The 57,103-nt window shown below is 36.5% G+C and carries 52 protein-coding genes (1 of these 52 running past the window's edge); 15 read left to right on the top strand and 37 right to left on the bottom strand.

The features are described 5' to 3' along the window. The first annotated feature begins 77 nt into the window (after nucleotides 1–77). The 11 genes from RBU60_RS14155 (at nucleotide 78) to RBU60_RS03265 (ending at nucleotide 14,972) form a co-directional block, all read left to right on the top strand. Nucleotides 78–308, top strand: coding sequence for a laminin B domain-containing protein (locus RBU60_RS14155; protein WP_407660188.1), 231 nt, complete (start codon nucleotides 78–80; stop codon nucleotides 306–308). A 537-nt stretch (nucleotides 309–845) separates the two neighbouring features. After that, complete coding sequence (locus RBU60_RS03310; protein ID WP_308863242.1) at nucleotides 846–1,370, top strand: hypothetical protein; 525 nt, start codon at nucleotides 846–848, stop codon at nucleotides 1,368–1,370. A gap of 24 nt (nucleotides 1,371–1,394) precedes the next feature. Next, the gene (locus RBU60_RS03305; protein ID WP_308863241.1) at nucleotides 1,395–1,928 is read left to right on the top strand and encodes a T9SS type A sorting domain-containing protein; all 534 of its coding nucleotides are present in this window, start codon (nucleotides 1,395–1,397) and stop codon (nucleotides 1,926–1,928) included. Nucleotides 1,929–1,997: 69 nt separating this feature from the next. Then, a complete protein-coding gene (locus tag RBU60_RS03300) occupies nucleotides 1,998–4,592 on the top strand; it encodes a tail fiber domain-containing protein (protein WP_308863240.1) in 2,595 nt (864 codons plus the stop codon). A 380-nt stretch (nucleotides 4,593–4,972) separates the two neighbouring features. Further along, a complete protein-coding gene (locus RBU60_RS03295; RefSeq protein WP_308863239.1) occupies nucleotides 4,973–5,506 on the top strand; it encodes a T9SS type A sorting domain-containing protein in 534 nt (177 codons plus the stop codon). Between the two features lie 69 nt (nucleotides 5,507–5,575). Further along, complete coding sequence (locus RBU60_RS03290) at nucleotides 5,576–8,353, top strand: tail fiber domain-containing protein (RefSeq protein ID WP_308863238.1); 2,778 nt, start codon at nucleotides 5,576–5,578, stop codon at nucleotides 8,351–8,353. A gap of 74 nt (nucleotides 8,354–8,427) precedes the next feature. Then, entirely contained in the window at nucleotides 8,428–9,195 is a 768-nt protein-coding gene (locus RBU60_RS03285; RefSeq protein ID WP_308863237.1) for a hypothetical protein, read from the top strand. A gap of 266 nt (nucleotides 9,196–9,461) precedes the next feature. Beyond that, entirely contained in the window at nucleotides 9,462–10,049 is a 588-nt protein-coding gene (locus RBU60_RS03280) for a hypothetical protein (RefSeq protein WP_308863236.1), read from the top strand. A gap of 68 nt (nucleotides 10,050–10,117) precedes the next feature. Next, on the top strand, nucleotides 10,118–10,678 hold the full coding sequence (locus RBU60_RS03275; RefSeq protein WP_308863235.1) for a hypothetical protein: 561 nt from the start codon (nucleotides 10,118–10,120) through the stop codon (nucleotides 10,676–10,678). Nucleotides 10,679–10,866: 188 nt separating this feature from the next. Then, the gene (gene dgt, locus RBU60_RS03270; RefSeq protein ID WP_308863234.1) at nucleotides 10,867–12,207 is read left to right on the top strand and encodes a dGTP triphosphohydrolase; all 1,341 of its coding nucleotides are present in this window, start codon (nucleotides 10,867–10,869) and stop codon (nucleotides 12,205–12,207) included. A 107-nt stretch (nucleotides 12,208–12,314) separates the two neighbouring features. Further along, on the top strand, nucleotides 12,315–14,972 hold the full coding sequence (locus RBU60_RS03265) for a T9SS-dependent M36 family metallopeptidase (RefSeq protein WP_308863233.1): 2,658 nt from the start codon (nucleotides 12,315–12,317) through the stop codon (nucleotides 14,970–14,972). Nucleotides 14,973–15,463: 491 nt separating this feature from the next. Here RBU60_RS03265 and RBU60_RS03260 read toward each other — a convergent pair whose 3' ends face one another. From RBU60_RS03260 to RBU60_RS03165, 20 genes are all read right to left on the bottom strand, one after another. Beyond that, nucleotides 15,464–16,684, bottom strand: a complete 1,221-nt coding sequence (locus RBU60_RS03260; protein WP_308863232.1) for a murein hydrolase activator EnvC family protein — start codon at nucleotides 16,682–16,684, stop codon at nucleotides 15,464–15,466. Beyond that, on the bottom strand, nucleotides 16,681–17,457 hold the full coding sequence (locus RBU60_RS03255) for a DUF4292 domain-containing protein (protein WP_308863231.1): 777 nt from the start codon (nucleotides 17,455–17,457) through the stop codon (nucleotides 16,681–16,683). Before RBU60_RS03255 ends, RBU60_RS03260 begins: the two co-directional genes overlap by 4 nt. Further along, nucleotides 17,457–18,830, bottom strand: coding sequence for a tetratricopeptide repeat protein (locus tag RBU60_RS03250; RefSeq protein ID WP_308863230.1), 1,374 nt, complete (start codon nucleotides 18,828–18,830; stop codon nucleotides 17,457–17,459). Before RBU60_RS03250 ends, RBU60_RS03255 begins: the two co-directional genes overlap by 1 nt. Nucleotides 18,831–18,833: 3 nt before the next feature. Beyond that, nucleotides 18,834–19,850 carry a sugar phosphate nucleotidyltransferase gene (locus RBU60_RS03245; RefSeq protein ID WP_308863229.1) on the bottom strand — a complete coding sequence of 339 codons (1,017 nt, stop codon included), beginning with the start codon at nucleotides 19,848–19,850 and terminating at the stop codon, nucleotides 18,834–18,836. Between the two features lie 153 nt (nucleotides 19,851–20,003). Continuing rightward, on the bottom strand, nucleotides 20,004–20,435 hold the full coding sequence (gene dut, locus RBU60_RS03240) for a dUTP diphosphatase (RefSeq protein ID WP_308863228.1): 432 nt from the start codon (nucleotides 20,433–20,435) through the stop codon (nucleotides 20,004–20,006). A 6-nt stretch (nucleotides 20,436–20,441) separates the two neighbouring features. Then, nucleotides 20,442–21,872: an oligosaccharide flippase family protein gene (locus tag RBU60_RS03235; protein WP_308863227.1), complete on the bottom strand. Its 1,431-nt coding sequence runs from the start codon at nucleotides 21,870–21,872 to the stop codon at nucleotides 20,442–20,444. 622 nt (nucleotides 21,873–22,494) lie between these two features. Continuing rightward, a complete protein-coding gene (atpG, locus tag RBU60_RS03230; protein WP_308863226.1) occupies nucleotides 22,495–23,361 on the bottom strand; it encodes an ATP synthase F1 subunit gamma in 867 nt (288 codons plus the stop codon). 128 nt (nucleotides 23,362–23,489) lie between these two features. After that, complete coding sequence (gene atpA / locus RBU60_RS03225) at nucleotides 23,490–25,070, bottom strand: F0F1 ATP synthase subunit alpha (protein WP_308863225.1); 1,581 nt, start codon at nucleotides 25,068–25,070, stop codon at nucleotides 23,490–23,492. A 52-nt stretch (nucleotides 25,071–25,122) separates the two neighbouring features. Further along, on the bottom strand, nucleotides 25,123–25,668 hold the full coding sequence (gene atpH / locus RBU60_RS03220; RefSeq protein ID WP_308863224.1) for an ATP synthase F1 subunit delta: 546 nt from the start codon (nucleotides 25,666–25,668) through the stop codon (nucleotides 25,123–25,125). A 16-nt stretch (nucleotides 25,669–25,684) separates the two neighbouring features. Next, a complete protein-coding gene (locus RBU60_RS03215; RefSeq protein ID WP_308863223.1) occupies nucleotides 25,685–26,179 on the bottom strand; it encodes a F0F1 ATP synthase subunit B in 495 nt (164 codons plus the stop codon). 90 nt (nucleotides 26,180–26,269) lie between these two features. Then, entirely contained in the window at nucleotides 26,270–26,491 is a 222-nt protein-coding gene (atpE, locus tag RBU60_RS03210; protein WP_308863222.1) for an ATP synthase F0 subunit C, read from the bottom strand. Nucleotides 26,492–26,525: 34 nt separating this feature from the next. After that, nucleotides 26,526–27,608, bottom strand: a complete 1,083-nt coding sequence (gene atpB, locus RBU60_RS03205) for a F0F1 ATP synthase subunit A (protein ID WP_308863221.1) — start codon at nucleotides 27,606–27,608, stop codon at nucleotides 26,526–26,528. Between the two features lie 121 nt (nucleotides 27,609–27,729). After that, nucleotides 27,730–28,128 carry a hypothetical protein gene (locus RBU60_RS03200; RefSeq protein ID WP_308863220.1) on the bottom strand — a complete coding sequence of 133 codons (399 nt, stop codon included), beginning with the start codon at nucleotides 28,126–28,128 and terminating at the stop codon, nucleotides 27,730–27,732. Continuing rightward, a complete protein-coding gene (locus RBU60_RS03195; RefSeq protein ID WP_308863219.1) occupies nucleotides 28,115–28,354 on the bottom strand; it encodes an AtpZ/AtpI family protein in 240 nt (79 codons plus the stop codon). The genes RBU60_RS03200 and RBU60_RS03195 overlap by 14 nt, the downstream gene beginning before the upstream one ends. Continuing rightward, nucleotides 28,314–28,733 carry a bactofilin family protein gene (locus RBU60_RS03190; RefSeq protein WP_308863218.1) on the bottom strand — a complete coding sequence of 140 codons (420 nt, stop codon included), beginning with the start codon at nucleotides 28,731–28,733 and terminating at the stop codon, nucleotides 28,314–28,316. Before RBU60_RS03190 ends, RBU60_RS03195 begins: the two co-directional genes overlap by 41 nt. A gap of 12 nt (nucleotides 28,734–28,745) precedes the next feature. Next, nucleotides 28,746–31,376, bottom strand: a complete 2,631-nt coding sequence (porW, locus tag RBU60_RS03185) for a type IX secretion system periplasmic lipoprotein PorW/SprE (protein ID WP_308863217.1) — start codon at nucleotides 31,374–31,376, stop codon at nucleotides 28,746–28,748. Nucleotides 31,377–31,986: 610 nt separating this feature from the next. Then, a complete protein-coding gene (locus tag RBU60_RS03180; RefSeq protein ID WP_308863216.1) occupies nucleotides 31,987–32,682 on the bottom strand; it encodes an ABC transporter ATP-binding protein in 696 nt (231 codons plus the stop codon). A gap of 22 nt (nucleotides 32,683–32,704) precedes the next feature. Continuing rightward, nucleotides 32,705–34,177 (bottom strand): DUF5687 family protein, encoded by a 1,473-nt coding sequence (locus RBU60_RS03175; RefSeq protein ID WP_308863215.1) that lies wholly within the window; start codon nucleotides 34,175–34,177, stop codon nucleotides 32,705–32,707. A gap of 242 nt (nucleotides 34,178–34,419) precedes the next feature. After that, on the bottom strand, nucleotides 34,420–35,124 hold the full coding sequence (locus RBU60_RS03170) for a hypothetical protein (RefSeq protein WP_308863214.1): 705 nt from the start codon (nucleotides 35,122–35,124) through the stop codon (nucleotides 34,420–34,422). Continuing rightward, nucleotides 35,121–35,459, bottom strand: coding sequence for a PadR family transcriptional regulator (locus tag RBU60_RS03165; RefSeq protein WP_308863213.1), 339 nt, complete (start codon nucleotides 35,457–35,459; stop codon nucleotides 35,121–35,123). The genes RBU60_RS03170 and RBU60_RS03165 overlap by 4 nt, the downstream gene beginning before the upstream one ends. A gap of 204 nt (nucleotides 35,460–35,663) precedes the next feature. Here RBU60_RS03165 and RBU60_RS03160 point away from each other — a divergent pair, with 204 nt between their 5' ends. Beyond that, nucleotides 35,664–37,457: a T9SS type A sorting domain-containing protein gene (locus RBU60_RS03160; protein ID WP_308863212.1), complete on the top strand. Its 1,794-nt coding sequence runs from the start codon at nucleotides 35,664–35,666 to the stop codon at nucleotides 37,455–37,457. A 74-nt stretch (nucleotides 37,458–37,531) separates the two neighbouring features. After that, nucleotides 37,532–38,584, top strand: a complete 1,053-nt coding sequence (locus RBU60_RS03155) for a ferredoxin--NADP reductase (protein WP_308863211.1) — start codon at nucleotides 37,532–37,534, stop codon at nucleotides 38,582–38,584. A gap of 408 nt (nucleotides 38,585–38,992) precedes the next feature. Here the strand turns inward: RBU60_RS03155 and RBU60_RS03150 are convergent, their stop codons facing one another. The 7 genes from RBU60_RS03150 to RBU60_RS03120 all read right to left on the bottom strand — a co-directional run bounded on the left by RBU60_RS03150 (nucleotide 38,993) and on the right by RBU60_RS03120 (nucleotide 44,436). Continuing rightward, complete coding sequence (locus RBU60_RS03150) at nucleotides 38,993–39,172, bottom strand: hypothetical protein (protein ID WP_308863210.1); 180 nt, start codon at nucleotides 39,170–39,172, stop codon at nucleotides 38,993–38,995. Nucleotides 39,173–39,175: 3 nt separating this feature from the next. Continuing rightward, nucleotides 39,176–40,072 (bottom strand): CPBP family intramembrane glutamic endopeptidase, encoded by an 897-nt coding sequence (locus RBU60_RS03145; RefSeq protein ID WP_308863209.1) that lies wholly within the window; start codon nucleotides 40,070–40,072, stop codon nucleotides 39,176–39,178. Then, a complete protein-coding gene (locus RBU60_RS03140; RefSeq protein WP_308863208.1) occupies nucleotides 40,073–41,110 on the bottom strand; it encodes a glycosyltransferase family 9 protein in 1,038 nt (345 codons plus the stop codon). A gap of 10 nt (nucleotides 41,111–41,120) precedes the next feature. Then, complete coding sequence (locus RBU60_RS03135) at nucleotides 41,121–41,729, bottom strand: DUF4254 domain-containing protein (RefSeq protein WP_308863207.1); 609 nt, start codon at nucleotides 41,727–41,729, stop codon at nucleotides 41,121–41,123. Nucleotides 41,730–41,876: 147 nt separating this feature from the next. Next, the gene (locus RBU60_RS03130; RefSeq protein WP_308863206.1) at nucleotides 41,877–42,887 is read right to left on the bottom strand and encodes a DNA adenine methylase; all 1,011 of its coding nucleotides are present in this window, start codon (nucleotides 42,885–42,887) and stop codon (nucleotides 41,877–41,879) included. Further along, complete coding sequence (locus RBU60_RS03125) at nucleotides 42,872–43,513, bottom strand: hypothetical protein (protein ID WP_308863205.1); 642 nt, start codon at nucleotides 43,511–43,513, stop codon at nucleotides 42,872–42,874. Before RBU60_RS03125 ends, RBU60_RS03130 begins: the two co-directional genes overlap by 16 nt. Continuing rightward, complete coding sequence (locus tag RBU60_RS03120) at nucleotides 43,507–44,436, bottom strand: DUF6427 family protein (protein ID WP_308863204.1); 930 nt, start codon at nucleotides 44,434–44,436, stop codon at nucleotides 43,507–43,509. Before RBU60_RS03120 ends, RBU60_RS03125 begins: the two co-directional genes overlap by 7 nt. Nucleotides 44,437–44,483: 47 nt before the next feature. Here RBU60_RS03120 and RBU60_RS03115 point away from each other — a divergent pair, with 47 nt between their 5' ends. Then, on the top strand, nucleotides 44,484–44,729 hold the full coding sequence (locus tag RBU60_RS03115) for a DUF6341 family protein (RefSeq protein WP_308863203.1): 246 nt from the start codon (nucleotides 44,484–44,486) through the stop codon (nucleotides 44,727–44,729). A gap of 70 nt (nucleotides 44,730–44,799) precedes the next feature. Here the strand turns inward: RBU60_RS03115 and purD are convergent, their stop codons facing one another. The 10 genes from purD to RBU60_RS03065 all read right to left on the bottom strand — a co-directional run bounded on the left by purD (nucleotide 44,800) and on the right by RBU60_RS03065 (nucleotide 56,011). Next, nucleotides 44,800–46,077, bottom strand: a complete 1,278-nt coding sequence (gene purD / locus RBU60_RS03110) for a phosphoribosylamine--glycine ligase (RefSeq protein WP_308863202.1) — start codon at nucleotides 46,075–46,077, stop codon at nucleotides 44,800–44,802. A 404-nt stretch (nucleotides 46,078–46,481) separates the two neighbouring features. Continuing rightward, nucleotides 46,482–47,834 carry an undecaprenyl-phosphate glucose phosphotransferase gene (locus RBU60_RS03105; protein WP_308863201.1) on the bottom strand — a complete coding sequence of 451 codons (1,353 nt, stop codon included), beginning with the start codon at nucleotides 47,832–47,834 and terminating at the stop codon, nucleotides 46,482–46,484. Between the two features lies 1 nt (nucleotide 47,835). Beyond that, complete coding sequence (locus RBU60_RS03100) at nucleotides 47,836–48,828, bottom strand: UDP-glucuronic acid decarboxylase family protein (protein ID WP_308863200.1); 993 nt, start codon at nucleotides 48,826–48,828, stop codon at nucleotides 47,836–47,838. Between the two features lie 19 nt (nucleotides 48,829–48,847). Then, a complete protein-coding gene (locus tag RBU60_RS03095) occupies nucleotides 48,848–50,263 on the bottom strand; it encodes a UDP-glucose 6-dehydrogenase (RefSeq protein WP_308863199.1) in 1,416 nt (471 codons plus the stop codon). A 4-nt stretch (nucleotides 50,264–50,267) separates the two neighbouring features. Then, nucleotides 50,268–51,014 carry a WecB/TagA/CpsF family glycosyltransferase gene (locus RBU60_RS03090; protein WP_308863198.1) on the bottom strand — a complete coding sequence of 249 codons (747 nt, stop codon included), beginning with the start codon at nucleotides 51,012–51,014 and terminating at the stop codon, nucleotides 50,268–50,270. A gap of 51 nt (nucleotides 51,015–51,065) precedes the next feature. Next, the gene (locus tag RBU60_RS03085; RefSeq protein WP_308863197.1) at nucleotides 51,066–51,674 is read right to left on the bottom strand and encodes a hypothetical protein; all 609 of its coding nucleotides are present in this window, start codon (nucleotides 51,672–51,674) and stop codon (nucleotides 51,066–51,068) included. A 550-nt stretch (nucleotides 51,675–52,224) separates the two neighbouring features. Beyond that, complete coding sequence (locus RBU60_RS03080; protein ID WP_308863196.1) at nucleotides 52,225–53,496, bottom strand: O-antigen ligase family protein; 1,272 nt, start codon at nucleotides 53,494–53,496, stop codon at nucleotides 52,225–52,227. A 6-nt stretch (nucleotides 53,497–53,502) separates the two neighbouring features. Then, nucleotides 53,503–54,363 carry a sialate O-acetylesterase gene (locus RBU60_RS03075; RefSeq protein ID WP_308863195.1) on the bottom strand — a complete coding sequence of 287 codons (861 nt, stop codon included), beginning with the start codon at nucleotides 54,361–54,363 and terminating at the stop codon, nucleotides 53,503–53,505. Nucleotides 54,364–54,446: 83 nt separating this feature from the next. After that, on the bottom strand, nucleotides 54,447–54,962 hold the full coding sequence (locus tag RBU60_RS03070) for an acyltransferase (protein ID WP_308863194.1): 516 nt from the start codon (nucleotides 54,960–54,962) through the stop codon (nucleotides 54,447–54,449). Continuing rightward, nucleotides 54,947–56,011, bottom strand: coding sequence for a glycosyltransferase family 4 protein (locus RBU60_RS03065; RefSeq protein ID WP_308863193.1), 1,065 nt, complete (start codon nucleotides 56,009–56,011; stop codon nucleotides 54,947–54,949). Before RBU60_RS03065 ends, RBU60_RS03070 begins: the two co-directional genes overlap by 16 nt. Before the next feature lie 77 nt (nucleotides 56,012–56,088). Here RBU60_RS03065 and RBU60_RS03060 point away from each other — a divergent pair, with 77 nt between their 5' ends. Further along, nucleotides 56,089–57,103: the 5' portion of an O-antigen ligase family protein gene (locus tag RBU60_RS03060; protein WP_308863192.1), read on the top strand. Its footprint extends 245 nt past the window's final position; the window shows 1,015 of its 1,260 coding nt (coding positions 1–1,015); its start codon is at nucleotides 56,089–56,091; its stop codon lies off the right edge, out of view.

Raw genomic sequence — 57,103 nt, 5'->3', positions numbered from 1 at the left:
AAATGGAACTAAAATTAAAAGGATTTTTTAACAAAGCGGCCTAATAAAATTAGTCACAAAATTACTAGGAAGTCCAGATTTATTATGAAATAGCTACGTATCTTACGGAAGATTGGACAAATTATTCTGTAAAAATTGACGAAAATAATGCTTGGCGTTATGGAGATCATCAGGGAGAAAATACGCTAGCTACAAAAGCACAAATCAAAGAAGTCTTATATAATGTGACCGATTTTTGGATTCGTGGAGAGTTTGAAGATGGTAATGATGATGGAGGCTTAGATAAAGTCGAAATTATTGCAGAGTAATCAGTAATTATATAGATTCTATAGTCCATTTTTTATCAATTAGAGATAAGATAAGAGGGTTTATATCTAGACCATAAAATCTCTTCAAACGATTATAAAAACAGGCAGTTCAAGTTTTGACTAGCCTGTTTTTTTATGGAAAATACTTTTTAAAATTTCAAGACAAGCCTTTCCGAACATTACACGGACGAGCCTCGGGGAATTCGGCCGTGCCGTTCTGACTGGTTAAACCCTCTGGAGGGATTAAACCTTCATTAATAACTCAAAAACAACATTTTATAAAATTATTTATCTAAAAATAGGTTTCTCAATTACCATCCATACACGAAATCCTACCATATACAAAACCATTCACAACGTAGATACATTCACGTCCTGTTTTCATATAAATATGACTTAATTTTATTTGACACAAAAAGACAACTCGCTTCGCTCATTTGGTGTTGAATCGCAAGTTTTAAAGTGAAACATGCAAGCTGAAATTACTAAAATATTAAATAAAGAAATGAGTATTCATACCCTATTAAACAAATGATTATGAAATTAAAAACAACTATTCTAAGTCTGGCTTTTCTATCCCTCTTCTTTCTGTTTTCCTGCGGAGATGAAAAGAATAACAAGTCTAATCAGGATGATAGCGCAACAGCTACAATAACTTTAGATGATGGTCAGGAATTAGATTTTAAGTCTACGTTTAATACTAGTGCATCTTTAATGAGCCAAAAATTCGGGATTGGATTTACCAATATGAACAACGGAATCACGGTTTATATGATGATCATGTCCCCTAAGAAATTGGTTCCGGGAACCCATGATGGATATATCAAAGTGAGTCAAATGGGGAAGTCTAATCTTATAGAAGAAACCTATGATTCTCACTATAACAAGGGAGCCGAAACCAAAAAAGAGGGAAACAGTAAGTTAACCATTACTACTATGAATAGCGACCTAGCCCAAGGAACTTTCTCGGGAACTCTTTATTCTAAAAGCGGTAAAAAAATAACCATAAAAGACGGAGTCTTTAATGTTAAGAAGAAGAAAAGAAAGAATAGAAAAAAGTAAGTCAGCTACTAAATCCACATACTTATGAAAACATTTACAAAAAAAAGTTTCAAAATTAATTACATCGGGTTACTTGTGCTTCTTGGGTTTCTCCCCTTTTCTATAAGCGCTCAATCTACCTTAAATGCTTCGGGTGCAAGTCAGACCCTATCCAGTGGAACCTATGATTATTCTGTTGGGGAGATGATGCTGATTAGCACGCAAAGCAATGCCAATATTACCGTAACCCAAGGTTTACTTCAAATAGAAGATCCTTCTTTGGGAGTATCTCAAACTGTATTTTCTAATCAGAATCTTAAAATTTATCCCAACCCGGTGGATAATATACTAAACATAAAACCAGATATGCAGGGAACTGGAGAACTTTCGGTACAACTTTTTGACATTCATGGAAGACGTATTTTACAAAAGAAATTTTCCTTGCAAACCGGTTTAGAAAAACAACAACTCGATCTTTCTTCCTTAGAACAAGCCACCTATATGCTAAACGTGCAGTTTAATCGCGGAAAACAAAGCTATAGACAATCCTATAAAATCATTAAATCTAGTAAACCATAATTTTTTGTGTAACACTCATTAGAAATTAAACCCTCCATGAGGGATCTAAAAACTTTTAAATCTAATATTATGAAAAAATTTATCTTTCTATTTCTCAGTTTAGTCTTTATGAGCCATAGCGCTCAGGCGCAAACACCTGAGAAATTTAATTATCAAGGCATCGCTAGAAACAATCAGGGCGAACCTATGGCCTCTCAAGATTTGGGCTTAAAAATTAGTATTATTAATGGCAGTACCGCCATTTATTCAGAAACACATCAAGTAACTACCAATAATTTTGGTCTTTATAGCTTAGCTATTGGGGATGGTACCCCTGTATCTGGCGCTATGAATAGTGTAGGTTGGAGTACTACCAAACTTCTAAAAGTAGAGATTGATCCTAATGGAGGAACCAACTATACAGATTTAGGTACTACAGAGCTTTTAAGTGTGCCTTATGCGATGTATGCCGTAACCAGCGGTGACAATGGAAGTCCTACTGGAGCTGCTGGCGGGGATTTAACTGGCACCTACCCTAATCCAGATATCGCAGACAATACCGTAAATACCGCTCAGCTTTCAAACAATGCTGTAAAAACACCAAAAATATTTGATGGCGCAGTAACCTCTTCTAAACTAGACGATATGGGAGCTACTAACGGACAGTTCCTAAAATTTGATGGCACCAACTGGGTGCCAGGTAACGATGACGGTGGTTCTACTGGAACAACCTATACCGCGGGAGACGGAATTGGAATTTCTGGAAGTAATGAAATTACAGCCAATTTAGGTACCGACATTGAAACAAGTGAACTCCAAGATGCCGCAGTAACTGAAATAAAAGTCGCCGATAATGCTATTACCACGACCAAAGTAAACGATGGTGCAATAACCTCTGCAAAAATTAACGATATGAGTGCAACCAGCGGACAAGTTCTAAAATTTGACGGGACTAACTGGATGCCCGCTAATGAAACGACTGCCAATGCTGGATGGGCACTTGATGGTAACACAGCCACCGCTACAGATTTTATAGGAACTACAAATGATGAAGCCCTGCGGTTCAAGATGAACGGCTTCAGAGCAGGATTTATAAAAGGTAATATTGCTTATGGGCTTAATTCCTTACCTGAAAGCAGTTCTGGAATAAGAAATACTGCCATTGGAAATTCGTCTCTAAACTCCAATACTACGGGAGAGCGAAATACAGCAATTGGAGAATCTTCTCTTAGTGAGAATATTACGGGTAGTACTAATATTGCAGTTGGAGATGGAGCCCTTAGCTATAATGAGGATGGTGACAGAAATACTGCGATTGGTGGTAGTTCACTTCTATTAAATGTTTCAGGGGCAAACAATACAGCGACTGGAGCATTCTCACTGAATAATAACACTAGCGGATTTGGAAATACCGCAATAGGCCGAGGGGCGCTCTCCATGAATGAAACTGGAAGTGATAACCTTGCCATTGGAAATGGTACCTTTAATTCAAATACTACTGGCGATTTAAATACTGGCATAGGTTCTTACGCAAATGTGAGTACTGGTGATTTGACTAACGCTACAGCCATTGGTTCCCGTGCCTTCGTGACACAAAACAATTCCTTGGTCTTAGGAAGTATTGATGGGGTAAATAATGCCACGGCAGACACCAAAGTGGGGATTGGGACTACTAATCCGGATGCGCAACTAGATATATCAGGCGGACAGTGGGATTTAACAACTACTGAAGGGGATTTAAGAATAGGTAACGATACCCATAGACTTAAAATGAGTATGTCTACTGGTGGTGCAGGTGCCGGAAACGGAAGAATTCGCGCAGTTGGTGGTACAAATAAATTGTTGTTGGGTGGTGGTACTGATGATGTGCTATCTGTAGGTGGAAATGGCCACGTAGGTATTAACAATGATAACCCAGATGAAGAACTTGTCATTGGTGGTAACTTAGGCTCTGGTTGGGGAATCCCAGCAGCAACTATTGGGAATAGTTTTGGTGGCGGTATTGAAGTAGGTAATCCTGATGTATCTCTTCAAATGAGTTCTAGTACTGGCTTTGAGTCACGTATAATAGCTAATGATCCCAATGGTGTTGGTGAAGGTAATATTGAAATGCGTACCAGACAATTGAGTGTTGGTATAGATGCAGGTATAGATATAGCTAATGCATACCCACTTCGGGTGATTCAAAGCTCAGTCTTTGGGATGTATTTGGAGAATGCAGTTGACGCAACAAGTAATTGGGAATTCTATACATCAATTGCAGGAAATTTACAATTATATGGTGGTGGAAATCTCGTAGGTAATTTTGATGAAACCAGTGGTAATTATACGGCAACATCAGATGAAAGGTTGAAAACCAATATTGTGGGAATGCCATCCATATCTGAAAAATTACTTCAATTGGATGCAAAAAATTATAACTACAAAAGCAATCTTAGCAAGAAATATAATGGTTTCTTAGCACAGGATATTCAAAAGTTATTTCCCGAAATTATAACAGAAATTGAAGGAAGAAGTCCAGGTGATATCTCTGTATTAACGGTAGACTATGCACAACTTACAGTGCTAGCCATTAAAGCCATTCAAGAACAACAAAAAGTCATTAAAACACAAGCCAATGAACTAAAAGAAGTGCATCAAAAATTAGATAACTTAGAAGCACGACTATTAAAATTGGAAAAATAATAAAAGCTCCTACGCAAAATTTTAGAGTAGTTATTACCCTTTAAAAAACCAAATTTCAGGATAAATTCTAAATCCTGAAATTTGGTTTTTTTTGCGATAGAAAAGTGTCAAGCGGTAAAAGGGATTAGTCAGCAAGACCACATCCTTTAAAGTGATTGATGCTTTAAATATTCCGTTTTTATTCAAAATGCACAGAGAGTATAAACTCATAAAAAGATCATAAATGATATTTTAGCAAGAATGTGATCAAAAAGAGATACTCTTTAATTACCATCTATACACGAAATCTTACCATTTACAAAACCATTCATAGTGTAGGTACAATCACGTCTCGTTTTTATAGAGGTATGGTTTAATTTTAATCCCTAAATCAAGCAATTATGAAAACCTTCTCAAAATTAAGTTTCAAAATTAATTACATCGGGTTACTTGTGCTTCTTGGGTTTCTCCCCTTTTCTATAAGCGCTCAATCTACCTTAAATGCTTCGGGTGCAAGTCAGACCCTATCCAGTGGAACCTATGATTATTCTGTTGGGGAGATGATGCTGATTAGCACGCAAAGCAATGCCAATATTACCGTAACCCAAGGTTTACTTCAAATAGAAGATCCTTCTTTGGGAGTATCTCAAACTGTATTTTCTAATCAGAATCTTAAAATTTATCCCAACCCGGTGGATAATATACTAAACATAAAACCAGATATGCAGGGAACTGGAGAACTTTCGGTACAACTTTTTGACATTCATGGAAGACGTATTTTACAAAAGAAATTTTCCTTGCAAACCGGTTTAGAAAAACAACAACTCGATCTTTCTTCCTTAGAACAAGCCACCTATATGCTAAACGTGCAGTTTAATCGCGGAAAACAAAGCTATAGACAATCCTATAAAATCATTAAATCTAGTAAACCATAATTTTTTGTGTAACACTCATTAGAAATTAAACCCTCCATGAGGGATCTAAAAACTTTTAAATCTAATATTATGAAAAAATTTATCTTTCTATTTCTCAGTTTAGTCTTTATGAGCCATAGCGCTCAGGCGCAAACACCTGAGAAATTTAATTATCAAGGCATCGCTAGAAACAATCAGGGCGAACCTATGGCCTCTCAAGATTTGGGCTTAAAAATTAGTATTATTAATGGCAGTACCGCCATTTATTCAGAAACACATCAAGTAACTACCAATAATTTTGGTCTTTATAGCTTAGCTATTGGGGATGGTACCCCTGTATCTGGCGCTATGAATAGTGTAGGTTGGAGTACTACCAAACTTCTAAAAGTAGAGATTGATCCTAATGGAGGAACCAACTATACAGATTTAGGTACTACAGAGCTTTTAAGTGTGCCTTATGCGATGTATGCCGTAACCAGCGGTGACAATGGAAGTCCTACTGGAGCTGCTGGCGGGGATTTAACTGGCACCTACCCTAATCCAGATATCGCAGACAATACCGTAAATACCGCTCAGCTTTCAAACAATGCTGTAAAAACACCAAAAATATTTGATGGCGCAGTAACCTCTTCTAAACTAGACGATATGGGAGCTACTAACGGACAGTTCCTAAAATTTGATGGCACCAACTGGGTGCCAGATAACGTGACTGGCGGTGGTGCTGGCGACGATTGGGGAACGCAAGTTATTGAAAACACAAACCGCCTTAGCGGAGATGGAACTGCCGCAAACCCATTAGATATTGCCCAACAAGGTGCTGCAGATGGACAAATCTTGAAATGGAACAACACCAACAATACTTGGGAGCCAGCAGATGATGAGACGGGAACCGGTGGAGGAACTGCTGACGACTGGGGAGTGCAAGTTGCAGAAACCAATGTCTCTCTTGATGGAGACGGAACTACTACCAATCCTTTAGGTGTTGCAGACGATGCCATTGCAACAGTGAACCTTCAAGATGCCGCTGTGAATACCGCAAAAATTGATAATGCAGCCGTAACGGGTGAGAAAATAAACCAAATGAGTGCGACCGACGGACAAATCCTGAAATGGAACAATACAAACACGACTTGGGAACCAGCTGACGAGACAACCAGTAATGCTAGCTGGGCATTAGACGGTAACGCTGCCACTGCTACTGATTTTATTGGTACGACCAATAATCAAACTTTGCGATTTAAGCAAAATAATATACACGCAGGCTTTATTAATAGCGTTAATACTGCATTAGGAAGAAATACCTTATTTGAAGAAACGACTGGAAGCGGTAACACGGCATTTGGAGAATTAACTTTAAGCGAGAACACGACAGGAAATAAAAACACCGCAACAGGAGATAACGTCTTAAGATCTAACACAACTGGAGATCGCAACACCGCATTTGGAAATGAAGCCTTACTCGCTAACTCAACTGGAAATGATAATACCGCATCTGGAGTCTTTGCATTGACAAGCAATACGACAGGAAGTGAAAACACTGCTATTGGATTATCTTCACTTAGGTCTAACACAGCCGGTAGTAATAATACCGCAACGGGATTTGAAGCTTTAAAAGCTAACACGACCGGAGAGAATAATATAGCAATTGGAACAAATGCATTGTTATCTAACGAATCTGGAAGTGCAAATACTGCCTCTGGCGCTTATGCTTTGGGCTTTAATACGGCTGGCCAGAAAAACACTGCAACAGGAGGAAATGCCTTACTTTCAAATGAATCTGGTGACAGAAATACTGCTTCTGGATATAGTGCTTTAGGCGATAACACGACTGGTGAAAGAAACACTGCTTCGGGGGTTGGAGCATTAGGAACTAACACAACAGGTTCTTATAACACTATGTTCGGTTACGCGGCAGATGTTGACTCAGATGATTTAACCAACGCAACAGCTATTGGTGCTCAAGCCATAGTGGCACAAGACAATTCTCTGGTTTTAGGAAGTATTAGTGGTTTGAATAATGCCACAGCAAATACCAAAGTAGGTATTGGTACGACGACACCCTCTGAACGACTACACGTAGTAGGTAATGAGCTTTTAGAAGGGAAGCTTACTATAAAGGAGAACTCTAACGATTACTCCAAGATTTATTTTAAAAACGACGCCACCCCAGGACGTTGGACCTTGGCGGGTTACCCAGAGACAGACCCAGCAAATTCTCTTTTCAACTTTTATTACAATGACGGTACAGTGGGCCGTGATATATTACAGGTATCCGGTCAAGGAAAAGTAGGGATTAACCATGACCCTACAGGTACTGGCTCGATCACGGGAGCACTTTCTGTTAAAGGTCTTAGTAGTGGTGCTGATATTCTCAGTTTGATAGGAGGTAGCAACAGTAATACATGGGGATTTTTTATTGTAGAAGATATGATGTTATATTATAATGATATCAATAAAGGAAGTTTTGATAAAACCTCTGGAGCCTACAGTTCCGTTTCCGACCGTCGTCTTAAAGAGAATATGGTTCCAACCAAAGCATTGCTTAGTAAAGTACAAGACATTAAAATTATGGACTATACTTTTAAAGCAGATAAAACCCAAGAGCCACAAATTGGCTATATCGCGCAGGAATTGGAAAAACAATTTCCGGAATTTGTGAACAAACCTAATAAAGACAGTAAACGCGAAAACTATTACACGGTAAATTATGCGGGGATGAGCGTGGTGGCTATTAAAGCCATACAAGAGCAACAAGTAACCATTAATGCCCAAGAGATTACCATTGAAGGACAAAAGAAGGAACTTAAAGAAGTGCGCACGCAATTAAACAATATGGAAGCACGACTTTTAAAATTAGAAAAACAATAAAATATAAGAAAGACTTTAAGAACGTAATTATGAAATCTAAAACCAAAAATCCTTAACTTTAAAAAAACAATATTATGAAAACTTTAAAGAAAACAACCTATCTCATCCTGCTGGCCCTTCTTTCTATGATGACTAGTTGCAGCAGTGATGATGATCTAGCAGAAAATCCGCAAGATCCTGGTCCTAGCCAAGGAACAACAGCACCTTTTGATTTAGGAGAAATCTATCAAAAAGATTTGACTCTTCCTACGCAGCTCAATCAATCTACAGATGAAAACGCAATGGGATTAGTCTCTAAGTATGAGGAGGTGATTGGTTTTCAGGATGACAGCGATATCGCTCAGGTTCCTCCGGGAGCTGTCTTGAGCCACGATCCTGTTCAAGCAGGAAACGGAAGATCAACCGCAAATGAAGATTATGACTATGACGTTTATACGTATACTGTAGGAGGTACCACCTTAATTTATCAGTTTTCGGTACAAAATGGGGAAGAAGTATTTGAACTTTTTCAAGATATTGATGGCGATGAGCTTGATATGATGTTACTCTATGAGGTGCGTCAAAGTATGGATGGCGCTACTGGCACTGCTTCTTTTTACTTTTTTGGGGCAGCCATTACATGGACTTGGCAAGTAAATGCCGATGAAAGCATTCTCATGACTATGCAAATTCCCAACGGAATTAATGGTGGTATTTTATACGAAGCAATGTTATATCCAGACAATTCTGGTTACCTTAGTTTTTATGTAGGTAACGATTTAAATTTAGAATACCACTGGAGTGGTGATGGTAGCGGAACTTGGGTTAATCATACCAACAATGAAAGCGGTTCTTGGAATTAATTACGAGAACTCCTTAAAATTTCAGTAAAAGCAATATCTATTTTATTCTACTAAGAAAAGCTTTTCCATTCATTTGGAAGAGCTTTTTTTCTAGCCGATTTTAAAAAAGTTTAAGAATCAGAAAAAAAACAAATATACCTTGTGACAAATTACCTATCATACAATAAACTGTTCCATATACAAAACAGTTCCTACCAGTGATACAACAAACCCCTGATTTTAAGTAAATAGGCTTTATCTTTAAGTTAATAAACAAAATTATTCTGATGAAAACCTTAAAGAAAATATCTTATTTGATTCTATTCATTTGCATTGGCCTTATGATAGGCTGTGGTAGTGATGATGATAAAAGCAACCCTAATGATGATCCAGGGAATCCTAGCAGTCAACAAGGAGAACCTCACAGTTATGACATTATCATAAATGAAGAAAATGCTGACGAACGCCACATTTCTGGTGAAATTGAAAATGTTTTTGGTAGTAACAACACAGGATCAGATTTTTCTACCTATTCAACTATTGAGAATGGCAAACTGATGGTATTGCACCTAAGTAATAGCGATGTGGTAATTAATGGAATGTTCTATTACGCTAATGATGGACACACGACAGATCTTGGATTGAATACCGATAACCAATCGAATATGATCATTACGTTCTCCCCACCCTCTTCAGATATTCACCAAAGTGTTTCGGGTTCTGTAGAGTTGAACAATATACACTATGGACTTGTAGAGGCAGAAGGCGGAATTGTAGGTTACACCTTAACTTTTGACGGAAATTTTCAAGAGGTTAACGACAATACTTCTCAAATTTCGGGAACCTTTGTCATTAATCTCCCAAGTCTTCTTTAATAAAACAAATGCAATAAGTACTCAATAATTACAAAATTGACAAAATACCTCATTAAAACTAACATCTTATGAAGTCTTTATTCAAAATTGAAAGTCTTCTGTTAGCTTTTTTAGTGATCCAAATGATGATTTCTTGCAAAAACCAAAAAGCGAAAGAAAATGACGAAAACTTCACAGGTTCGAGCAGGCGTGACGACATCTGTAATCTGCTCAAAAAAGAAGACATTCAATCTGTCTTTGAGGTATCAAAGGAGTTGAAAATAGAACAGAGGGAAGAGGAAAAAGCAATTTGCTTTTATGGTTGGAAGGCAGCAGGTGATGAGTTTCTATACTATTCTGTCACCTTAAATTTTGCTCGGGGAGAAAAACGTACCAAGAGCCAAATTGATGCTTTGTGGAAAGGTCAGTATGATAGGCTCTATCATCGTCATGAACTGCAAGAAGTTACTCACGTAGGTGATAAAGCTTCGTGGAGTAAACTTGGCGGCGGACAATTACGCGTGGCTTCGCATGGGTTTATCTTTTACATTTCACTTTCGGTGACGCCAAGTAAGGATAATCCTATGAATACCAAAAAAATGATAACAAAAGCTTCGAGTTTGGCAGAACTCGTAATTGATAGAATGTAAAATGATATCTGTCAGCATAAAAAATTTGTGACCTATAATCAAGGACACTTTTAATAAAAATTCCACTAAGTTTTTAACCTGTTCCAATCCTTTTGAATTTGGCACAGGTTTTTTTATGCAAAAAATAATTCTGTAACGCATAAAAAATACTATTTTCCCATTTTACTACTAATGTATAAATTTATCACATGAATTGGGAACAATTACTTTCTTTAAAAAGATTTGGAGATACACAAAAACGTTTGCGCTTAGATCAAGATGATACCCGTTTGGGTTTTGAAGTAGATTACGATCGCATCATTTTTTCTTCGGCCTTTAGGAGTTTACAAGACAAAACTCAAGTGATTCCGCTTTCTAAAACAGATTTTGCTCATACGAGACTTACCCACAGTTTAGAAGTTTCTGTTGTAGGAAGATCCTTGGGTAGAATAGCGGGTAAGAAAGTCATAGAAAAGCATTCACATCTTGCGGCTACACACGGGTATCACTTTAATGATTTTGGTGCGATTGTGGCTGCGGCCGCTTTGGCACACGATATCGGGAATCCGCCTTTTGGTCATTCTGGAGAGAAAGCAATTGGAGAATATTTCCTTAACGGAAAAGGACTCCGCTTTAAAGAGCAACTCAGCGAAAAACAATACCACGATTTAACCCATTTTGAAGGAAATGCCAATGGTTTTAAATTGGTTACCGAAACCAAAAACGGTAACAAAGACGGCTTAAGACTTTCTTATGCCACCTTGGGCGCTTTTATGAAGTACCCAAAAGAATCTTTACCGCATCAACCTACTAAAGCGGTTCACGATAAGAAGTTTGGTTATTTTCAGACCGAAAAAGAAATCTTTAAAGATGTAGCCGAAGACTTGGGGTTATTAAAAATAGGTAACGAAAATGATATTCATTACAAACGTCATCCCTTAAGTTTTTTGGTGGAAGCGGCAGATGATATTTGTTATACGATTATTGATTTTGAAGACGGAATCAACTTAGGGCTTATCGAAGAAGAAAAAGCCCTAGAACTGTTGATTAAACTCGTGGAGAAAAATATACGGCCTGAAAATTATTCCCAGCTTACTTCTACCCAAAGCAGATTGAGTTATTTAAGATCCTTAGCGATTAGCACCTTGATTCAGGAAGCTGCGAATATTTTTATAGAGAATGAAGAAAAAATCCTAAATGGAGAGTTTCAAACTTCTTTATTAGACAAGTCTAAATACAAAGTTCAAATAGAAGATATCATCAATATTTCTATCCAAAATATCTATCAAAGTCAGGATGTCACCGAAAAAGAAATTACCGGCTATCAAATTATCAACACCATATTGGATAAGTTTTGCAATAGTGCAGAAAGGAAATCAAACCAATCTGCGACTAATTACGATATATTGATAAGTCAAACGTATTTAAAAGATTTAGACGAGGAACAAGATATCCACAAATGGCTGATTGATATAAGCAGTTATGTGGCTTCTTTAAGCGACGGAAATGCCTTAAGAATTTATCAAAAAATAAATGGCTTTCACTTATAAAAGCTAGTTCTATGCATTTAGAACTAGCTTTTTAACGATTGTTCACCTTCCATAAGGATAATATTGTATATTTTTACATTTATTTAACAATTTAAACCCCAAATTTAATGGTAAGAAACTTTTACTCCATACTGCTCATAGTAGCATTATTCATAGGTAATTCCGTTCAGGCGCAAGATGAATACATGCCTATTATTAAAAATTATTTATCTAATAACCTTAAAGATTTCTCTGCTTCAGATATAGCCGAATTAGAGATTACAGATTCTTATTTTTCTAAAAGTACAAATACTCAACATGTTTTTGTAAATCAATCTTATAACGGGATTCAGATCTTTAACGCACAAGGAAATTTTGCCATAAAGAATAATAAAGTAGTTTACTTTTCAAATAATTTTCAGGCAAATATAAGTCAGCGTACTAATAATTCTAACCCTAGTCTAGATCCTATTACTGCTGTCAACAAATTAGCGGCTAAGTTAAATCTAAACCCTTCTGGATTAGAAGTTATCTCATCATCTAATCAAGAGTTTATCCTATCAAACGGCTCCATTTCCCAAAATGAAATTCCGGTAAAGTTAATGTACCAACCTGTTGGAGAGCTTATCCAATTGGTATACAATATCAATATCTACACCTTAGATCACAAACACTGGTGGGACATTTCTGTAGATGCAAATAACGCTAAGATCTTATTTAAAAACGATTGGGTTATTTCTTGTACTTACGGAGTAGAAAAGCACTCTCACACTACTTTTGAGGCTGTAGACCATACAATTCAGGAGCAAGAAAATAATTTCGGTTTTTTAAACACCACTACGTTAGTTGATAACGCTAGCTATAAAGTATTTGCAATCCCTACAGTGTCGCCTGCAGACGCAGATAGACAATTAGTAAGCAATCCAGCTAACACCAATGCTTCTCCTTATGGATGGCATGATACTAATGGCAATGCAGGTGCAGATTATACCTACACCCGAGGTAATAACGTGTGGGCATTTGATAGTCGTGATAGTAATTTAGGGGATTCTCCAGAAGGAACAGAAGCCCTTATATTTGATTTTCCACTAGATTTAAATCAACAACCAGTAGGTTATATAGACGCTTCTGTTACCAATTTATTCTACCTCAACAATATGATGCATGATGTATGGTATGAGTATGGTTTTGATGAAGCCAGTGGTAATTTCCAGAAAGAAAATTACAACAATCAAGGTCTGGGCGAAGATTATGTTTTTGCTAGAGGACAAGATGGGGCAAATAATGGACCTGGAAATAATGCTACCTTTGCTACACCTCCAGACGGAAATATTCCAACCATGAGAATGTTTACATGGAACGCATCAGGCTTACCCCAAGTTTTATCCATAAATACATCAGGGGAATTAGCAGGTAATTATACAGGGTCTACAGCTAGTTTTGGCCCCTCCATTCCTAGTTCTGGTATTACTGCAGATATGATTCTTTCTATCGATGATAATTCAGGGCCTTCTTCAGATGAGTTAGACGCTTGTGATCCACTAGTTAACGCTGCAGACTTAGATAATAAGATTGCGGTAATTAAAAGAGGTGAATGTAGCTTCGCTTTTAAAGTGGAAAGTGCAGAAGCTGCAGGCGCAGTAGCTGTAATTATCGTGAATAATGAAGCAGGAACTCCTATACCAATGGGAGGAACCCCTACAAATCCTGTTACCATTCCTTCTATTATGTTATCAAAGACTGATGGAGATGCAATCATTGCAGCTTTAGTAGATGGACAAACGCTAAATGTTACGCTTAAGCAGTTTGGACCTTACATTAAAGATGGTTCTTTAGACGGTGGAATTGTTTCTCACGAATATGGTCACGGTATATCTACTAGACTAACGGGAGGTCCTTCCAATGCAGGTTGTTTATACGCTTGTGTAGAGGTTGACGAAAATGGAAATTGTATTCAGTATACAGAGCAAATGGGTGAAGGTTGGAGTGATTTTTTTGCACTTATGATGACCTTAAAGCCTGGTGATAGTGCAGACGATCGTAAGACTATTGCTAATTATGCACTAGGACAAGATGATAGCGGTGGCGGCTTAAGACCTGCTCCTTACTCTACAAATACTGTGATTAACCCAGCCACTTATAATGATTCAAACAACCCTAATATCTTGGCTCCGCACGGAGTTGGATTTGTTTGGGCGACGATGTTATGGGATATGACTTGGGATCTAATTGATGAGTATGGATACGATGAAGACCTATTAAACGGAACAGGAGGAAACAATATCGCTATGCAATTGGTAATAGACGGTTTAAAATTACAAGCATGTAATCCTGGTTTTGTAGACGGGAGAGATGCTATCTTACAAGCAGATATGCTAAATAACAATGGCGATAACCAATGTTTAATCTGGAAAGCTTTTGCTGATAGAGGTTTAGGATATAACGCAAATCAAGGAAGTTCTTTAGATCGCTTTGATCAAGTAGAGAATTTTGAGATGCCTCCATTAAGTGTGATCAATTGTACGATGGGTACGAGTTCTTCTTCTTTGGAAAAAGCATTTAGTATTTATCCAAACCCTGCGTCTAGATACGTAAATGTACAATCAAACGCTGCTCAAGACGATGCAACGATTGCTATTTATGACCTTAACGGAAGAAGGGTAGTGAACCAGAAACTAGCTAACAACACTACACAAATCAACATTAATGGTTTAGCGACTGGAGTTTATGTAATGAAAATTAATTCAAAAAATAAAACTCAGACTGAAAAATTAATCGTTCAGTAATAGAATATTCTAATAGTAAAAAGCCCTCTTGAATAATTTTCAAGAGGGCTTTTTTATGTCCTTATCGGAAAGTAAACTTTTCCTGTTTATGCGAAAGTTTAGATGGGCAAATCCTATAAAACGATAATACTCTTAAGCTTTTCTGAAGTAGAACATCGTTCTCATTGCATCAAGTAATTTCTAGCGCCTATGACAAGTTAACCTTAATTGAGTATAAGATCATGGATATATTTTACAATCATTAAGAAGCTTTATGAAGTTTGTGTAAGAGCTTGAAATCGTCCTTAAATAATCTAACGTGTAACGGAATAAACAAAGTCACCTTTCTTCACTTCCCTTGTCATTTACACCACAACAAAAAAACAGGTAAGTCATTTGGGGATAAGTAAATCAAGAACCTTGACACAAGTTCATCTATCAAAAAAATTCAAGCGGTTCAGTCCGAATGCTTCAGACGCTTTTACTTTTTGATTAAGGTTTAAAAACTCATTCTACATTTTATATATCCATAAAGAAGGATCTAGCGAAGTGGTATCTTTAAAAAGAGAAAGACTTAATGTGGGACGCCCTGTTGAAGTAGCTTTCCCCACACGACCTAATATTTGTCCTGTAGTAATTTGATCTCCTGTTTGGACGTTTACAGACTCCAAGTTATTGTAGACAGAAATATAATTACCATGCCTCACCATCACTGCTTTGTTTGCGCCTGGAATAGCTTGTATCTTCATGACCTCCCCCTTAAAAATAGCTTTTACAGGTTCTTTGGTATTGGTTTCTATTCTCACTCCAATACTTTTTACTTTAACGGAAGGAACCGTTTTATGAGCATGAACCCCAAATCGCATAGAAATCACACCCGATTTTACAGGCCAAGGCAATTTTCCTTTATTAGAAGTGAAATCGGCTGCTAAAGCTTTAGCTTCTGGAGTAAGTTTAAAAGTACTCGTAGAAGTATTTCCTTTTTTCTTGTTTTCGGCGACAATGGCCTCCCGTATCATTTTTTGTATTTGATTATCAATCCTAGAGATTTCTTTTTGTCGTTCATTTAACTGACTTTCAAAAGTTCCTCGTTTCTCCTGAATGGAAGCCATGAGCGCTTGCTGCTGTTTCTTATCTTTTTTCAGTTTCTTTTGAGTCACTCTATTATCTGCCAAGAGTTTTTCCTTGGCTTTACGTTGTTCGATCAACTCTGCATTTAAATCTTGAAGAAGCTGTGTTTGTTCTTTAATTTGGTCTCCCTGTTGTTTTCTATAGTTTGCATATTGCTTCATATACTGCAATCGCTTATAGGCTTGTAAAAAATTTTCTGAAGAGAACAGAAACATTATCCGACTTTGGTTAGAACTACTTTTATAGGATTTGCGAATCATCTTGGCATAATCCTCCTTTAAAGCCTCTAGATCTTTTCTAAGCTTAGTAATTTTATTGAGGTTTTCATTCACCTCTCTCGTAAGTAAATTTGCTTGTTGGTTGGTAATTTTAATTAAGCTTTGGGTCGCGTTGATTCGCTTGTCCAAATCTTCTACTTGAACCAATACCGATTGTTTTTTCTTCTTATTAACGGTTAATAAGTTATTAATCTCCTTAATCTCTTCCTTAAGATCCAAACGACGCTGCTCTAACTGCTTTCTTTCCTTGCTTTGACTAAAGCCTTGCAAAAAACAAAAACAGACGAATAGGATACTTAAAACATAGGTTCTTTTACTCATCATTCTACTGTAATTTCTTTATACCCTGAAGGAATGCTAAACGGAAAACTAACCGAGGCATTCAGGTCTATTTGACGATAGTCTACCTCTATTTGTGTACTTTTTCCTTTTTGAGTGGCTATAATTTTTATTTTCTTAGGGAACCATTCTTCTTTCACTTGCTCGTAATTATCATAAGCGATGACAACTGATTCCTGTTTGGCTTCTCTCGCTAAACGCTGCCCTTTTAATCTAAAGTTAGAAGACTGGATGGCAAACATGGTTTCTAGTAAGGAATTCCCTTCAGATTTTAGGATGTAATCGGTTTCTGTAAAGCTCATTTTTAACTCCTTTTTTTCTAAAGGATAAATAGCTTGTCCTAATAACAAGTTCTGCACTTTATCAAAATCTAATTCCATTCCTAACCAATCGCTTAACAAACTAAAATCGCCGTCAAAGTAAGTACCATCAATTTTCTCGTAATACTGAACCCGTTTAGGCGTAATATAAACTTTCGCTAACGGAATAATACCTGCAAGTTTGGCACTCAACCAAATCGCTTTATCTTTCTCCATTCGCATACTTATAGAGATGGATTGGTCTTCCTTTTCGGTTTTGTAAGATCCTTTTATTCTCGCATTCAAAGTGGTGTACGATGCCTCGGAATTGTTATGCGCTTTAATAATATTCTTAACGCTTGCTGTTTCTGAAACGGTACCGGTTACTACTTTTTTTGTTCCACAGGAAACTAAAAAAAGAACAAGAACTAAAGGAAAGATGGCTTTTAAATGACTCATTAAGGATTCTTATTTTTTAAAGCTTCTATTTTTTGTTGATACTCTTTTACTTTCACGGGATTACTCAATGTCTTATAACTTTCTTGCATTCCCTCATAGAAATACAATTCCAACTCCTTGTTTTCTAATAAATATTCCAAGCCTTCTTGAAAACTATCTACTGCTAAGTTCGGTTTACTTAAATTCCTTAAGGCTACGCCTTTGTAATAATAGAAAAAAGGTTGGGTTGGGAAAAACTCTAGGGCAGAATTGGAGCGTTTTAATGCAGTTTCAAATTTTTGCTGCTTGATTTCCAAATGAATCACTTTCTTTAAAAGATCAAAATTATTGGGATCGTTTTTTAACCGATTCAAATAATGATTGTAGGCTTCATTTTCATCATTCTTTACCAGATATTCGCCTAAAATTTCATCAGATTGCACCTTAGGAGCTAATTCGTCCTCTAAAATTTTAATGAGCTGCGGTTCATACTCTGGTTTTTCTTTTACCAGCTGAACCAAATCTTGAATAATGGTCTTTTTTAAAGTCTCATTTTTTGTGTTTTCCAGAACAATCCTCATCGAAGCAATCGCTTTTTCATCTTCATAAGCCGTTAAATATTTTTTATATAAGGCGAAATGTGCCGCACTAGAATTAGGCTTTCTTCGCTGAAGGCCTTCTGCGATTTGATAAGCTTTTTCTATCTCATCTTGCTTGGAGTAAAAGTGCATCAGTTCTAAATAATGCTCTTCTACATCGGGAAACTGTTCAATTTCTTTCTTGAGGTAAGCCTCCAAAAGTTCAGGGTCTTTAGCTTCAGAGAAAATCTTATTCCGTAAAGCTTCTCTGTAATCGCTGTAACCTTCTCGCTCATCTATTGCATCAATCGCATTCAAAGCTTTTTCATATTGCTGTGTAAGTCCGTAAAGATTGGCTAAATCTTCATAGTAATTCACACTGTGTTGTGCTAAAGATTCTGCGACCGGAATCGCTTTTTGGTAATCCTGCGTGAGGTAATACACCTCATAGATTTCGCTCAATACATCTTTATCGTTGGGACGTTCCTGGAGTACTTTTTTTAGGCTTGCTTCGGCTTTTCCATATTCTTTTAAAGCTTTATAGTTCTTACCCAACTCAAAATCTACAATGCTTTTTTGCGGAGAGATTTTCTTACACTGCAATAAAGCTGTAATGGCTTTCTCGTGATTCTCTATCCCTTTTTGAGCTAGGGCTTCAAAAAAATACTCCTGAAATTGATCTTCTACATTACCTAAATTATCTTGAACCAGCGTATCTTTTAAGGGTTCGCGAACTTGCGCAAAAGTGCTTTTCGGAATAAAAACAATTCCGAAAAGCATCAATAAACTATAATATGTAAAAAGACCTGCTTTCAAATTTTATTCTAAAACGGAATAATCTCCGATACTTATTTCGGTAAAATTACCATCAAATCTAGCATGATTACCTACCATTGCGTTGTTTAACTTGGCATTCTTAATTTCGCTATGGGTTTGAATCAAACTGTTTTTTATGGTAGAATCACTTACGCTACAATTATCACCAATAGAGACATGGGGTCCTATCGTTGCGTTTTCCAACACTACATTTTCCCCAATATAACAAGGTTCAATGATTTTGGAATTGTTAAGCTGAACCGAGTCTGCCACAAGTTTCTCCTTATCGGAATGAAGGAAGTTAAGCATTCTAGTATTGGTTTCTACGGTTACTTTTTTGTTTCCGCAGTCCATCCATTCGTCTACCGTTCCTGTCTTAAAAACTTTGCCATCGGCCATCATTTTCTTAATCCCATCATTGATTTGATATTCGCCGCCGTGCATGATATTTTCTTCCAAAACTTCCTGCAGCTTACCTTTTAAAACTGAAATATCCTTAAAATAGTATATCCCAATCACAGCTTGGTCACTTACAAAGCTACTTGGCTTCTCTACCAATTCAATAATTTCGTCTTTTTCGTTTAGATTCACCACGCCGTAAGCTTCAGGATTGTCGACTTTTTTAGTCCAGATCACAGCATCTGCAGCTTCATCCAATTTAAAATCGGCTTTGATTAAAGTATCCGCGTAAGCGACCACCGCAGGACCAGAAAGAGATTCTTTAGCGCTCATAATGGCGTGTCCTGTCCCCAAAGGTTGATCCTGTCGGTAAATAGAAGCCTTTGCATTTAAGCCTTTGGCCAATTCTTTTAAACTCTCTTCCACCTCTTTTCCAAAAAAAGCAGGATCACCCAAAATAAAAGCGACCTCCTCTATAGGTTGGTTAAGCACCTTGGCGATATCTTTTACCAAACGATGAACAATAGGTTCGCCCGCCACCGGAATTAAAGGTTTAGGAACGGTTAAAGTATGTGGTCTTAAGCGAGATCCTCTTCCCGCCATGGGTACGATTATTTTCATATCATTGCCCGCAAACGCGAGTATATTTTAATTAAACAGTATATTTTTATTCTTTTTTCTGAAGCAAACTCAAATCAGGTTCAACAAATGTATTGACCTAGAACCGAGTCAAGTTAGGGTTTTGGAATGATAAGATTCCTGCCTGCGCAGGAATTAGACTCCAGTGCTACCAAAACCACCTTCCCCGCGATCGGTTTCTCCTAAGACTTCTACTTTCTCCCATTCGGCTCTTTCGTGCTTGGCAATCACCAATTGTGCAATGCGCTCGCCATCATTAATGGTAAAAGATTCTTTAGAAAGGTTCACTAAAATCACGCCAATTTCTCCGCGATAATCGGCATCTATCGTTCCTGGAGCGTTCAATACGGTAATTCCTTTTTTAGCGGCTAAGCCACTTCTGGGACGTACTTGAGCTTCAAAACCTATGGGTAATTCTATAAATAAGCCTGTTTTAACGATGATGCGATCCAACGGACTTAAGATTACCTGATCTTCAAGATTAGCTCTTAGATCCATTCCAGCCGAAGCTTCGGTTTCGTAATGAGGTAAATCGTGATTGGACTTATTGATGATTTTTATAGTCATAATGAATTAACGTTGTAAAAATTGAGAAAGGTATTTTCTTTCTTTAAAATAGATGATTCCCAAAAATAAGAAAACTAATAAGCTTCCGATGATTAAATTGTTATCAAAAACATAAAATGAACTAAAAGCGAAGCCAATACCCAAGCCCAAGTAGATTCCAATATTTTTTAAATCATAGGGAATGTCATAATGTTTTCTTCCGATAAGGTAAGAAATCACTACCATAACCGTATAAGCAATCAAGGTGGTGTAAGCCGCTCCCATTAATCCAATTACAGGAATTAGCGCATAGTTGAGACCAATGGTCAGCACGGCGCCTAGGATAGAAAAATACATCCCGAAGCGGGTTTTATCAGTCAGTTTATACCAATAGGCCAAATTGAAATAAATACCCAGCATCAAATTGGCAAGAAGTACAATAGGAACAATGTCTATCGCCACCCAATAAGATGGATTTGTTACAATTAATTCTTTAAAGACATGCAGGTAAGCGACAATAAACACCAGCATTAAACTCCCTAAAACCACAAAATATTTCATGATAAGGGCGTAGGTGTTTTTTGCATTTTTCTCTTTGGCATGGTTAAAGAAAAAAGGTTCGGCTCCTAAGCGGAAACCTTGAATAAATATGGTCATAAAGACGGCAATTTTATAACAAGCAGCATAGGCGCCATTAATGTCTTTGCCTAGTAATTGCGGCAACAACCATTTATCGAAATTTTCATTAATCACATAAGCGAGTCCAGCAATCATAATGGGCCACCCGTAATTTAAAAACTGTTTTAAAATGCCCCAGTCAAACACCAATTTGGTTTTGAAGAAATAGGGAGAAAGAAGAAAAAAGGTAAATAGGCTGGCTATTAGATTGGCAATAAAAACATAGGTCACCAAATCATTGCTATAATCTAAGAAACCCAATGAAATATTATATTTGGGAACCATCCACAAAAAGAAATAGTTTAACGCCACATACATCCCTATATTGAGGACTTTAATAATAGAAAATTTGATAGGTCTTCCTGTAGCGCGCAATAAAGCAAAGGGAATCACCACCAAGGTGTCTAAAGCAATCACACTGATAAGCAGGTTAAAATACCGTAGTTTAAGGTTTACATAATGAGCCAACTCTACGTTATAGGTCCAAACCAAGGCGAAAAAGAAAATGGTGGTTAGCGTTAAGCTGATAAATGCAGTTGAAAAGACTTTGTTTTTTTCTTTATGCCGACTAAAAAAACGAAAAAAGGAAGTTTCCATGCCGTAGGTAAGCAACACATTAAAAAACGCGGCGTAAATGTAAAAGGTGGTATTGTCTGAATAACTAGCGTTTGCAAGGGAACCTGTTAGCAAGGGCAGCAGCAAGAAATTCATCAAGCGCGGTAAAACCGTTGCCAATCCGTAGATAAAAGTGTCTTGAAAAAATCGTTTTAAAGTACTCAAATGCGCTTATAAATCAAGAACCTTGGGGCTAGCCCACAAAGTGTGAATGGAAAATATTTTTTAAGACCGAGGCAAGCCTCGGAAATTTAAACCCTCTAGAGGGTTAAGGGAATAAAAGTATTGAATTAATACCAATTCAACAATAAAATGTAGCATTCAAATCGTTTCCTATAGACTTGCTTTTCAATAGAAATGGATAAAAAAGAAAGCCCTGAAAAAATCAGGGCTTTTATAAATTTTATTCTATGCTGCTAAATTTACTAGATGCAAATCCGCATAAAACCTAATGAAAATTAATTGTTCGTTGCTTCGGCTTTGATAAATTTGCTCCTTCCAGTCGCTAATTGTTTGCCGCTTCCGCTTTGATAAATTTGCTTCTTTCAGTCGCTAATTGTTTGCCGCTTCCGCTTTGATAAATTTGCTTCTTTCAGTCGCTAATTGTTTGCCGCTTCCGCTTTGATAAATTTGCTCTTTTCAGTCGCTAATTGTTCGCCGCTTCTGCTTTGATAAATTTGCTCCTTTCAGTCGCTAATTGTTCGCCGCTTCCGCTTTGATAAATTTGCTCTTTTCAGTCGCTAATTGTTCGCCGCTTCTGCTTTGATAAATTTGCTCCTTTCAGTCGCTAATTGTTCGCCGCTTCCGCTCCACCAACAATTTCTAAAATTTCGTTGGTAATAGAAGCTTGACGTGCTTTGTTGTAAGACAGTTTTAAAGAATCTCTTAATTCTGTAGCGTTATCGGTTGCTTTATGCATCGCGGTCATACGCGCTCCGTGCTCTGATGCAAAAGAATCTCTCAAGGCTTTAAACAAGTGCATTTTAAGCGACTTAGGAATAAGCTCATCAATAATTTCTTCCTTATTAGGCTCAAAAACGTAATCTAAAGTCCCCTTTTCTTCTTCTTCGGTTTCCATAGGAACAATCGGTAAAAACTGTTCAGCCATTACAATTTGAGTCGCCGCATTTTTAAAACTGTTGTACACCAAGACTACCTTGTCGTACTTCCCTTCTACAAACTCAGCCATAATATGTTCTGCTATCTCTGCTACAGGCTCATATTCTAAATGGTCGAAAATGTTATTATCGTTTTTATCTACGGTAAAGGTTTTCTTTAAAATATCATCTGCTTTTTTCCCTAGAGTAAACAAATGAATATTTTTATCTGCATATTGTTCCGCAGAAATTCTTTTAACTCCTTTAATAATATTGGTGTTAAAAGCTCCTGCTAAACCTCTGTTAGATGAAATAGGAACAATAAGTACACGTTGCACTTCGCGATCTTCAGCAAACTTGCTATTAGCACCTTCGCTTAAAGTGGCACTTAAGCCTTGTAAAAGCTCGGTAAGTTTATCTGCGTAAGGACGCATTGCTGTAATAGCATCTTGCGCTTTGCTTAACTTCGCAGCAGATACCATTTTCATGGCACTGGTAATCTGCATCGTTGAAGAAACCGAGGTAATCCTACTACGTAATTCTTTTAAATTTGCCATTTATTTCTAGTATTGAGTATTGAGTATTTAGCTATCAAACAAAATACTCAATACTTGTAATTTATATGGTACTTTACTATTCTTTAATTTGAGTTTCCTACTACTCAAACCTCAGTACTCAATACTTTTTATTTTTTATACTTTGCTGAAATTTCTTTAGCTGCATTTCTTAATACATCTAAAGCGTCATCAGTCAGTTTACCCGATTTTAAAGTATCTAAGGTATCTCTATGCTTAGCATCTAAGAAAGCAAGATAATCTGCCTCAAATTCTTTTACTTTATTTACAGGAACATCTCTTAATAAGTTCTTAGAACCTGCATATACAATAGCGATTTGATTCTCTACTGGATAAGGGTCATTTTGAGCTTGCTTTAAGATCTCTACGTTACGCTTTCCTTTTTCAATCGTGCTTAAAGTAGAAGCATCTAAATCTGATCCAAACTTAGCAAAAGCCTCTAATTCTCTATATTGAGCCTGATCTAATTTTAAGGTACCCGATACTTTCTTCATCGATTTAATCTGTGCGTTACCTCCTACACGTGATACCGAAATACCAACGTTAATCGCAGGACGAACTCCAGAGTTAAACAAATCTGAGGTTAAGAAAATCTGACCATCTGTAATCGAAATTACGTTAGTTGGAATATACGCAGAAACGTCACCTGCTTGAGTTTCAATAATAGGTAAAGCCGTTAAGGAACCTCCTCCTTTAACTCTATCTTTTAAAGAATCTGGAAGGTCGTTCATGTCTTTTGCAATAGCATCATTATTGATCACTTTTGCTGAACGCTCTAATAATCTAGAGTGTAAGTAAAATACATCTCCAGGGTATGCTTCACGTCCTGGTGGACGACGTAATAAAAGAGAAATCTCACGGTAAGCTACCGCTTGTTTAGATAAATCATCATAAATGATTAATGCGGGTCTACCGGTATCTCTAAAATATTCTCCAATCGCTGCTCCAGCAAAGGGTGCATATACCTGCATCGTAGCAGGATCTGATGCGTTTGCAGCAACGATGGTGGTATAGGCTAATGCGCCTTTATCTTCTAATGTTTGTGCAATTCCGGCAACGGTAGAAGCTTTTTGTCCAATCGCAACATAAATACAATATACAGGTTCTCCTGCATCGTAAAATTCTTTTTGATTAAGAATCGTATCAATACAAACGGTGGTTTTACCGGTTTGACGGTCACCAATCACCAATTCTCTTTGCCCTCTTCCTACAGGAACAAGCGCATCAATAGATTTGATCCCTGTTTGTAGGGGCTCGGTTACCGGCTCACGATAAATTACACCCGGAGCTTTTCTTTCTAATGGCATTTGAATGGTTTCGCCAGCAATTGGTCCTTTCCCATCAATAGGTTTCCCTAAAGTATCTACGACACGACCTACAATTCCTTCTCCTACATTGATAGAAGCAATTTTTTGAGTTCGTTTTACCGTATCACCTTCACTAATTTCTTGAGAAGGTCCAAGTAATACTACCCCAACATTATCTTCTGCTAGGTTAAGTACCATTCCTTGCAGTCCACTTTCAAACTCTACCAGTTCTCCATATTCTGCATTTTCAAGACCGTATACATTTGCAATACCATCTCCTACGGTTAATACTGTACCTACCTCGTCTAAAGAAGCCTTTGCTTCAAAACCAGATAGTTGTTCTTTTAAAATTGCTGAAACTTCAGCAGGATTTACTTCTGCCATAATTATTTATGATAAATGGGATACTAAAACGTATCGTTTTTATTACTATTTTTTACGCGTATGCTTGATTATTGAACGTCTTTCTTAGGGAGTTTAATTTACCAGATATACTTGCGTCATACTGTAAATCTCCTATACGTAAGATAAAACCTCCTATAATTGAAGCATCTATTTTATTGATTAAAGTAACTTCACTTCCGGTAAGTTCTTTTACCTTCTTTAAAACACTTTGCTCCATTTCTGGAGTTAAAGGTTCTACCGTAGTTACCTTAGCCACTTTAATATTATTGGCCTCATCGTAAAGATAGATAAATCGGTCTACCACAAGAGACAATAAATTAATTCTATTATTTTCTAATAACACCTTAAAAGCATTTGAGCTGACCTCATTCACCTCCTTAAAAATTGCTTTTAGAATGCTTTGCTTTACGGAAGGTTGAACTACCGGGCTTTGCAACACATCTCTAAGCTCTTGGTTTTGCTCTAATGTATTTGCGATGAGACGCATATCATTATTTACTTCAGCAACCACAGATTTTTCATTAGAAAGATCTAAAATTGCTTTTGCGTAACGTTGAGCTGCTCTTGTATTAGCCATCTTTTAACTAATTTGATTAGTTTAACTTTACATCATCTAGCATAGAGGCTACCAATTTCATATGGTCTTCTTTACTAGTTAATTCTTTACTTACTACTTTCTCTGCAATTTCTATGGAAAGCGTAGCTACCTGAGTTTTAATCTCATTCAAAGCTGCTTGTTTTTCCATTTTGATAGCGTCTTGTGCAGCGCTTATCATTTGATTTGCTTTTACTTGTGCATCATCAGAAGCATCAGCAATCATTTTTTCTTTAATTTGACGCGCTTCCTTTATCATCCCATCGCGTTCTTCTCTTGCTTCCTTTAAAAGCTTTTCGTTGTTCGCTTTTAAATTCGTCATTTCAAGACGTGCACTCTCTGCAGATGCTAACGCATCATTGATAGAATCTTCACGCTGTCTTATAGAGTTCAAAATTGGTTTCCAAGCAAATTTTGCCATTAAAAATAACAGCACCAAAAAAACGATGGTCTGCCAGAAAAATAAGCCAATTTCAGGTTTAATTAAATCCATAATTTATTACTATCTAATAGTTAACTCACATCAATTTTTAAGAAAACCCCTTCACAACCAACCGTTGTGAAGGAATTTGTCTTCTAATTCTTAACGTAACACACCTAATAAAGCTGCTACTACACCGAATAATGCCACACCCTCTACAAGTGCCGCTGCAATAATCATTGCCGTTTGGATCTTTCCTGATGCTTCTGGCTGACGAGCGATCGCTTCCATAGCTGACCCCCCAATCTTACCAACACCAATTGCTGCTCCAATAACTGCTAATCCAGCTCCGATAGCTGCCAATCCTACATATAATAATTCCATAGTAAAAAAAATTAAAAAAATTAAAAATTAAAAATTAATGATGTTCATGTTCTTGTACCGCCATTCCAATGAATAGCGCTGATAGCATTGTAAAAATAAAAGCTTGAAGAAACGCTACCAATAACTCCAAAACCATAATAAAGAGCGCGAATGGAACCGAAACTCCGGCCACACCTGCACTTTCTAATATAAATATTAATCCTAATAAACTCAATATAATAATGTGCCCTGCCGTGATGTTCGCAAACAAACGAATCATTAACGCGACTGGCTTAATAATAAGACCTAAAATCTCTACCACCGCCAAAATAGGCTTTACAAAAGTAGGAATTCCCGGCATCCATAAGGTATGCTTCCAGAAATCCGAATTTCCATTAACCAAAATCAATACCAAAGTAAATAATCCTAAAGATACGGTTACCGAAATGTTTCCAGTAACGTTTGCTGCTCCCGGCAATAAACCTAACATATTCGTAATCCAGATAAAAAAGAAAACCGTTAATAAGTAAGGCATAAACTTCCTATACTTCTTCTCTCCAATTTGTGGCTTTGCAATATCGTCTCGTACAAAAAGCACTAAAGTCTCCAAGGCATTATTCATACCTCTTGGAGCGTGTGTATTTTTCTTATGGTGCTTAGCTAAGCTGAAAAAGAAAACCAGCATCACAATTACCGTTAATAACATAGCAGCTACGTTCTTGGTAATTGAAAAGTCGTAAGGTTTTGAAGCATTTAGAGGCTCTTGATCTTCATTAAACTCAATATCTTGAACACCAGCATTTAATTGGTAGATTTTTTCGTGGAAATTAACGAAACTCATGCCGTCTTTTTCTACAATATATTCACCTTCTGTATCGTGGTGAAAATCGCTAGACATAAAAGTCACCAAGCCATTATCTGTATACAAGATAACTGGAAGGGGTAACGTAACAGCGCTTTCTCCACTTCCAAAAAAATGCCAACCGTGAGCATCACCAATGTGGTGCATGATCATATCTGTTGGATTAAATTCTTTCTCCGCTTCAGCGATATCTTTCTTAGCAAATGACAAAAACGGCATCATAGCAAATGCTATTGTCAATGTCACTATCATCTTCAAAGATTGGTGTGCTTTCATAGTACCCGAATTGTGCTCTCTAAATTTTGCTGCAAAGATATACTTTTAATCTTTATCTGAAAGCCTTGCTATAAAAAAAATATGCTTCCTGCGAAGAAGTTCTTATTTTACTGATTTAAAGCTACTTATCTTGCAGTAATCTCACTGCAAAAACCGTCTCAAAAAGTAAGTATAGAAAGTATGGAATAAAAAAAGCGAAAATATCTAAAAGTAAATTGCCTTGGTCTTCTTTAGCCAGGATTACGGGGAGAAGAAAAAGCACAGACAAGAACATTTTAAATAAGCTGAGTCCCATAAAGGCAAAGCCTGTTTTGTCTTTAAAGTTTTTATGTATAAATAACAAGACTGCATAAATTCCAAGGGTTACGGTGAATAAAAATCCGTAAACCATGAAGGTAGAATAGTAAACCTCTTGCTGTAAGAATTCTTCTACCAGAAAATACTGAAGAAAACATAAGACTAAGGAAAAGGAAAGTAAAAATTTTAAGAATTGTAAAAAGGAAAGCTTATTCATTGTCATTATCTAAATCTTTAACCGTTTTATAGACTTGATAGAGCGCTATAAAAACTCCTAGTAAAGAACAGGAAACCGTAAAAGCTGAATACTTGTTTTCAAACTTTGTATCTAACCAAATTCCCAAAAGCACTCCTCCTGTAATTACTACAGCCATTTGAAAAGCGATGCTCGTAAAAACAGCCCATTTACTAAGCGGTTTTCCCTTGTTTTTCTTTGGATCTTTTGTCATCATTTAAGTTTTTAACCGAACTCTTCATCGCACATGTAGCATTAAAATCGGCTCCTGGTTCTATAGATAATTTACCCGTAATGACTTCCCCATCTATTTGAGCGGTAGATTTTAGCAAGAGTGCACTGTTTACTTTTAGTTTACCAGAAAAGCTACCTTCTACATCGGCATTTTCACACTTCATCTCTCCTTTAATAATTCCAGATTTACCTATCACCACCTTTCCTGTAGTGATTAACGTGCCTTCTAAAGTTCCTTCCACCCTAAAGCCTCCTTGAGCTTGTATATCTCCTTTAAAGGTTGTTCCCTGAGAGATTTTATTCTGTTCTTTACTTGGACTAGAAGCTTCTTTTCTCGCTTTTTTGTTTTCTGAAAACATATCTTGAGTTTTTTATTTGGATGCCTGGGAGATGTAGTCGTCTAAGTTTTTATGTACTTGCACTATTTTATAATCTGGTGAAGCAATCCCTATATTTTGATGTTTTATTTTATACTCTTTTTCTTTTAAGAGCTTTTCTCCAAAACCTTCAGCTCCTAATTTACTCTTAAGACCATGAACAATCAATAAGGTTTCATTGGGCGTATAAATATCTATCGAGGTAGACAAATCGGTAAAACCAAATTCTACAATCGCCTTATCAATTTTTTCTTTTAAAGCAAGCACATCCTGCATGGTGGGTTGCTGTGTCTTGTTAAGATTTCTTTTTTCCTTATCGGAAGTGATCTTGCTTGTGTCCACCTGTTTTGCACTTAACTCAAATGGGTAAACCAATTTGTATTCTTTAGCATCTGTAGGAAAAGCAAAATCGGTGTTTTTTAATACCGGTAAGGACGTTTTAACAATCTCTTCGGCTCTTTTTCCTTCTTCGCTCTGCGGATAGTTTAACGCCACATAATTAAGTCCTTTCTTGTATTCTTCAAAGCCGTAATACCTTCCAGAGGCTGTAGCTTTTAGCAATTCAAATTTGGGAACGATATCATTTCCGGTGAAAACCTCTATGTTTTTATTAGACTCATCAATTACCTTCTTATATTCTTGGTTTTCGAACTTTCGGTATACGGTGGCGTACACCGCTTCTGGACTGTTTTGATCATCCAATAAACCTCTTGGATTCTTCAAAATAGTAGCGTAACGTGAATCTGGGTGATTCGTTAATATATTCTGCTTCCAAGCATTCGCCTTGGCGTCATCACCCATGGCTTCATAAATTTTAAATAAATTATATTTAGAAGGCAACACCAAGCGTTCTTCTGGATTGTTTTTTAACAAAGCTTCCAACTTATTGGAGGCTAGTCCGTATTCTTTAAACTTTTCTTTATAAATAATTCCTAATTGATAGTACGCAAAGTTTCTTTCCTTAGCCAAGCTATCAATCACTTTTTCATCTTTGGGGATGTTTTCTAGGTAGGTTTCTGGCTGAAACTGTGGTTCACTTTCAATCGCGGCAAGCATTTCCTCTTCGGGATCAATCTCCTCTTGCTCGCTGGTATTCTTGCCACCCTTCTCATAACGCCAGTTATCGGCTAAAGCGCGATCTCCCCAGGTTCTATTAAATTTTAGTACGCCTTTGGCTACTTGCTTGCTGTCATAAAAGTAAAAATCTCCTTTACTGCTTGCTCCTCCTGCGGTACTTTGTTGCTTTCCAAATAAGTTCCCCGAAGGTTTATTCTTATTCTTCGCAGCTTCTTTAGCTTCAGCAAGGGCTTCTTCTTTTAAGGTATTGGTATATTTCGTAAAGAAAGCTAATCGCTCTGCTTCTGGCATATTCACCAAGTTAAGAATACTGTCATTCTTCACCGCAATATCTTCATAAAGAATTACGTCTTCCAAATTAACACGTTTCTTTTTTATCGCTCTGTATTCTCTCGTATTTTCGCGTAAATTGGCGAGCGTACTATCGTAATACGCGCCTGCTTCCTTATAAAGGGCGTCATCAAAATTGATGTTCCCCAACGTAAGGTAGTTTCTAGATTTTAAATAGGTATCTTGGGTATTCGTGCGTAAAGATTTATTGTAAAAACTTACCGATCCCGGAATAGTGTCGTTATCACGGTAATATTCTGCAATCTGATAGTAGATTTTATCTAAGTAAGGACGATTTTCTCTGTCTTCTTCTAACTCCTGAAGCAATTCCAATAAAGCCAACCGGTCTTGTTCATCGAAGTCGTAATTTCTAGCTTTCTCCATATACGCATTGATCATATAGATGCGAGGAGATTTTCTATTGAGTGCGATTACCTCATCAAAAGCGGCATTAGCGCTGTCTATTTGCTCTAACCTATCGTATAACTGACCTTTAATATAAAGATACCTACCTCTTTTTTCATTAGAAGGTGTCACCCGAATCGCTTCTGCCAAGGGAGCGATGGCACTGTCTTTTTGTTCTAAATTGATATACGCCTGCGCCAAAGTCGCGGAAGCATCGGCTAAATCTTCTTCTTCAAACTCGATATCCTGAGCTAAAAGCGTTTTGATGTTTTTTAGCGCCGTTTCATTATTCCCCATGCGCATATTGGTTTTCTCACGCCAAACTTTGGCAGTCACCAAGCGGTCACTTTCGGGGTAATCGGTAATGATGTAGTTAAAAGCTTCTAAGGCAGGAAAGAAACGTTGATCGTAATACCTGGCTTTTCCTAAAAGCAAGAAAGCTTCATCCATTTGCGGATTGTATTCGGTTCCGCCAATGTTAATGTTGTGTTTTTGTATGGCCTTTGCCGCTTTGTCTTCGGCTTTAGAAAAGCTCTCATTTCTACTGTCGTCCGCCAAGCGAGATTCTTCCACCACTTGCATACGCTCTATAGGGAGAATTTCCCAATAATTATCAATATAGGTCTGCTCTAACTCTTCTTTTCCTTGCTCTAAAGCTAAGTTCCCGTTATAAATAACATTGTAGTAAGCCCCCATCGCATGAAAGTTCCTGTTGAGCCATTTGTTCTTTTTTCTAGAACATGAAACCAAGGAAACCGCTGCTAGCAGTACAATTAAATATCGTGTATAGGTAGGTAAGTAATTACGTTTCATTAAGTTAAAATAGGTGTCATACCAATTAAACATTCTAACGCCGTACAAAATTAGTTTCTTTTTAGCCAATTCTTCTTCATAAAAAAGAACCGTAGCTGTGGCTATGCTTAGTTTTTATTCCTCGACTTTACTAAAAATAAATCAAATTTTTATTACGGCTTTTAAAAATTTAATTGGTATAAAGAATAACTTATTCTTCCCAGTTTTAGTATGAGAAAGCGTAAAAATACATTTCTTTTAAGAAAAACAAGCATGTCCCTCAATAAAAACAAGCCACTCCTCTAGATTTTACGCATTTAAAAATAGTCGTGTCCGACTAAGATATAAGACCTGCCCTTACCGAAGCGTTACGTTTGGGCGGGCGCTGAAAGACATAAGACCTAAGACTTGATTCTTAATAGCATGATGATTAGATTAAATTGATGAAACATACGTATTAATTTATAAATTTCAATGGTCAACTTAATAGCAAGCTGTCACTTAATAGAAAACCTCTAAACGCCTTTTATATTTGAATCAACAGAATTCTTTAATGATTTAAAAAGACTAAGTTCTCGACTACCTGCCTTGCGTTCAGACTCAAACTAAACTGTAAAGGTTGATCTTAAAATTAACCAGCAAAATAGGTTTCTAATTCTTGAAGCGTAGCCTCGCTGGTCATCATATCTCTCACCACTTCCCCTTTGTCTAATAAAACAATGCGTTCACAAACCTCGGTGACATGGATAAGATCGTGACTAGAAACCAAAACGGTGACACCTTTGGTTTCGGCTAGATCTTTAATGATTTGCTTAAGCCTGATTTGTGTGGTGGGATCTAAATTGGCAAAAGGTTCATCTAGAATAATCACTTCGGGATTACCGATAAAAGAACCTACGATTCCGGCTTTTTTCTGGTTTCCTTTAGATAAATCTCTTAAATATTTTTTCTGCTGAAGGATTTCTCCGTGAAAGAAATCTTCAAATCCGCTTAGGAGCTCATCTACATCAGCTTTAGATTGTCCGCGCAAATCTCCAATAAAATAAAAATATTCTTCCGCCGTAAGGTAACCTATGAGAAAACTTTCGTCAATAAAGGAAGAGGTAAAAGGTTTCCAGGCCTCACTCTCACTCACTATGACGTCCTTGTTTTTAATATTTCCGGTGGTAGGCTGAATCAAATCTAACAACAGACTAAAAAACGTGGTTTTTCCGGCTCCGTTGTTTCCTACCAACCCAAAACTTTGTCCTTTGGGAATGTCTAACGAAGGAATATTCAACACTTGGGTGTTGTTATAGGATTTGCTTAAATTTTGTACTTCTATCATAACTATAAAATAAGAGTCTTCATTATTTCTTTTCGTCGAATGCGGCGATGGTTTTGTATTTTCCTTTTTGGTAGACTTTTTCAATCAAATTGAAGAAGAATTTTTTAAACACCAAGCCTAAAATTCCGCTTAAAGCGAGGGTCAAAATACCAGCTTCAAAATTGATGAATTTATAAGGAATATAGAAAATAAGCATAGGTCCCGCCATTTTTGGCAAGGCGATTAACAATTGCGTAGGATTAAAGCCTTGGGTATTGCTAAAGGCTTTGGCTTTTACGTTAAGCTCTACAGGCACCCGATTAAGAACGCCGCCATACAAGGTAATAAATGAATTTAAACCAATATTAAACAAGGCTCCAGCAGCAATCATACTATAAATCTTGTAGCCAAAATACAAATAGGGCGTGCTTAAAATAAACGAAACCACTACAGCAACAACCATAAGGTACCATTTGGACTCCAAATACTTCCGATAAGGAATATTTTGACTCATCAACAATTTATAATATTCGCTATCCCAAGAAGGCACCAATTGTCCAAACGAAAGCAAGAACCCACCGGTTACAAATATAGAGGCAAAAGCTAAAAATGCTGGCATATCTCTATACGTGTCTTGGGTATAAAAAATAAGACCATAAAATAAAAAGAGAAAAGACATCAGCATCACTTGCTTGGGCCTCGCATTACGCATAATGAGTTTAACGTCATTTTTTAAGAAAGGGGCAATGTCTCCAAATCTATTGAGGAAGCCTAAATTGGTAGAACTTACTTCTTGACTTTCTTTACGGATGGCATCGTCTAAATAGAAACTTTCCCGAATAAATTTATAGTTTCTTCGGTACAATAAAATCATTAACAATAAGGGAATACTTACCGCATACCATTTTTGGTAAATCGTATAAAAGAACGTCCCGGCAGACTCAGAAATGGGATAAACTTCAAAATATTCTAGCAAGACTAAGCCCGCTAAAATACTGAGAATTACATAGAAGAACTTGTTGTTTTTATTCAGTAAAAAATTAAGGTAGTTGAGTGAAATGGTAAAAAAGAGCATAGAAAAGAACCAAGAAACCACGTTTAAAGGAGGATAACCCTGCACCAGTAAAACAATACTAAACGGAAGAAAGAAAAACAAGGGTAAAATATTGAAAAAAGACAAGGTGGTTTTTCCCAATAAGTAATGAATGACCGTTTTCCGTTTAATGGGAATAATCATATAGGGTTTAATATTCATTACGGGCAATTGCTGCATAAAAAACCGAAAAGCCAGATCGGCCATAAACCAGAAAATCAAGAAATTGCTTACCACCACCAAAGGATCTTGATTAGGAAACCCATCCTGAATCATAAAGAAAGCCGCAACGCCCAAAACGCCAAAACAGGCTATAAAATAAAGCGCTCCTAAAATTAATAAAATTTTGATGGCCAGTCCCTTTTCAAAATAGGAAGAACGCGAAAACTGTTTCCATTCTAGAGATAAAAAACGTTTAAACATATAGTTTTGTATTATTCATTATCTGAGATTGAAGATACGTTGAACTTCAATCGATTATCATCTCATACTCTTCTAATCCGAATTGTATGAAATGAATGGAGCGATCTTGAAAAATATCATTTTAAAAGAAACATACTCTCTAAATCATTGAAATTAAATCTAGCTTCTAATATCTAAAAGCGGAGCGGTCTAAAATCTTCACACGACTCATTTCTTAATTAGTGTCCTTTTTAAAAAGATTGTTACACCTGTTGCCATTTTAATTCGGGGTAAGCTTCCCGAAGTATTTCGTCTCGCTTCCGCGGAAGCAAAAACAGCGTGATGTGAAAAACTAAACCAAAACCAGTAAGAAGTGCGCCATAAATAATACCTACCCAAAAATTTGACATCAAATGATCTGGTATAAATATAAATACCTGAATGGGGAAACCAATATAAGAGCCTACTTGTCCAGCTTGTAAGATTAAGCTTTCTAATAAATAAGGCTTTCGATTATTATTTTTGAGAATGGCCTTTTCCTTTTTTCGTTTCGAAATAAGTGTTGAGAAAAAAACAACTATTAGCGGCAGTAAAAATGCAGCAAGAATAAAAATGCCATTGGGTATTGTGGTAATCATCGTAAATATGATCATAAAACATGCCGCTGTCATAAAAACTTTAGGCAATTTTAGAAATTCTTTCGCTTCTTTCCACATGAGTTGGTAATACCGTTTTTGCATCGCAATTTGTCTAGCTTCCACCACTTCTAAAAAGCCAAAAACACCAAATTTTTTAAATTCCTCTTGTAAAGCGGTTTCAAAATCTTTTTCGGGGTTTTCCTGCCACTGTTCTTCTATGGCATTGGCGAGGTGATCTACCAATTCTAATTGTACATCGTAATAATCTACAAAATGCTGATTGGTAAATTGAAAAAGCCGTTCTAGTTGTTCTTGACTTGCTTTTTTCATCCTAAACTCGGTTTGGGGTCGATAAGTCCGTTCATCGTTTGCATAAAACGCTCCAATTCTTCGAGTTTAGAAACGCTTTCTGTAGTTCCCTTTTGGGTAAGTTTGTAGTATTTGCGCAAGCGGTTATCCACTTTTTTCATTTCCACTTCTAATAAACCCTCGGCTTCCAATTTGTGCAACGCAGGATATAAAGCACCTTCGGTGATGTTTAATTCTCCTTTGGTCAATTCTTTTACGCGCTGCGTAATTTCGTAACCATACATCTTATCTTCCTTAAAAAGCAATTGTAAAATGATGGTAGAGAGACTGCCTTTATATAATTTTGAATTGGACATATGTTGTTTTAACTAGATTTCAAATATACATAAATTCCTTATGCATAAAAATCTTAGGTATTAATTTTTAAAAAAATCATCGACTAAATGCAAAAAAAAAAAGATTGAGTGCTTTTTCGTAAATTTCTTCTTACCTTTAAGTAAACGACTAAAACCATTTATCAAGAAAAAAATTACTCTCATTCCTTTAATAACTTTTTTATAATGTATTACTACTCCCTTAAACTCCAATTTTTATCACTACTCCTACTAATAATCAGTTCATCTATTTTTGCACAAACCTCGCTTTTAGAAAAAGAGATGGGAAGTTATGCTTCACGTAAAAATTTTACACTTGATCCTAGCGGAAATCTCTATAATTTTGGAGGTGTAACTGCCTCTGAAGCCTCCAATATCAATATATTTCCTAACGCAATACAGCAAAACTATAGTGGAGGAGAAAATGATTGCTATATCGAAAAACGCTCTCCAGAAGGAGAGCTTCTTTGGAACACTTTTATAGGTGGCGAAGGTAGAGAAGGAATAGCCGGCGCCCTAGTAAGGGGGTTTGTTTATGTAGTTGGTAGCACTACCAGCACCTCCAATATCTCTACGTCAGGCGCATTTATGGAAGATTTTTTACCTAACACTAGCGGCGGTAACCCTAGTAATAGGTTCATTATGAAATTAAATGAAAATGGTACGAAAGAATGGGCCACCTATTACCGTACTACGGTTGGAGATGCAACAGAACAAATTGTTAATTATACTACAGACAATCTTGGTAACTTCTATATCGTAGGCTTTACCCAAAGCGACGAAAATGTAGCTACCGTAGGGGCCTTTGATGAAAGTTTAGGACAAGCTTCCCAAAAAGGATTTATCACAAAATTTGATGCTAATGGCAATCGCGTTTGGGGTACCTATTATGGTACATCGGGATCTCAAAATGTGACTGGCTTAGATAATATTGCTATAGACCAAGACGGAAATATTATAGTTGGAGGTAATTATTTAGGAAATATGCCAGAAAATTATTTTACCACCTCAGGCACCTATACAGATGGTCAAAATTTGCCCGCAGATGTATTTTTGGCAAAATTTGATCCTCAAGGAAACAGGCTCTGGGGTCTTATGTACGGTGGTGTTGATTTTGAGCAATCGATAGACGTGGCCGTTGACTCCCAAAATAATTATGTTTGGTTTGGTTCTACCCAAAGCCAAGAAGATATCGCCTCTCAGGGAGCCTACCAGGAAACACTTGGCTCTAGCAATCCTATTAATTCTACCAATGATGCTTTTCTAGCCAAATTCGACGAAGATGGAAATCGAATCTGGTCCACCTACTATGGCGGTCAACTTACTGATTCGTATGGAAATGGTTCGGGAACTCTTATTTCTGGTCTTAATAGAAATGTAATTAACTTTGATGAAGACGACAATATTTATTTTGCCAGCCTTACTAAAAGCACCAATCAAATTGCAACGCCAAATACCTTTCAAGACGAACTTGCTTCTGTAGGAAGTTTTGATAGTTATGTGGCAAAATTTAATCCTGCGGGAGAACGCCTTTGGGGAACGTATTTTGGTGGTTTGGGCGATGATAAAACAAGAGGTTTACTCTATGCAGGCAATGATGAATTTTACCTCTTTGGAGAAACCTGTAGTACCGACGGGATTGCTACCTCAAATGCTTGGTATGATCAAGAGTTGGAAAGTGATGTTTCTGGGTTTATAGTTAAATTTATACCTAATACTTTAGGAATTACAGAAAAGACAAACACAGCTTTTTCTGTCTGGCCCAACCCTACCAATGGGGCATTTACTATTTCTGGGAAAGCCAATCAGCTTTTACAGGTCTCTATATATGACGTACACGGAAGAAAAGTACGCGACATTGCCCATCTTAAAGTCAATAGTCCCGTGGTTCTACAACGTAAACTTTCTACAGGGATTTATTTCTTAAACATTAATGCTAAAGAAGACCAAGCTCAAAACCTGAAATTAATCGTCAATTAAAAGCTTTTTATTATTTCACGCTCTTCCTGTTTTAAAAGCGATATACTTTGTATTTTTGTTGAAAATTTTGAAAAATGAAAAATTTTCATCCGTTAACGGTAAAAGAAATCATCAGGGAAACCCCTAAAGCCATTAGCATTGTATTTGAAATTCCTTCTAATTTAGATGAAGTGTTCCATTTTGATGCTGGTCAATATATTACCATCAAAAAGAAATTTGATGATCACGAAGTAAGACGTTCTTATTCTATCTCTTCTACTCCTGGCAGCAGCGAGTTAAAGGTAAGTGTAAAACAAGTAGAGGGCGGTTTATTCTCCTCCTATGCGAATAACACCTTGAAAGAAGGCGATGTGTTAGATGTTTTTCCGCCAGAGGGAAAGTTTGCCTATCAACCTCCTACCAACGGTAAATCGCATGATTATGCTGCTTTTGCTGCAGGAAGCGGAATAACGCCTATTCTTTCGATCTTAAAAAGTGTTTTAAAGAAGGAAAGTCACAGTCGGTTTGTCTTGATTTACGGAAATAAAACGCCTCAAGAAACCATCTATTTTAAAGAGTTGCTAACGATTCAGCAAGAGTTTCCAGATCGCGTATTTATAGAGTTTGTTTACAGTCAAGCAAAAGATAAAGATTCTTTCTTTGGCAGAATTGAACGCAGCACCGTGAATTTTGTACTTAAAAATAAGTTTAAAGGACATCATTTTGAAGCTTTTTATCTTTGCGGACCAGAACCTATGATCGATTTAGTGTCTGAAGTATTAAAGGAAAACGAGATAGAAAAAGAAAAAATTCACTTTGAATTGTTTACCTCTACCGAAACTGGAAAAGTTGAAGCCAAGCTTGAAGGAAAAACTACGATTACCGTGATGGTAGACGATGAGGAAACGGTTTTTGAAATGGATCAAAAGGACTCCATTCTAGATGCCGTGTTGGATAAAGATTTGGACGCTCCTTATTCTTGCCAAGGCGGAATTTGCAGTAGCTGTATCGCTCGCATCACCGAAGGGAAAGCCGAAATGATGAAAAATCAAATCTTAACCGATGCTGAAATTGCAGAAGGCCTCACCCTTACCTGTCAAGCGCATCCTACCACGTCTACGATTAAGATAGATTATGATGATGTATAATTAGTATTGAGAGATGAGTATTGAGAGGTGAGACGTTAAGAATTGCCTCATTATTATCTCAGACCTGTCATGTTGAACTTGCCCAAAGTGAATTCATTCAGGCGGGCTTGCTTCAGCATCTCATCCATATAGAAAATGATAAAACCTCTCTTTAAAAGAGAGGTTTTTTTGTGCTTAATTGATTTTAAAAGTCTAGTTATATACCTGAATTCAATCTAAGAAAATCGTGTCAGTTCGAGTGAAATTTTGAGAAAATTTTGTATCGAGAACAGCGATTTTCGTTCAAAAACTTGTTCTCGATATAATTTTTCTACGAGAAATCATCCGTCCGTAGCCTTTCGGGCGGGATCGAACTCAGTTTGTAAGCTTCAAACAACAAGCGGTATGCTTATAATAAAAAGTTAAAAACTATTCTTGGGTGATGCGCCAAATTTTAGCAACTACATACAGCACAAAAATTCCGATAAGGATATATAATTTTACTCGCTTATTTTTATCGAGTTCTTTAAAACGGTACAAGCTCACCGAAATATATAAAACACATACGCCTACAATGAGGTACGTAAAAATGGGGGTATTTAAATCCATAAATTAGTAAATTAATTCTTCGTTTTTTAATAATTGAAACAATTCTTCGCTATACATATTCACCTCTTCTTTATTATTGGTGTACACTTTTAAGTCATATTTCATAAAAGGAACACTTTCTACCCAAGGCTCATCCTCTTTAGATAAAGTAGAAGTTTCTATATGTAAACGATTTGCTTTATTCAAGCGCATATTGGTGAGGTACAAAGTATCTTTAGTTCTCTTTCTAGTAAAACTTCCCTCGGTACTTTTAGCATAAGGAATCTCTTGGTATTCTATGGTCAAGTGTTTACTTTCTGCGGTATGCTTTTCTGGAGAAGGGTATTGCAAAGCCATAAAAAGCAACAACATTAATAAGCCATTGTAAAAAGCGTGAAATAACATCGCTTTTATCAACCCGAAGTTAATGGTGATCCACAATAAAATAAGTCCCATTCCAAACTGAGCCAGAATAGCTACCACCCCAAGCGAAGTGATAAAATCTTGGGCGGTATAATGAATCCCCGCAAACAACACTGCATTCATCACCAATAAGAGGTTAATGCGTTTTTTACCACTCCGGTCATTTAAGTAAACACTAAGAATGTAGAGCAAGAGCAACGCCAGACTAAAGTAACTAAACGACAAGCCTATAAAGATCAGCAACACAATAAAAGAAGTGATTCTTAACCAGCGTTGGGGAGTAAAAAAACCTCGAAAAGCAACTTCCTCAAAAAGCGGAGCGACAATCACTCCCAAAATCACAAACAAGCCAAAAGACAAGTTTTCCCCCAACATATCTCTAGAAATAGGCGGATAGTCAATTCCCAATGCTGCAAATACCATTTGCAATAAAATAAGCAAAGCAAAACTGGCAATACCCAGCTTTAGCAACCAGTTTTTTAAGGTTTTTTTAAACATTTACAGGTAGGATTTTGCTTTCTCTATAATTTCCCTTGGCGGAATTGATTTCATCACATCTTCATAGCCGCTTACTTCTTTGTTGCCATAGATAGAGGTTGGTAAAAACGGATATTGCGTTAAATCTGGAAGTATTTGTTGTGCTGGAGTCTGCTGAAAAGGGGCAAATCCTGCATACGGATGCGTATTTCCCCAAATGCTAATCACAGGCACTTGATACATTGCAGCCATATGTCCGTTGCCGCTATCCATCGAAATCATCAGGTCTAAATTGGCGATGATATGCAACTCTTCCGCGAAAGCGAAAATTCCCACTAGACTGCTCACGTTTTCATATTTTTCGGCTAGAGGTTCTAGCAACTGTCGTTCTTGATTTCCGCCACCAAATAAAAAGATATGCAGGTTGTTTTCTTCGTTTAAAGCGACAATCACTTCTTCCATTAAGTCTAGCGGATACATTTTGGTTTCATGCGCCGCAAACGGAGCGATACCTATCCACTTCTTAACATTCTGACCTATATACTCCTGAAACTGCTTAGGCAATTGTGGTTTTTCAAAACTGATTTCTTGATCTAAATCTATAGGAAAACCTAATTGCTCAAAAACGGCAGCATAACGTTGCTGCGTGGTTTTTAAAGGGGTGATTGTTTTGGGTGCTAATTGGGTAAGTGCTTTTTTTTCTGCTCTGCCTTTATCTATCGACGCCGATTTAATTCCGTAAAGGAAAAAGAAAAAACGCAGCATTTTAGAGCGCAACACATCATGCACATCAGCTACCGCATCTACATCTAAGGCTTTGATCTCTTTGGCCAGGCTCCATAAACCCATGATGCCTTTATGCTCGGTTTTCACCTCAGCGACCAACACATTTACCTGGGGTAAATCCTGAAAAAGCTTTCCAAAGAAAGGCTTGGTCACGACAGTTACTTTTAGGTCTGGATATTGCTGAAGCAGTCTGCGCAATACCGGCACCAACATTGCCACATCGCCCAAGGCAGAAAGTCTAATGATGGCGATGTGTTGAGTACTATTTTTCACCTAATGTGAATTATTTTTGACCTCTTAAAACGGGGTTTAATTCGTCGTCATTGTACATTTTCATCTGCTTGTACACCTTCATGTATTTATCTCCGTTTTCAATATCTTGTAGCAATTGATCGATGGCAGTCGATAAATCTACACGCTGCTCTAACAACACGTCTAACTTTGCTTTACACGCCATTTGATGTTTTTGAGAAGCATCCTCGCGTGTTGCTTCTTCATTCATATGGTATATTTTAAGCGCCAAAATAGACAAACGGTCTACACCCCAAGCCGGACTTTCGGTATTGATCGTTGCGTCTGCTTTTGGAGTAGCCTCTTTGTATTTTTCTAAGAAATAAGAATCGATATACTCCACCATATCGGTACGATCTTGGTTGGAAGCATCAATTTTACGCTTTAATTTTAAAGCCGAAACAGGATCAATTTCTGGATCGCGAATAATGTCTTCGTAATGCCATTGCACGGTATCTATCCAAGATTTACGGTAAAGCAAATGCGCTAATAAATCTTCATTTTCTCCATACGGATTGCTAAATTCTTGATCTACCGTATTGATGACGTGGTATTTTTCTATTACTTCTTCAAATATTTTATTCGCTTTGTCTGAAAACATAGTGTTTAGTTTTAGGACCTCTAAAAAGGTTATTTCTTTGTGATTTTTCAAAAGTAAGGATATTATCTCAAATAGTAGATAAAACGAGTGATTTACGGTTTTGAGAATAAAGTGGAAATTGAAGATTTGGAAAACGTATAAATAGCTCTACTTCTTCAGAATATGCAAGTATTCTTGCGTAGCGCTAGCTTTATGGTTTCTGCTTTCGGTTTTATCGGCTTTAAAACGCTGATAGTCTTTTACTTCCAGGCTATAGTTTCCGTATTTTTGCATAATCGTTTTAATGAGCTCTGGCGGCATGAGACCTTCGTTATTGTAGCTTAAAAAAATAGTGGAAAATTGCGCCGATTTAATCAATTCTTCAAACTGCTGCGCTACTTCTCCTTTTCTACAATACGCCGATTTATAATAATCTCGCAAACCCGTTTTTCCTCTGGGCACAAAGCGGTCATATTTTGCAATCGTCGTTAGCAAGTGATAATTAGCGCCATATTGTCTAGCATTGTAAGGCGGATCTAGGTATAAAATATCTCCGCTAATCTCTTTCACCAACGCATTTCCGTCTTTTTGAAACACCTCGTGTGAAGAAGCCGTAAGATCAAATTCTGCCCCAAGGATTTTTATGGGTTTTGCCGCCGATTTCTTTATCTTTTTTAAATATGCCCCGTAAACCGATGCTGTATTTGCCACCTTATCGGCACTTTCTAACAAAGAAGCCAGCAAGAAATAATACATAGGAGGATCTATTTCTCCTTCAGTTTTCCAGACTTCTATTTGTTGTCTTACCGCATCAATTTTTTGAGCATTGTGTTGGGAAAAAAACAAACGATGGGCGGTTCCGTTTTCGCCGTATTCCTGTGCGATAAAGCCTTCTTTAGGAGCTAGATTTTCTAATTTTTCTATGTAATCACGCTTCCGCGGAAGTGATACGTGGTTCCCTATATAATTTTGCAACAATATGTAGCTATAGAATTCTACATCATTCGCAATGACTTGCTTTACGAGTGGCTTAAAAGTTCTTCCTACTCTTCCCGTTCCTGCAAATAAATCGCAAAAAACAGCATCTTTTAAAGGAGTAGAAACCTGCTGTGATACCACGTCCAAAATCCAAGCGGAAAGTTTATTTTTAGAACCGATGTAATTCATTGTACTGCCCAAATAATATCGGATAAAGCCGATTTTTCATTCCAATTTAATGGCGTTAATAGAGAAGCCTCAAAGGTACTTACATATTTTTGAATGATGCTTTGCAACCAAGTGATTTCTGCTTTCAGTTTCCAATGCTCGCCATCTTGTGCATAAACCACCAAAAACAATCGGTTTTCGAGGTGTTTTCGCTGCTGCTGACTTTGGTTTTTATACAACCAATTCAGTAATTCTTCTTTGTGGTTTTGAGCATAATAAAGCGTCTGCTTAAATCCCTTAGGAAAAACAGAAGTTTTGTGGTCAAAATCAATTCCGCTAAGGTTAAAATCCACCAATCTATCTTTGGGATTTAGGGCAGGAACTACGCCTTCAATTTGAGTGAAAATTTTCTCTACCGCCATAGCGCTCCAGAAATTATACCAGCGGTTGGCGGCATATTGAAACAGCTCTTTTTTATCTAAATCATAAGCTTCAATTGTAGCTTTCATCACTTCGACTACCGGTTCCCAATGCGGTGTTTTATATATAAAATTGGTATAGTCATCCCAAATATTATTTTGTTTTCTTCCCCATTCATATGGATAAGCATGTCGCTTCTTCAATTCTTGCTCTATGTCGAAAAGAGAAAGATCTACCATAACATAAAAGGAATTATAAGCACGGCTAGAATCAAGATGGCCAAAGCAATTTCTTTAATGAGTTTTAAGCCTTTTTCTTCCAAAAAAATGACTCCCATCATACTAATTCCTAACATAGGAAAAAGTAGTTCGGCTCCGGTTTTTTGCGGAGCCAAAACCACTATGAGTAAGCCAATGATAAAAAACAGAAGAATTAGAAACAACATGGCTTTTCTTTTTCTAATCGTATTTTGCATCTCTTTTAGAAAGAAAAAGAGACTTATTAGCGTAAATAAAGTGATTATAATTAAAGGAATAAGCACGTAAGCTTCCTGATAGATTGCAATATTAAGATCAGGAATCACCAAAAATTGGCTTAACGGAAAAGTTATATCGAGTACCAAAAGATAGCCTGCGGTCACCAAAAGATACGTGCAAATAAGAGCTACAAAAGGAATAAGAAAATTTTTAAAATCTTGGGTGGCGTAATAGAAAATACTAACAAAAGGAAGGATTAGAAAAAACAAGCTTAACGGATAGAATAAACTCGCAACGGCAATCCACATAGAGGCGTCAAATATTTTCTTTTTAATCTCTAAGCCAGATTTTAAGCTAATTATTTTTCGCAATGCCAATAACACAAAAAATGCAGAAACAAGAATTTCACTGGCTTTTAAAACGGGCAATAAGAGCATGGTTAAAAGACCGAAGAGTAAAATTGCAAAGCTATTCTTTTTGCTGATTCCGTTACGTTTAACGATAAAATTTAAGATAAACATCAACAGAAGATAGATGATTAAATAGCCTGTTTTTTCTGCGATAAGTGGCCATGAAAAAGCTTCATCCAACCTAAAAAAATTGGCTGAAATAAAGTAAATCGTCATGAAAACACCTACAATTAAAAAATTGATAGGTTTAGATTTCTTAAAAAAGCTTGCTAACATAGAGTAATTTCTTACTTTTGTAGAAACTTATAACAAAGTTCCCAACGATGAAAGATTTTTTTGAACTTATTGCATCTCTTTTTGAAGATGTCTTGTTTGTACCCTTTGACGCTATTCGTGAATTAGAGTTATCTAGCTGGTTTGCCGCTAACGGCTTAAACTTTATTTTTATACTTATTGGAGCAGTAGCTTTTGTTTACTGGATGCTTCAACTGAAAAAATTTAATGATAACAACGAAGAGGACCGTTCTGTAAAAGCACATGTGTTTTTAGGAAAAAACGCTAAGTACTAGCTTATACCAAGGTAAACAGATAATGTCGCAATTAAATCGTCTCTTTTATTCTTAATACGACATTACATATTTAACTTAATATTAGGTCTTTTCCTAAATCTTTTCTATAATACATCTTATCAAAATGTAGCTTTTCTACGTTTTGATAAGATTTTTTTAGCGCTTCTTGGTAATCTTTTCCAAATGAAGTCACCGCCATTACCCGACCTCCATTCGTTACTACCTTTCCGTTTTCTTCTTTCGTTCCTGCATGAAAAACGATAGCGTCTTCTATATTTTCCAATCCTGTAATTTCTTTTCCTTTTTCATAAGCTTCTGGATAACCTCCCGAAACACACATGACCGTAGTCGCAGCTCTTTCATCTATCTCTAAACTCGCTGATGCCAATTCTTGTTGCCCTACTTTTTGTAATAATTCTACCAAATCTGTTTTTACTCGGGGTAAAACCACTTCGGTTTCTGGATCGCCCATTCGCACATTGTATTCTATCACGTAAGGATCATCTCCTACCTTAATTAAGCCTATAAAAATAAAGCCTTTGTAATCTATCTCTTCTTTTAGAAGTCCGTTTACCGTTGGTTTAACAATGCGTTCTTCAATTTTTCGCATCAATGCTTCATCGGCAAAAGGTACAGGAGAAATCGCTCCCATTCCGCCCGTGTTTAAACCGGTATCTCCTTCGCCAATGCGTTTGTAGTCTTTTGCAGTAGGTAAAATTTTATAGTCTTTCCCGTCGGTTAAGACAAAAACACTCAGTTCTATTCCGTCTAAAAATTCTTCAATCACGACCGTATGACTCGCATTTCCAAATTTTCCGCTTAGCATTTGTTCCAATTCCGCTTTAGCTTCGTCTAACTCCTCCAAGATCAAAACTCCTTTTCCTCCAGCCAAACCATCGGCTTTAAGTACGTAAGGTGCTTTTAAAGTTTCTAGAAATTTCTTTCCTGCTGCTAAACTTTCTTTGGTGAAACTCTCGTAAGCTGCGGTAGGAACGTTGTGCATCGCCATAAATTCTTTGGCTCTTTCTTTGCTTCCTTCTAGTAAAGCGCCGCGTTTAGACGGACCTATTAACATCACGTCTTTTAAGGCTTCATCTTCCGTAAAGAAATCATAAATTCCGTTCACCAAAGGATCTTCTGGTCCTACCACCACCATCTGAATCTCTTTTTCTATGACCGTCGCTTTTATCGCTTCAAAATCGTTCACATTTAGAGCAATATTAGTGGCTATTTTTGCGGTTCCAGCATTTCCTGGAGCTACGTATAACTGACTGCAATGCGTGCTTTTAGTCATTTGGTAGGCAAAAGTATGTTCTCTCCCGCCAGAACCTAGAATAAGAATGTTCATTGTATATGGTTTTGTTTGTGACTTCAAAAATAATTGTTTGCAAATTGACGCCCTAATGTTTTGTTGAAAAATAGACTTTATATTCTGGAATATAAAATGAGAGTTTTGTTCCCTGTGGATTCTCTTATCTTTAGCAGAACTTATTTTGGAAATTTTAAAATGGCAAGCCAAAAATCACATAAACTCTCAGCAATTAGAATTATACCTCAAAATTAGCCATTGGATTTGAAAACATATTTTTTCAAGTTCAAGGGAAAAAACGCAGTCATAGCCTTAGCTATGCCGAGCCTGCCTGTCCACCCGGATGATACGTTCGGACGGGCCGGCATAGGCAGGTATTTTTTGCGCAAATTGGCAAGATATGTTCAACTATATAGCTCATTTTGAGATAAAATTGGTAAAACTTAATAAGCTTTGTCATCTCCTTTTATCGCGTCGTAAACGGTTTGGAAAACAATCTTTAAGTCTAATAGCAAAGACCAGTTTTCTAAGTAGAAAATATCATATCGCACGCGGTTAATGATATCTGCTTCGGTTTCTACTTCTCCGCGAAAACCACTAGTTTGCGCAAGTCCCGTAATTCCTGGTTTTATAAAGTGCCTTACCATAAATTTATCGATTCGTTCGGCATACATATGTGTGTGACTTACCATATGGGGTCTTGGCCCTACCACAGACATGTCTCCTAAAAGCACATTGTAAAACTGTGGCATTTCGTCTATACTGGTTTTTCTAATGAATTTCCCCACTCTAGTAATTCGCTTATCTCCTCTTTTTACCTGGTGTAAATCTGCTTGAGGATTTTCTCGCATAGAGCGGAATTTATAACAATAGAATTCTTTATAATCCAATCCGTTTCTTTTTTGCCTGAAAAAAATAGGCCCCTTTGATTCCATTCGGATAAAGATGGCTAAAATGGGAGTAAGCCAAGAAAGTATGCATACAATCACCAAAATAGACATTATAATATCAAATGCTCTTTTAATAAACTTGTTTAACGAATCGTCAATAGGAATATTCCGTAAAGAAAGAATAGGAAGGTATCCATAATACTCCATTTTTAATTGGCGGGTATAAATGTCTTTATTATCTGGAAGAAACTTGAGCGGTCTTAAATTATTGTCGGCAAACTCAATCACCTGATTGAGTTGCTCATTATTCAATTCGGCTACCGAACAATAAATCTCGTTGATTTCATTATCCAAAATCCAATCAAACACTTCTTCTAGATCAAAATCTTCCGATGAAAAATCGACTAGTCTTTTGTACTGGTATCCATACTCTGTATTAGATTTAAAGAAATCTCTTAAGGTTCTAGTACGCTGATTATCTCCTAAAATTATGGTCGTTCTATAGTTCCCTCCTAAATATTTACGGTAACGTTTCAGTAAATAAAAAATGAAGAGCTTGATGATTAAAATGCTAGCAAACACTTTTCCTACGTAAAAGAAAATCTCTTTTCTAGGCCGACTTAATTCTCCGAAAAACCCAAAGAATGAAAAAATAAACAATCCAAAAATAACGGCTTGTAAAAAGTTAAGAGAGATAATCTTAGTCACTTTTGTAAAGCGGTAAACTTCATAAAAGTCGGTTTTAATAGACATCACCAACCAGCCTATGGTAACAAAAATGGTGAAATTAAAATAGTCTGCAAGTGGTAACTTGAATTGCAAGGCAAATAGTAAAATCACTGCGATATCTATAAGATAAACCAGTGGACGTAAATAAGCAGAATATCTCCCTTGCTTAATCTGCATACTATTTTCTTATGTGTTTACTAAAATCCTTATGCGCCTTTTTAGTGAGCTCTTTTGGCGATAGACTTTTAAAATAGTTATAGGTAATTTTCATCCCTTCCTGCCTGTTTACCAGAGGCTCCCAACCTAAAACTTCTTTAGCTCGAGAAATATCGGGCTGGCGTTGCATAGGATCATCTTTGGGTAAATCTTGATAAATCACTTTTTGACTGGTACCCGTTAATTTTATAATCTCTTCGGCAAAATCTTTGATGGTAATTTCGTAAGGGTTGCCTATATTCACTGGTTCTACATAATCACTAAGCAATAATTTGTAAATTCCTTCTATTTGATCGCTTACAAAACAAAATGAACGGGTTTGTGAACCATCACCAAATATAGTTAAGTCTTCCCCGCGCAACGCCTGACCTATAAACGCTGGTATCACCCTCCCGTCATTAAGTCGCATTCTTGGACCATACGTATTAAATATTCTTACGATACGGGTTTCCAAACCGTGAAAGCGGTGATACGCCATCGTTATGGATTCCTGAAAACGCTTGGCTTCATCATAAACCCCACGCGGACCAATGGTATTTACATTGCCGTAATACTCTTCGGTTTGCGGATGAACCAAAGGATCTCCATACACTTCGGAAGTACTGGCAATTAGTATTCTAGCATTTTTTTCTTTAGCCAAGCCGAGTAAATTATGCGTTCCCAAGCTTCCTACTTTTAGCGTCTGAATAGGGATTTTAAGGTAATCTATGGGACTGGCGGGACTCGCAAAATGAAGAATGTAATCTAAATCTCCAGCTACGTGTACAAACTTAGTCACATCGTGGTGATAGAATTCAAATTGTTCTAACTGAAAAAGATGCTCTATATTTTTTAAATCTCCTGTAATCAAGTTATCCATCGCCAAAACATGGTAGTCTTCGGCAATAAATTTATCGCAAAGATGAGATCCTAAAAATCCGGCAGCTCCCGTAATTAAAACTCTTTTTCTATTCATTTTATCTTCAGCTAAAGCATTATAAATTTTTATTACTACTTCCTATTTTGTAGCATACAAAGCCTATTTCTTCCAACGGTGGAATATCTAAAATTCCTCTTCCATCAAATAGAAAGGCTGGTTTTTGCATCTGATCGTATATTTTTTGCCAATCATAAGTTTTAAACTCATCCCATTCGGTTAAAATGGCAATGGCGTGAGCATCTTTACAAGCTTCATAAGGATCTTGGTTCACTAGGAGTCCGTTACGGGTTTCTTCAGCAGAACGCGTATTCAGGTAATCTAAATCGGTATACATTTGTTCGGCATTTACCTTAGGATCGTACACCGAAATTTGTGATTGTTCGCTCAGTAATTCATCGGCGACATAAATAGCGGCAGACTCTCGAGTATCATTGGTATCTTTTTTGAATGCCCACCCCAAGAAAGCAATCTTTTTACCCGAAACCGTATTAAACAAGGTACTAATAATGTTATGAGCAAAGCGTCTTTTTTGATGATCATTCATAATAATCACTTGCTCCCAATAATCGGCTACCTCTTCTAAACCGTATGTTTTAGCAATGTAAACCAAGTTTAAAATATCTTTTTGAAAGCATGAACCTCCAAAACCAACGGAAGCTTTTAAAAATTTGGATCCAATACGTGAATCCATTCCAATAGCTTTGGCCACTTCATTCACATCTGCTTCTGTTTTCTCACAAAGTTCAGACAAAGAATTGATTGAGGAAACACGTTGAGCTAAAAAAGCATTTGCCGTAAGTTTAGAAAGTTCTGAAGACCATACATTGGTGGTTAAAATACGTTGTTTGGGCACCCAGTCGGCATAGATATTTACCAAAGCCGCTATGGCTTCTTTTCCTTCTGAAGTAGTGTTATCTCCTCCAATCAACACTCGATCTGGGTTTAATAAATCGGTTACTGCGGTCCCTTCTGCTAAAAATTCTGGATTAGATAAAATTTGGAATTTCACCTTGTTGTCATTACTTGTATTGTCTAAAATACTTTTAATAGCTGAAGCTGTTCTTACTGGAAGTGTTGATTTTTCGACCACAATTTTATCGGTGGTCGCTACACGTGCAATTTGACGCGCACAAAGTTCTATATATTTTAAATCTGCGGCCATGCCTTTGCCTTTCCCGTAGGTTTTGGTAGGCGTATTCACCGAGATAAAAATCATATCAGCTTCATCTATGGCTTGGTCTACTTGCGTAGAAAAAAATAAATTTCTGCCTCTAGCTTCTTCCACCACTTTGTCTAAGCCGGGTTCATACACCGGAAGTTTAGACAAGTCTTTATTGTTCCAGGCATTTATCCTATGCTCATTAATATCTACTACGGTGACTTTAACTTGAGGACATTTTTGTGCAATCACAGCCATAGTTGGACCTCCAACATAGCCTGCGCCTATGCAACAAATATTTTTGATTTTCATGATCTTACTTGTCTTTAGAATGAAATCTCTCTTTAAATACCAAATATAGAAACTTTGAGTTTCCTACGAGGTACCTTTTCCACATGCGTTTGGGTTCTTGCAAAAATCGGTAAAACCATTCCAGTCCGCTTTTTTGCATCCAAAGCGGAGCTCTTTTCGTCTTTCCTGAAATTACGTCAAAACTACCTCCCACCCCCATAATAAAGGGAATTGAACTTAGTGCTTCTCGATGCTTGTGCAAAAATATCTCTTTTTTTGGAGAGCTCATGGCTACAAACAACATATCTGCTTTAGAGTGAACGATGTGATCTACGATTTGTTTTTCTTCGGAAGTAGAAAAATATCCATTTCTAAATCCTGCTATAATTTTGGAATCGCATTGTTTTTCAAATTTCGTTACGACAGCTTCTACTACCTCCTGTTTAGCTCCCAATAAGTAAATACTAAACTGTTTTTGATGAGCAAGTTCTACTAAGTTAACAAATAAATCTATTCCGGCAACGCGTTCTTTTAAGGGCTTTTTTAAAAGCTTAGAAGCCCAAATCACCGCTTGGCCGTCGGCGTTAATCAAATCAGCTTCATTTACGCTCTTGCGCAAGACCTCATCGGTTTGCATGGCGACAATCTTACCGGCATTTACTACGGTATGATGTATAGGTTTATGGTACACAATACTTTCCTCGATTTGCTGCAAGGTTTCTTGCATGCTGAGGTTATCTACAAACGTATTAAGCAGATGTATGCGTGGCATGGACATAAATTTAAAGCGGTAAAAGTACTGTTTTATCCTTTTTTAAATGATTTAGACTGGTTTTAATTTTTGATTACTTCGTATAGTGTGAGAAGTGAGCTCACGTTCTTTTATTACTAATTTTAAAAGTATTAAATAGATGGGAACCGAGGCATTATAAAAAAAATTTCCTGTTATAAGTGGTACCGTTAAAAGCACCACATAGAAAGCGATTTCTCGAGCCTTTAGGCTGAAATTGAAGTAGTTTTTAAAAAATAGATAGAGGTAGAGTAGCATCCCAAAGGCTCCGAAGTACAAAAATAAATCGATTAACTCTAGCTGCGGTCTAGCTAAAGGCTGTGATAAACCTCCTATAAAATAATGAAGAGTTCTCCAGTTTTCCTGAATATAAGGTAGCGTATCTTTCATTAAAAGCTCATTCCGGTAAGATAAAACCGCACTTAGCCAACCATCTTCTTGAATGATACCCGTAAACAATTCCGAAGAGAATAAAAGAAACATACTGGCAATCCCCAAGAAAATAACACCAAGGGTTAGAGACCATTTTATTTTTTTAGGCACTTGAAGACTAAGCAAAGCCACGAGACTAAATAACAATATTCCTAAATAAATAGATTTGGTTCCCGTACAAAGTGCGGCGATTAGTGTAAGCCAAAACAAAACCCTTTTAAAATAAGTTTTAGGAAAGCGTATTAAAAAATAAAGAAAAGCCACTAAATAAAAATAAGTGCTATTTGATGATACCATAAGCAGGCCATTATATCCCCATCGGCCGCCTAAATAAGCCTTGAAAAGTGATAGATTGAAAATGACCGCTAAAAGAATAACTAGGTTATTAACCCATAAAAAGAGTTCCCAGAATTTAAATATAGGATTAAGGTTCCTTAGATTTAATTGTTGAAAATCAGCAAAGAACATGATCATTATCAAAAAGAAAAAATACCGACTAAATCCAATCACAGAAGAGAATACGAACGCATCTGGCAAAAAAAACTGTCCTAAGACAAAGCATGCAATAAGTAGGACTGGCAGAAGGAGCTTACGCGGATTTTTAATAAGAAATATTCCTAACATAAGGCCCAAAGCGAGTAATTTTACCGCTTTTTGAACGATAAAATCACCATTTACATAAAAATAGTAGATTTTATTGAAGGCTTCTACTGAAATAAAAATCAGTAGAAAATAAAAAAACAAGCTAGCTTTAGAAAGCTTAAGAAGTCGTTTCATCGGCTAGATCTTTACTTTCTTTTGCTAAAAATTCGGCATAGAAAAGGGTTCCGAATAGCGCGACAAAATTAATTCCCATATTACGATCTAGGACATTCTCTACCATAAGAGACCAAAATAAAATGGTTAAAAAGCTTAAAAATAATAAGTTCTGGTACCTAAAAGCAGTAATCGCGTTTCTAAAGAAATAAACGAGCATAAGTAGCGATCCCACGACACCAAAACGGAGCCAAAATCCCAAGAATTGATTGTGAGCATTGTACTCATTCTCTACAGAGCTTTTCATATCACGCCGCTGGTATTCTTCTAATAGCACTTCATTTTCTGTTCCTCCACCATAGCCCAAAATGGGCTTTTCTTTAATGAGATCTACGGCCACTTGCCAACGAGACCAACGTGAGTCTACTCTCATACTTTGGTTGGTATTATAAGTGCCCACATTTTCTTGCAACTCCCATAAGGTACCGTTAACCGTTTTTTGATACAAATAGGTCTTTTGCAGCGTGCTAAAACCCAAAACACCTAGGACCAAAACGCCAGTAAGCAACACGGCAAAAGTTTTAAAGGAAAGGTTATGAATAAGATATAATAAAACGAGCAATACCAAAACTCCATAAATAATTCTAGAGGCTAGAAAAACAATGCTTAAACTAAAAATAATAAAAGCAAATACTTTTAAAATCTTAGGCAGTTTTATTGGGGTGAAAAATAAAATACTTAATGCCAAAGCAAAATACATGCCCATATAAATGGGGTGCATACCACTTAGGGGTTCTAAGAAATTAAAACTGGTAAACGTATGATTAAGGAGCCAATGCGGCGGATAGGATGTTTGGCTAAAATTATAGAAATTGACAACTAACAAGATTAATCCGCTTAAAAAAGATCCTGCTAAAAGACCGTAAGACGCATATTTTCTAAAGGTCCCCGCCTCAATGTCTTTACGGAAAAGAAATAGTGGCGTTAAGCCTAAAAATACATATTTGCTTAATTCATGAAAAGCATCTGCTTTTAAGGGGGAATACATCCATCCCCAAAGCAAAGGTAAAAAGAAGACCATGGGAGAAAATAAAAGAAAGAAACCTAGTTTGCCGTTCTTTCTAAATCCGTTTAAGCCAAAAGACAAGAGCGTGGTTACTACCAAACCGATAAGACCTATATTACTTAATGATGTTTTTAAAGGTAAAAAGAAGGTCGCGATAAGGATACAAACCATCGTTAAGCCTTTTAATATGTTGAATTTATTTTGAATCATTACTGATTATTCTTCTAAAGAAACGTAAAAATAAGCTAATTTTTCACCAATATCATTTAAGGCTTCTTGATTATAGTGTACCACATCTTTTAGCCAGTGCCGTTCTATAAATAACTCGGTTTCATCGTAGCCTATATGCACATTCTCCATTTCTGCAGCTACTTCTCTTTGAGCTTCTCTTACCGCTTTATATCCTTGATCCTTTATAGAATCTCCTTGAAATCTACCGGTTTCTATAATTATAAATGGAACTTCTCCTAAATGACTAAGGTACTTTTCCACTAATTGAATTAGAGCATTTTTATAGTCTTGTTTTTCAATAATTTGATTTGCAATTGCCTGACCCTCATTCTCTCCTTGGCTCCAAAAGATTGCATCTATCGATGCTTTTGGAATTTCTCCCTGTAAAAAACAAGCTTGCATCATTTTAATTTTGGTTAAGCTATTTTGAAATAAACTTCCTGACGAGCTCCAATTGCCCCAGTTTTCTATTTCGGCTTCTTTTGTTAAAGATGCCCCCCCTTTTGCCGCTTGAACCACTATAACCTTATTCTTTGTAAGCTTATTATATTCATAACCTAATGCTGCTAAAAAACTACCCGTTTGTGCTTGTTGGAATCCTAGATGATTTTGTCCTATGGGATCATTTAATAATTGAATAACATCATACTGTGAATTATATTCTACTACTTCTATATTTTCTTGCTTTATAGATTTTTCTCTATCTCCAACCCCCATCGCATTACTTTGTCCCGCAACAAGAAATACCTTTTGGTCTTCTTGTATTACAGTATCCTCAGTATTCTTATGGCAAGAAGACAATAGCACTATTAACAGACATCCTAAATACTTTATGTGTCTATTCATAATTTACTTTCTTATAAAAGTTATTTTACTTCAAAAAATAGCATAAAAGTTAAAGCCATTTTAGGAAGTCAACTCCTTTCTTACTAAGTTCTATTTTTAATAAATTTTGCAGGTACACCTCCTACAATCGTAAAAGCAGCCACATCTTTATTAACAATAGCTCCGGCTGCAACAATGGCTCCTTCTCCAACTGTTACTCCAGGTAAAACCACCACATTACGTCCCAACCAAGCTCCTTTTTTGATTATTGGTGGATTGGGTTTGGTATCTCCTTGATTTACGATACTTATATCTATACGGTCATGAGTATGCGAAGTGCTAAGAATGGCTACATGCGGCGCAATAAGCACTTCATCCTCTATTATTGCTTGTTGTATAAAAACGTTTTCGTTAATTCTGCAATTATATCCTATTTTAGTTCCCTTAGCATTAGACAGATACACCTTAGGTTCTAACTTGCTTTGTTTATCATAGGGCATGATTTTTAAAACTTTAGAAACGTAACCTACTCTAATGGTATTAGAGAAACCCAGCAACCTAGAATGTGGTAGGTGCTGAATAAAAGCATAATACAAGAAAAGCTTTAACTTGTGGAACATAGGGTTTTAAAATTAGCGTACAAATTGGATGCCACTTGCTGAGCTTCATAAGGTTTGGCTGTTGCAAAAGCTTTATGTTGAATGATTTCTTTACTTTCTTTAGGTAAAGCTAAGTATTTTTTAATTTGTTGCACGGCTTCGGGAACAGAATTAAATAAAAATCCGTTTTCTCCTGACTCGACATAACCCGTAGGGCCTCCTATATTTCTGGCAAAAACTACATTTTGACAAGCCATAGCCTCTATCCCAACCAAGCCTAAACTTTCGGGTAATTGTGTGGGAAAAATAAATAATTCTGAACTTTGATAAATTTCGGCTAATTGCTCTTTAGATTGAAAACCACGGTAATCTATAAGGTGATTGTAAGAGTGATTCTTTATAGCTTCTAGAAAAGATTCTTTTTCGGCTCCGTCACCAGCGATAGTAGCGTGGATTTTGGTTCCGTTAGTATTTAATTCCGAAAAAATAGACAAGAAATCACGCCAGCCTTTTCCCTTGTCAATTCTAGACACAAAAGAAATGCTTAAGCTTTTTCTTTTGCTAAGCTCTGGATAAAAAATAGTGGTATCAATTCCTCCGGAAGGGTATACATAAAAAGGAATATTTATATCGGGATAGCGTTCTTGCACAATCGCCTTAAAATACTGGGAAGGGACGACTACCTCTGCAGCTTTTTTTAGCATTTTCGCTTGGTATTTATCTATCCAAGAGTTTTGTTTTACCGCACTAATATCAGAACCGTGTAAATTGATGACGATGGGTTTCTTTTGAAAAAGATTGTACCAGCTTATTAAAGGCAGATTATGCGTAAGAAAATGGATATAAACCAACTCATGCTCACGATGAAAAACACTAAAAACAGCTTTTAAATAATACGTCGTATACGTAAGTAATTTTTGAAAAGAAGAAGATCGTTTTCCTTTAATGACTATCTTCTGCGTGAATTCTGCTCCATTCTCCTCCAAAGCCAAGACGGTTTTTTTTACAAAGATTCCAAAAAGAAGGTCTTTTTGGGAAGGATACATATTGGAGAGCAGTTTAATTTTCATACACAACAAATATAATTATTGATTTAACAAACCTAATACTTAGGTAGAATATTATCTTTGTCTATCACTAAAATTTAATGAAAAATTTAATTTATAAGCTTCCCCTAGATAAAAGTATAATTTATCTAATGTTATTTCTTTTACCAATAGATATGGTGAATGGTTTTTTATTAACCAATAACATCATTTTACCTATCAGCATAAGTCAAGCTTTTAAAATGCTTATTGTCCTACTCATTTTTCTAAATCTAGCACAATATCCTAAACAATTTTTTCTATCCATTTTTATCATTTTAGTCTTGATGGTTCCCTCATTTTTTCAATTATTTAAAAATTTGGATTTTTCCTTATTGATGAATGACTTGATTAAAATCACAAAATATGTTATTCCTATTTTTGCATTTTTATTTTTTCGTAATTACTTGAAAAAAGACACTTCAAAATTAGTTTTTAAATTAGTAAATTTCTCCTATTTTATATTAGTTATCAATATTTTACTAAAACATTTAGGAGTAGGTTATCCTATGTATAACTTTGGTGATATTGGGAGTAAAGGCTTTTTCTATGCAGGAAATGAAGTCTCCGCCTTACTATTAATTTTAAGCAGCATTGTTTCTTTTAATCTTTGGAAACGCAATAAGTTTTTTTACGTTTTAATGGCTTTATTTAATATAGTAGTTGCTTTAAGTATAGCTTCTAAAACAAGTGTATTTGGTGTTATATTAATTCACATTTTAATTCCTATAAAGAGACCTACTATTAGGAAGATTAATTTAAAAATCTTTGCTAATGTATTCTTGGTGACCTTAATTCTTCTTCCTGCTATTGTCTATTATGGTTGGTCTTATGTAAAAGCATCAAGCATTTATAATAGGCTTTACTACTTCTATGATAAATTTGATTTTCTAACCTTTATTCTCTCTAACAGAAATGTTTTTTTAAAAGATTCTCTCCAGGTATACTTACAAGAGTATAATTTTTTAGAAAAAATAATTGGTGTAGGTCAAACTAGTTATGAACAAATGAATCACCTTAAATTAGTTGAAATAGATGTTGTGGATATCTTCTTTGCCTATGCTTTTATAGGATTAT

The sequence above is a fragment of the Mesonia profundi genome (assembly GCF_031085155.1).
Taxonomy (GTDB): domain Bacteria; phylum Bacteroidota; class Bacteroidia; order Flavobacteriales; family Flavobacteriaceae; genus Mesonia; species Mesonia profundi.
The sequence above is the reverse complement of the archived record's forward strand: the minus strand, read 5'-3'. Positions and strand labels throughout refer to the sequence as shown.

Coding starts and splice junctions, on each gene's coding strand:
- RBU60_RS03310 (WP_308863242.1), top strand. CDS start 846: ATGAAATTAAAAACAACTATTCTAAGTCTGGCTTTTCTATCCCTCTTC.
- RBU60_RS03305 (WP_308863241.1), top strand. CDS start 1,395: ATGAAAACATTTACAAAAAAAAGTTTCAAAATTAATTACATCGGGTTA.
- RBU60_RS03300 (WP_308863240.1), top strand. CDS start 1,998: ATGAAAAAATTTATCTTTCTATTTCTCAGTTTAGTCTTTATGAGCCAT.
- RBU60_RS03295 (WP_308863239.1), top strand. CDS start 4,973: ATGAAAACCTTCTCAAAATTAAGTTTCAAAATTAATTACATCGGGTTA.
- RBU60_RS03290 (WP_308863238.1), top strand. CDS start 5,576: ATGAAAAAATTTATCTTTCTATTTCTCAGTTTAGTCTTTATGAGCCAT.
- RBU60_RS03285 (WP_308863237.1), top strand. CDS start 8,428: ATGAAAACTTTAAAGAAAACAACCTATCTCATCCTGCTGGCCCTTCTT.
- RBU60_RS03280 (WP_308863236.1), top strand. CDS start 9,462: ATGAAAACCTTAAAGAAAATATCTTATTTGATTCTATTCATTTGCATT.
- RBU60_RS03275 (WP_308863235.1), top strand. CDS start 10,118: ATGAAGTCTTTATTCAAAATTGAAAGTCTTCTGTTAGCTTTTTTAGTG.
- dgt (WP_308863234.1), top strand. CDS start 10,867: ATGAATTGGGAACAATTACTTTCTTTAAAAAGATTTGGAGATACACAA.
- RBU60_RS03265 (WP_308863233.1), top strand. CDS start 12,315: ATGGTAAGAAACTTTTACTCCATACTGCTCATAGTAGCATTATTCATA.
- RBU60_RS03260 (WP_308863232.1), bottom strand. CDS start 16,684: ATGATGAGTAAAAGAACCTATGTTTTAAGTATCCTATTCGTCTGTTTT.
- RBU60_RS03255 (WP_308863231.1), bottom strand. CDS start 17,457: ATGAGTCATTTAAAAGCCATCTTTCCTTTAGTTCTTGTTCTTTTTTTA.
- RBU60_RS03245 (WP_308863229.1), bottom strand. CDS start 19,850: ATGAAAATAATCGTACCCATGGCGGGAAGAGGATCTCGCTTAAGACCA.
- dut (WP_308863228.1), bottom strand. CDS start 20,435: ATGACTATAAAAATCATCAATAAGTCCAATCACGATTTACCTCATTAC.
- atpG (WP_308863226.1), bottom strand. CDS start 23,361: ATGGCAAATTTAAAAGAATTACGTAGTAGGATTACCTCGGTTTCTTCA.
- atpA (WP_308863225.1), bottom strand. CDS start 25,070: ATGGCAGAAGTAAATCCTGCTGAAGTTTCAGCAATTTTAAAAGAACAA.
- atpH (WP_308863224.1), bottom strand. CDS start 25,668: ATGGCTAATACAAGAGCAGCTCAACGTTACGCAAAAGCAATTTTAGAT.
- RBU60_RS03215 (WP_308863223.1), bottom strand. CDS start 26,179: ATGGATTTAATTAAACCTGAAATTGGCTTATTTTTCTGGCAGACCATC.
- atpE (WP_308863222.1), bottom strand. CDS start 26,491: ATGGAATTATTATATGTAGGATTGGCAGCTATCGGAGCTGGATTAGCA.
- atpB (WP_308863221.1), bottom strand. CDS start 27,608: ATGAAAGCACACCAATCTTTGAAGATGATAGTGACATTGACAATAGCA.
- RBU60_RS03200 (WP_308863220.1), bottom strand. CDS start 28,128: ATGACAATGAATAAGCTTTCCTTTTTACAATTCTTAAAATTTTTACTT.
- RBU60_RS03195 (WP_308863219.1), bottom strand. CDS start 28,354: ATGACAAAAGATCCAAAGAAAAACAAGGGAAAACCGCTTAGTAAATGG.
- RBU60_RS03190 (WP_308863218.1), bottom strand. CDS start 28,733: ATGTTTTCAGAAAACAAAAAAGCGAGAAAAGAAGCTTCTAGTCCAAGT.
- porW (WP_308863217.1), bottom strand. CDS start 31,376: ATGAAACGTAATTACTTACCTACCTATACACGATATTTAATTGTACTG.
- RBU60_RS03180 (WP_308863216.1), bottom strand. CDS start 32,682: ATGATAGAAGTACAAAATTTAAGCAAATCCTATAACAACACCCAAGTG.
- RBU60_RS03175 (WP_308863215.1), bottom strand. CDS start 34,177: ATGTTTAAACGTTTTTTATCTCTAGAATGGAAACAGTTTTCGCGTTCT.
- RBU60_RS03170 (WP_308863214.1), bottom strand. CDS start 35,124: ATGAAAAAAGCAAGTCAAGAACAACTAGAACGGCTTTTTCAATTTACC.
- RBU60_RS03165 (WP_308863213.1), bottom strand. CDS start 35,459: ATGTCCAATTCAAAATTATATAAAGGCAGTCTCTCTACCATCATTTTA.
- RBU60_RS03160 (WP_308863212.1), top strand. CDS start 35,664: ATGTATTACTACTCCCTTAAACTCCAATTTTTATCACTACTCCTACTA.
- RBU60_RS03155 (WP_308863211.1), top strand. CDS start 37,532: ATGAAAAATTTTCATCCGTTAACGGTAAAAGAAATCATCAGGGAAACC.
- RBU60_RS03150 (WP_308863210.1), bottom strand. CDS start 39,172: ATGGATTTAAATACCCCCATTTTTACGTACCTCATTGTAGGCGTATGT.
- RBU60_RS03145 (WP_308863209.1), bottom strand. CDS start 40,072: ATGTTTAAAAAAACCTTAAAAAACTGGTTGCTAAAGCTGGGTATTGCC.
- RBU60_RS03135 (WP_308863207.1), bottom strand. CDS start 41,729: ATGTTTTCAGACAAAGCGAATAAAATATTTGAAGAAGTAATAGAAAAA.
- RBU60_RS03125 (WP_308863205.1), bottom strand. CDS start 43,513: ATGGTAGATCTTTCTCTTTTCGACATAGAGCAAGAATTGAAGAAGCGA.
- RBU60_RS03120 (WP_308863204.1), bottom strand. CDS start 44,436: ATGTTAGCAAGCTTTTTTAAGAAATCTAAACCTATCAATTTTTTAATT.
- RBU60_RS03115 (WP_308863203.1), top strand. CDS start 44,484: ATGAAAGATTTTTTTGAACTTATTGCATCTCTTTTTGAAGATGTCTTG.
- purD (WP_308863202.1), bottom strand. CDS start 46,077: ATGAACATTCTTATTCTAGGTTCTGGCGGGAGAGAACATACTTTTGCC.
- RBU60_RS03105 (WP_308863201.1), bottom strand. CDS start 47,834: ATGCAGATTAAGCAAGGGAGATATTCTGCTTATTTACGTCCACTGGTT.
- RBU60_RS03100 (WP_308863200.1), bottom strand. CDS start 48,828: ATGAATAGAAAAAGAGTTTTAATTACGGGAGCTGCCGGATTTTTAGGA.
- RBU60_RS03095 (WP_308863199.1), bottom strand. CDS start 50,263: ATGAAAATCAAAAATATTTGTTGCATAGGCGCAGGCTATGTTGGAGGT.
- RBU60_RS03090 (WP_308863198.1), bottom strand. CDS start 51,014: ATGCCACGCATACATCTGCTTAATACGTTTGTAGATAACCTCAGCATG.
- RBU60_RS03080 (WP_308863196.1), bottom strand. CDS start 53,496: ATGATTCAAAATAAATTCAACATATTAAAAGGCTTAACGATGGTTTGT.
- RBU60_RS03075 (WP_308863195.1), bottom strand. CDS start 54,363: ATGAATAGACACATAAAGTATTTAGGATGTCTGTTAATAGTGCTATTG.
- RBU60_RS03070 (WP_308863194.1), bottom strand. CDS start 54,962: ATGTTCCACAAGTTAAAGCTTTTCTTGTATTATGCTTTTATTCAGCAC.
- RBU60_RS03065 (WP_308863193.1), bottom strand. CDS start 56,011: ATGAAAATTAAACTGCTCTCCAATATGTATCCTTCCCAAAAAGACCTT.